General features: G+C 67.9%; 48 protein-coding genes and 4 pseudogenes (2 of these 52 cut by a window edge). 19 read left to right on the top strand and 33 right to left on the bottom strand.

What is annotated here, in order from left to right; genetic code table 11:
- The 8 genes from clpB to rluD form a co-directional block, all read right to left on the bottom strand.
- Positions 1-183, bottom strand: part of the annotated coding region (gene clpB, locus ACFONC_RS02020; RefSeq protein ID WP_386741909.1) for an ATP-dependent chaperone ClpB (this coding region is incomplete at its 3' end). 2,004 nt of the annotated region lie to the left of the window's left edge; 183 of its 2,187 annotated nt are in view.
- Between the two features lie 214 nt (positions 184-397).
- Entirely contained in the window at positions 398-2,029 is a 1,632-nt protein-coding gene (locus ACFONC_RS02015) for a hypothetical protein (RefSeq protein ID WP_386741907.1), read from the bottom strand.
- Between the two features lie 40 nt (positions 2,030-2,069).
- Positions 2,070-4,376, bottom strand: coding sequence for a TonB-dependent receptor (locus ACFONC_RS02010; RefSeq protein ID WP_386741906.1), 2,307 nt, complete (start codon positions 4,374-4,376; stop codon positions 2,070-2,072).
- A gap of 151 nt (positions 4,377-4,527) precedes the next feature.
- The gene (gene gloA, locus ACFONC_RS02005) at positions 4,528-5,064 is read right to left on the bottom strand and encodes a lactoylglutathione lyase (protein WP_386741904.1); all 537 of its coding nucleotides are present in this window, start codon (positions 5,062-5,064) and stop codon (positions 4,528-4,530) included.
- 237 nt (positions 5,065-5,301) lie between these two features.
- A complete protein-coding gene (locus tag ACFONC_RS02000; RefSeq protein WP_386741902.1) occupies positions 5,302-5,727 on the bottom strand; it encodes a thiol-disulfide oxidoreductase DCC family protein in 426 nt (141 codons plus the stop codon).
- A complete protein-coding gene (locus tag ACFONC_RS01995; protein ID WP_386741900.1) occupies positions 5,705-6,244 on the bottom strand; it encodes a DUF4166 domain-containing protein in 540 nt (179 codons plus the stop codon). The genes ACFONC_RS02000 and ACFONC_RS01995 overlap by 23 nt, the downstream gene beginning before the upstream one ends.
- On the bottom strand, positions 6,241-7,107 hold the full coding sequence (gene pgeF / locus ACFONC_RS01990; RefSeq protein WP_386741899.1) for a peptidoglycan editing factor PgeF: 867 nt from the start codon (positions 7,105-7,107) through the stop codon (positions 6,241-6,243). Before pgeF ends, ACFONC_RS01995 begins: the two co-directional genes overlap by 4 nt.
- 32 nt (positions 7,108-7,139) lie before the next feature.
- The gene (gene rluD / locus ACFONC_RS01985; RefSeq protein ID WP_386741898.1) at positions 7,140-8,138 is read right to left on the bottom strand and encodes a 23S rRNA pseudouridine(1911/1915/1917) synthase RluD; all 999 of its coding nucleotides are present in this window, start codon (positions 8,136-8,138) and stop codon (positions 7,140-7,142) included.
- Between the two features lie 91 nt (positions 8,139-8,229).
- Between rluD and ACFONC_RS01980 the strand changes: the two genes are divergently transcribed.
- Positions 8,230-9,102, top strand: coding sequence for an outer membrane protein assembly factor BamD (locus tag ACFONC_RS01980; RefSeq protein WP_386741896.1), 873 nt, complete (start codon positions 8,230-8,232; stop codon positions 9,100-9,102).
- Positions 9,103-9,244: 142 nt separating this feature from the next.
- Here the strand turns inward: ACFONC_RS01980 and ACFONC_RS01975 are convergent, their stop codons facing one another.
- From ACFONC_RS01975 to sucC, 5 genes are all read right to left on the bottom strand, one after another.
- Entirely contained in the window at positions 9,245-10,879 is a 1,635-nt protein-coding gene (locus ACFONC_RS01975; protein WP_386741894.1) for an NAD+ synthase, read from the bottom strand.
- 1 nt (position 10,880) lies between these two features.
- A complete protein-coding gene (locus tag ACFONC_RS01970; protein WP_386741892.1) occupies positions 10,881-11,195 on the bottom strand; it encodes a CcdB family protein in 315 nt (104 codons plus the stop codon).
- Complete coding sequence (locus ACFONC_RS01965; protein ID WP_386741890.1) at positions 11,195-11,443, bottom strand: type II toxin-antitoxin system CcdA family antitoxin; 249 nt, start codon at positions 11,441-11,443, stop codon at positions 11,195-11,197. The genes ACFONC_RS01970 and ACFONC_RS01965 overlap by 1 nt, the downstream gene beginning before the upstream one ends.
- A 117-nt stretch (positions 11,444-11,560) precedes the next feature.
- Positions 11,561-12,436 carry a succinate--CoA ligase subunit alpha gene (gene sucD, locus ACFONC_RS01960; protein ID WP_386741888.1) on the bottom strand — a complete coding sequence of 292 codons (876 nt, stop codon included), beginning with the start codon at positions 12,434-12,436 and terminating at the stop codon, positions 11,561-11,563.
- Positions 12,437-12,553: 117 nt separating this feature from the next.
- Entirely contained in the window at positions 12,554-13,720 is a 1,167-nt protein-coding gene (gene sucC, locus ACFONC_RS01955) for an ADP-forming succinate--CoA ligase subunit beta (RefSeq protein WP_386741887.1), read from the bottom strand.
- 417 nt (positions 13,721-14,137) lie between these two features.
- Between sucC and ACFONC_RS01950 the strand changes: the two genes are divergently transcribed.
- The 12 genes and pseudogenes from ACFONC_RS01950 to ACFONC_RS01895 all read left to right on the top strand — a co-directional run bounded on the left by ACFONC_RS01950 (position 14,138) and on the right by ACFONC_RS01895 (position 26,147).
- Positions 14,138-15,772 (top strand): sensor histidine kinase, encoded by a 1,635-nt coding sequence (locus tag ACFONC_RS01950; protein WP_386741886.1) that lies wholly within the window; start codon positions 14,138-14,140, stop codon positions 15,770-15,772.
- Between the two features lie 340 nt (positions 15,773-16,112).
- Positions 16,113-17,537, top strand: a complete 1,425-nt coding sequence (locus ACFONC_RS01945; protein WP_386741885.1) for a sigma-54-dependent transcriptional regulator — start codon at positions 16,113-16,115, stop codon at positions 17,535-17,537.
- An 87-nt stretch (positions 17,538-17,624) separates the two neighbouring features.
- The gene (locus ACFONC_RS01940) at positions 17,625-17,906 is read left to right on the top strand and encodes a type II toxin-antitoxin system RelE/ParE family toxin (protein WP_386741884.1); all 282 of its coding nucleotides are present in this window, start codon (positions 17,625-17,627) and stop codon (positions 17,904-17,906) included.
- A gap of 10 nt (positions 17,907-17,916) precedes the next feature.
- Positions 17,917-18,219 carry a HigA family addiction module antitoxin gene (locus ACFONC_RS01935; RefSeq protein WP_386741883.1) on the top strand — a complete coding sequence of 101 codons (303 nt, stop codon included), beginning with the start codon at positions 17,917-17,919 and terminating at the stop codon, positions 18,217-18,219.
- A 15-nt stretch (positions 18,220-18,234) separates the two neighbouring features.
- Positions 18,235-18,378: pseudogene (locus tag ACFONC_RS01930) on the top strand (helix-turn-helix domain-containing protein); the annotation flags it as partial.
- 548 nt (positions 18,379-18,926) lie between these two features.
- A pseudogene (locus ACFONC_RS01925) lies at positions 18,927-19,028 on the top strand (prepilin-type N-terminal cleavage/methylation domain-containing protein); the annotation flags it as partial.
- A 416-nt stretch (positions 19,029-19,444) separates the two neighbouring features.
- Positions 19,445-19,546, top strand: a pseudogene (locus tag ACFONC_RS01920) (prepilin-type N-terminal cleavage/methylation domain-containing protein); the annotation flags it as partial.
- Between the two features lie 394 nt (positions 19,547-19,940).
- Positions 19,941-21,770: a hypothetical protein gene (locus ACFONC_RS01915; protein WP_386741881.1), complete on the top strand. Its 1,830-nt coding sequence runs from the start codon at positions 19,941-19,943 to the stop codon at positions 21,768-21,770.
- 276 nt (positions 21,771-22,046) lie between these two features.
- Positions 22,047-23,003, top strand: coding sequence for a class I SAM-dependent methyltransferase (locus tag ACFONC_RS01910; protein WP_386741880.1), 957 nt, complete (start codon positions 22,047-22,049; stop codon positions 23,001-23,003).
- A 58-nt stretch (positions 23,004-23,061) separates the two neighbouring features.
- On the top strand, positions 23,062-24,495 hold the full coding sequence (locus tag ACFONC_RS01905) for a hypothetical protein (protein WP_386741879.1): 1,434 nt from the start codon (positions 23,062-23,064) through the stop codon (positions 24,493-24,495).
- 12 nt (positions 24,496-24,507) lie between these two features.
- Positions 24,508-25,335, top strand: coding sequence for a 6-hydroxymethylpterin diphosphokinase MptE-like protein (locus tag ACFONC_RS01900; RefSeq protein ID WP_386741878.1), 828 nt, complete (start codon positions 24,508-24,510; stop codon positions 25,333-25,335).
- The gene (locus ACFONC_RS01895) at positions 25,332-26,147 is read left to right on the top strand and encodes a glycosyltransferase family 2 protein (RefSeq protein ID WP_386741877.1); all 816 of its coding nucleotides are present in this window, start codon (positions 25,332-25,334) and stop codon (positions 26,145-26,147) included. Before ACFONC_RS01900 ends, ACFONC_RS01895 begins: the two co-directional genes overlap by 4 nt.
- Here the strand turns inward: ACFONC_RS01895 and ACFONC_RS01890 are convergent.
- From ACFONC_RS01890 to ACFONC_RS01880, 3 genes are read right to left on the bottom strand one after another with little or no spacing between them, the layout of a single operon-like run.
- Positions 26,135-27,181 carry a glycosyltransferase family 4 protein gene (locus tag ACFONC_RS01890; RefSeq protein ID WP_386741876.1) on the bottom strand — a complete coding sequence of 349 codons (1,047 nt, stop codon included), beginning with the start codon at positions 27,179-27,181 and terminating at the stop codon, positions 26,135-26,137. The two genes, ACFONC_RS01895 and ACFONC_RS01890, sit on opposite strands and share 13 nt — an antisense overlap.
- The gene (locus ACFONC_RS01885) at positions 27,178-28,392 is read right to left on the bottom strand and encodes a glycosyltransferase (protein ID WP_386741875.1); all 1,215 of its coding nucleotides are present in this window, start codon (positions 28,390-28,392) and stop codon (positions 27,178-27,180) included. Before ACFONC_RS01885 ends, ACFONC_RS01890 begins: the two co-directional genes overlap by 4 nt.
- Positions 28,392-29,243, bottom strand: a complete 852-nt coding sequence (locus ACFONC_RS01880; protein ID WP_386741874.1) for a glycosyltransferase family 2 protein — start codon at positions 29,241-29,243, stop codon at positions 28,392-28,394. The genes ACFONC_RS01885 and ACFONC_RS01880 overlap by 1 nt, the downstream gene beginning before the upstream one ends.
- Positions 29,244-29,373: 130 nt before the next feature.
- Between ACFONC_RS01880 and pilB the strand changes: the two genes are divergently transcribed.
- From pilB to ACFONC_RS01855, 5 genes are all read left to right on the top strand, one after another.
- A complete protein-coding gene (gene pilB / locus ACFONC_RS01875; protein WP_386741873.1) occupies positions 29,374-31,098 on the top strand; it encodes a type IV-A pilus assembly ATPase PilB in 1,725 nt (574 codons plus the stop codon).
- A gap of 452 nt (positions 31,099-31,550) precedes the next feature.
- Positions 31,551-32,831: a type II secretion system F family protein gene (locus ACFONC_RS01870; RefSeq protein ID WP_386741872.1), complete on the top strand. Its 1,281-nt coding sequence runs from the start codon at positions 31,551-31,553 to the stop codon at positions 32,829-32,831.
- Positions 32,832-32,837: 6 nt separating this feature from the next.
- Positions 32,838-33,698, top strand: a complete 861-nt coding sequence (locus ACFONC_RS01865) for a prepilin peptidase (protein ID WP_386741871.1) — start codon at positions 32,838-32,840, stop codon at positions 33,696-33,698.
- A gap of 288 nt (positions 33,699-33,986) precedes the next feature.
- On the top strand, positions 33,987-34,592 hold the full coding sequence (coaE, locus tag ACFONC_RS01860) for a dephospho-CoA kinase (RefSeq protein ID WP_386741870.1): 606 nt from the start codon (positions 33,987-33,989) through the stop codon (positions 34,590-34,592).
- A 317-nt stretch (positions 34,593-34,909) separates the two neighbouring features.
- Positions 34,910-35,410: an REP-associated tyrosine transposase gene (locus ACFONC_RS01855; protein WP_386741869.1), complete on the top strand. Its 501-nt coding sequence runs from the start codon at positions 34,910-34,912 to the stop codon at positions 35,408-35,410.
- Between the two features lie 275 nt (positions 35,411-35,685).
- On the opposite strand, the gene ACFONC_RS01850 is transcribed toward ACFONC_RS01855, so the two are convergent.
- The 3 genes from ACFONC_RS01850 to ACFONC_RS01840 all read right to left on the bottom strand — a co-directional run bounded on the left by ACFONC_RS01850 (position 35,686) and on the right by ACFONC_RS01840 (position 40,718).
- Positions 35,686-36,609: a Nudix family hydrolase gene (locus ACFONC_RS01850; protein ID WP_386742210.1), complete on the bottom strand. Its 924-nt coding sequence runs from the start codon at positions 36,607-36,609 to the stop codon at positions 35,686-35,688.
- A 153-nt stretch (positions 36,610-36,762) separates the two neighbouring features.
- Entirely contained in the window at positions 36,763-39,510 is a 2,748-nt protein-coding gene (secA, locus tag ACFONC_RS01845) for a preprotein translocase subunit SecA (RefSeq protein WP_386741868.1), read from the bottom strand.
- 215 nt (positions 39,511-39,725) lie between these two features.
- On the bottom strand, positions 39,726-40,718 hold the full coding sequence (locus ACFONC_RS01840; protein ID WP_386741867.1) for a M23 family metallopeptidase: 993 nt from the start codon (positions 40,716-40,718) through the stop codon (positions 39,726-39,728).
- 8 nt (positions 40,719-40,726) lie between these two features.
- On the opposite strand from ACFONC_RS01840, the gene ACFONC_RS01835 reads away from it, so the two are divergent.
- Positions 40,727-41,173 (top strand): DciA family protein, encoded by a 447-nt coding sequence (locus ACFONC_RS01835; RefSeq protein ID WP_386741866.1) that lies wholly within the window; start codon positions 40,727-40,729, stop codon positions 41,171-41,173.
- Between the two features lie 458 nt (positions 41,174-41,631).
- Here ACFONC_RS01835 and lpxC read toward each other — a convergent pair whose 3' ends face one another.
- The 14 genes and pseudogenes from lpxC to mraZ all read right to left on the bottom strand — a co-directional run.
- Positions 41,632-42,537 carry a UDP-3-O-acyl-N-acetylglucosamine deacetylase gene (lpxC, locus tag ACFONC_RS01830; RefSeq protein WP_386741865.1) on the bottom strand — a complete coding sequence of 302 codons (906 nt, stop codon included), beginning with the start codon at positions 42,535-42,537 and terminating at the stop codon, positions 41,632-41,634.
- Between the two features lie 529 nt (positions 42,538-43,066).
- A pseudogene (gene ftsZ, locus ACFONC_RS01825) lies at positions 43,067-44,063 on the bottom strand (cell division protein FtsZ); the annotation flags it as partial.
- A gap of 237 nt (positions 44,064-44,300) precedes the next feature.
- On the bottom strand, positions 44,301-45,536 hold the full coding sequence (gene ftsA / locus ACFONC_RS01820; RefSeq protein ID WP_386741864.1) for a cell division protein FtsA: 1,236 nt from the start codon (positions 45,534-45,536) through the stop codon (positions 44,301-44,303).
- Positions 45,533-46,414 carry a cell division protein FtsQ/DivIB gene (locus tag ACFONC_RS01815; protein WP_386741863.1) on the bottom strand — a complete coding sequence of 294 codons (882 nt, stop codon included), beginning with the start codon at positions 46,412-46,414 and terminating at the stop codon, positions 45,533-45,535. The genes ftsA and ACFONC_RS01815 overlap by 4 nt, the downstream gene beginning before the upstream one ends.
- Positions 46,411-47,364: a D-alanine--D-alanine ligase gene (locus ACFONC_RS01810; RefSeq protein ID WP_386741861.1), complete on the bottom strand. Its 954-nt coding sequence runs from the start codon at positions 47,362-47,364 to the stop codon at positions 46,411-46,413. Before ACFONC_RS01810 ends, ACFONC_RS01815 begins: the two co-directional genes overlap by 4 nt.
- Positions 47,361-48,812: a UDP-N-acetylmuramate--L-alanine ligase gene (gene murC / locus ACFONC_RS01805; RefSeq protein ID WP_386741860.1), complete on the bottom strand. Its 1,452-nt coding sequence runs from the start codon at positions 48,810-48,812 to the stop codon at positions 47,361-47,363. Before murC ends, ACFONC_RS01810 begins: the two co-directional genes overlap by 4 nt.
- A complete protein-coding gene (ftsW, locus tag ACFONC_RS01800) occupies positions 48,809-50,146 on the bottom strand; it encodes a putative lipid II flippase FtsW (RefSeq protein WP_386741859.1) in 1,338 nt (445 codons plus the stop codon). Before ftsW ends, murC begins: the two co-directional genes overlap by 4 nt.
- Before the next feature lie 11 nt (positions 50,147-50,157).
- A complete protein-coding gene (mraY, locus tag ACFONC_RS01795; RefSeq protein WP_386741858.1) occupies positions 50,158-51,246 on the bottom strand; it encodes a phospho-N-acetylmuramoyl-pentapeptide-transferase in 1,089 nt (362 codons plus the stop codon).
- Entirely contained in the window at positions 51,236-52,690 is a 1,455-nt protein-coding gene (locus ACFONC_RS01790) for a UDP-N-acetylmuramoyl-tripeptide--D-alanyl-D-alanine ligase (RefSeq protein WP_386741856.1), read from the bottom strand. The genes mraY and ACFONC_RS01790 overlap by 11 nt, the downstream gene beginning before the upstream one ends.
- Positions 52,687-54,162: a UDP-N-acetylmuramoyl-L-alanyl-D-glutamate--2,6-diaminopimelate ligase gene (locus tag ACFONC_RS01785; RefSeq protein WP_386741855.1), complete on the bottom strand. Its 1,476-nt coding sequence runs from the start codon at positions 54,160-54,162 to the stop codon at positions 52,687-52,689. The genes ACFONC_RS01790 and ACFONC_RS01785 overlap by 4 nt, the downstream gene beginning before the upstream one ends.
- On the bottom strand, positions 54,159-55,961 hold the full coding sequence (locus ACFONC_RS01780; protein ID WP_386741854.1) for a peptidoglycan D,D-transpeptidase FtsI family protein: 1,803 nt from the start codon (positions 55,959-55,961) through the stop codon (positions 54,159-54,161). Before ACFONC_RS01780 ends, ACFONC_RS01785 begins: the two co-directional genes overlap by 4 nt.
- A 62-nt stretch (positions 55,962-56,023) precedes the next feature.
- Positions 56,024-56,287 carry a cell division protein FtsL gene (gene ftsL / locus ACFONC_RS01775; protein WP_386741853.1) on the bottom strand — a complete coding sequence of 88 codons (264 nt, stop codon included), beginning with the start codon at positions 56,285-56,287 and terminating at the stop codon, positions 56,024-56,026.
- Entirely contained in the window at positions 56,284-57,243 is a 960-nt protein-coding gene (gene rsmH / locus ACFONC_RS01770; RefSeq protein ID WP_386741852.1) for a 16S rRNA (cytosine(1402)-N(4))-methyltransferase RsmH, read from the bottom strand. Before rsmH ends, ftsL begins: the two co-directional genes overlap by 4 nt.
- Positions 57,240-57,302: the end of a division/cell wall cluster transcriptional repressor MraZ gene (gene mraZ / locus ACFONC_RS01765; RefSeq protein WP_386741851.1), read on the bottom strand. Its footprint extends 384 nt past the window's final position; the window shows 63 of its 447 coding nt (coding positions 385-447); the start codon falls outside the window, past its right edge; its stop codon occupies positions 57,240-57,242. The genes rsmH and mraZ overlap by 4 nt, the downstream gene beginning before the upstream one ends.

Below are 57,302 nucleotides of genomic sequence, written 5' to 3'. Positions count from 1 at the left end.
GCGCAACACAGGTACGTTGACGCCGGCCTGCGTGAGCAGCGGCCGCGTGCCGCCGCCGGACTGGTCCAGCAGCGCCAGCAGCAGATGCGTGGGTTCGATCAGGTTGTTGTCGCGGCCCACGGCCAGCGACTGCGCGTCGGCCAGCGCCTGCTGGAAACGCGAGGTGAGTTTGTCCATGCGCATGGGCAGGTGTCCTCGAGATCAGGAGGCCGGCGTCGCCGGCGATGCTCCAGAAGTAAGGGTGCGCGCGATGGTTTCAAGATCTCGTGAGACGTTGGGCGGTCGTTTGCGACAGTCGTCGGATGCGTAAAGCCAATTCCAACTTCAGGATCGCGCGCCGGGGGCGTAGCCCTGACCTACGAGGTTCCGGCCACATCCACCACGTCACAGGTCGGGATTACATCCCCGACGGCTCTTGATCTGCTCCGGCACCGCCCGTCGGGGCAGCAGCCCCAACCTGCGGCTTCTGCAGCGACAGCAGTCCGAGCACCGCCGCCAGCACGACATACGCGCCCACGAACTGCCCCATCACCACCGCCGGCAGCCCCTGCAGTTCCCACGGCAGGTAGATCCCGCCACGCGGATCGACCGAGTGGATCAGGCCGAACAGCGCCAGCGCGGCGGCGACCAGCAGGCAGACCGCCGCGCGCAGCAGGCGCCCGTCGATCATCGCCACCACCGTCGAGATCCACAGCATCGAAGTGATGATGAAGCCGTTGCCCAGCGCCAGGATCACCGCCAGCTCCGGCAGGCCGTGGCCGTCGACGGTGGTCGCCAGCCGCGCGAACTGCTCCGGCGCGATCCACGCCGGATTGCCGGCCTTGATCGCCACCAGGTAGGCCACCGACGGCAGGAAGCCCAGCACCATCGCCGCCGCGTGCTTCGAAGGCGTGGCCTGGAACGCCTGCACGGTGATGTCGATCGCGACGTACACGATGATCGGCGCCAGCACCGCCAGCGGCAGCCACTGCACCAGGCCGGAGATCACCCCGAGCATGCCGCCGATGCCGACGAACAGGCCGGTCAGCAGCGTGTAGCCGCTGCGCGCGCCCATGTGCTTGTACGCGGGCTGGCCGATGTAGGGCGTGGTCTGCGCGACGCCGCCACACACGCCGGCCACCAGCGTGGAGAAGGCCTCGGCCAGCAGGATGTCGCGGGTGCGGTAGTCGTCGCCGGCCGCGCGCGCGCTTTCGCTGACGTTGATCCCGCCGACCACCATCAGCAGGCCGAACGGCAGTAGCAGCGGCAGGTAGGGCACCGTCGCCGGCAGGCCTTCGACGAATGCCAGCGACGGCCACGGGATCGCCACGTGCAGCGCCGCGCCCTGCGGCAGCGCGAAGCCCGGTGCACCGAGGCCTACCAATCCGAGTCCGTAGTACAGCGCGGTGCCGACCAGGAATGCGACCAGCACGCCCGGCAGCCGCACCGGCAGCCGTCCCTTGGCGAACAGCACGTACAGCAGCAGCCCGAGCGTGACGAAGCCGACCACCGGCGAGCGGAACGTTTCCACCAGCGGCAGGAAGCCCATCAGCACCAGCGCGATGCCCGCGATCGATCCCAGCAGCGCCGCACGCGGTGCGATCCGCGTCACCGCATCGCCAAAGAACGACAGCACGAACTTGAGCGCGCCCATCACCACCAGCGACGCCGCGCCCAGCTGCCAGGTGGCGATCGCCGCGGCATCGTCTTCCATGCCGCCCTGCCTGAACGCCACGAACGCCGGCCCCAGCACCAGCAGCGCCATGCCGATGCTGGTCGGCGCATCCAGGCCCAGCGGCATCGCGGTGACGTCGTCGCGGCCTGTTTTCGCGGCAAGCCGCCGCGCCATCACCGTATAGACGAGGTTGCCGACCAGCACGCCGAACGCAGTGCCCGGGAACATGCGCTGGAACACCACGTCCGCCGGCATCGCGAAGATCCCGACCAGCGCGGCGGCGATGAAGCCCAGGATCGACAGGTTGTCGACGACCAGGCCGAAGAAGCCGTTGAGGTCGCCGGGGACGAACCAGCGGTGTTTGCTAGCAGGCATGCACGCTCCACGAAAACCACGTGGGAGCCCTGGGGCTTCCCTAGAACTTCGCGGTGAACTCCACCCCGATCGTGCGCGGCTCGTTGATGAACCCGGTCAGGTTGTTGAAGTCGATGCCGCCGACGATGCGCGTGGTGTCGGTGATGTTGCGGCCGAACAGCGCCACCTCGTAGTCGCCGTAGCCCCAGCTGTAGCCGATGCGCAGGCCGCCCTCGAGCGAGGACTTGCCGCGGAACTCGATCGACTCGTACAGGAAGAAGTTCACCTCGCTGCGGTATGCCCAGTCGGTGTAGACGAAGAACTCGCCGTCGTCGCCCACCGGCATGCCCCAGCGCGCGGTGAGGTTGTGCACCCACTCGGGCGCCTGCGGCAGCTGGTTGCCGTCGATGACGTACAGGCCCGAACCCGGCGCGGTTTCCGGGTCGGTCACGGTGCAGCCTCCGCCGCAGCCGGGCACGGCCAGGCCGGGGTCGTCGATCTCGGTATCGTTGTAGCTGCTGCCCAGCGTCACCAGCAGGTTGTCGGTGAGGTAGGCCTGCGCGTCGAGCTCGAAGCCCTGGCCGATGGTCTTGTCGGCGTTGAGCAGGGTGGCGATGTTGGCGCCGCCGCCGACGGCGATGATCTGCTGGTCGCTGACGTCGTAGCGGAACACGTTGAAGCCGATGCGCGCGCGCCGGTCCCACAGGTCGGCCTTGATGCCGGCCTCGTAGGAGATCACTTCCTCCGAATCGGCGGTGGACACGCCGCCGTTGGGCGCGCCGGCGACCGCGAACAGCAGGCGACCCTGGATCGACGGCGCGCGGAAGGCCTTGGCCACGCGCGCGTACAGGTTGACGTCGTCGTTGAGCGCGTAGACGCCGCTGAAATCCCAGCTGACGTCGTCGACGTCGGTATACACGGTGTACGGCCCGGCCACCGGCGCGCCGAACGGCGCGGACTCCAGCACGCTGGCCGAGAAGTCCTTCTCGTCCTGTGTGTAGCGCACGCCGCCGCGCAGCTTGAACGCGTCGGTGACGTCGAAGTCGCCCGAGGCGAACACCGCCCAGGTCTTGTTGCGCTGCTGCTGCACCGCGCGGCCGGCCTGCGGATTGCCCGGCGCCAGCGAGTCGTAGTTGAAGTTGTCGATGGCGATGTCCTCGTCGTACCAGAACAGCCCCGCCTGCCAGTCGAAGCGGCCCCACTCCTCCGACTCGAGGCGGAACTCCTGGCTGACCTGCCGGTGGTCCGGCATCCCGTCGGCCGATTCCGAAGCGAATGGGATCAGGCCGGGGCCGGAGTCGGGCAGGAACACCGCGCCGTAGCCGCCGTCGATGTCGCCGCGGTTGAGCGATTCAACGGTCTCGTAGCCGGTGATCGAATACAGGCTCACCCGGCCCAGGTCCCAGCGCAGGCGCGCGCTGCCGCCCCAGGTTTCCAAATCGGAGAAGTTGACGCCGTCGTTGGAGACCTTGTCCCGGTCGAAGCCGTCGGCCAGGTCGTTGCTGCCCGGCTCGATGATGTTGGCGCGGAACAGCCGCGCGGTGCCGTTCATGTTGCGCCGGTGCAGGTTGAACAGGCCCTCGAACGCATCGCCCTCGTACAGGAACTGCACGCGCGCGGCCGATTCGTCGAAACCCTCGAAGCCGTCGTTCGGGCCCGGGTACGTGTTGTCGACCCAGTCGTCGCGGCGCTGGTACAGCACCGAGGCGCGGGCCGACCAGCGGTCTGTAAGCGGGCCGCCGACCGCGCCTTCCACGTTCCACATGTTGTCGGTGCCGTAGCCGACCTTCGCGTAGCCGCCGAATTCCTGTGAAGGCTTGACCGACTCGAACTTCACCACGCCGGCCGGCGTATTGCGCCCGAACAGCGTGCCCTGTGGCCCGCGCAGCACTTCGATGCGCTCCAGGTCGAAGGCCGGGAAGCCCTTCAGCAGCGGGCTTTCCTGCACCACCTCGTCGTACACCAGCGACACCGGCTGCGAGGCGTTGAGGTCGAAGTCGGTGTTGCCCAGGCCGCGGATGTAGAAGCGCGGGAAGGCGCGGCCGTAGGAGGACTCGATGTTGAGGCTGGGCACGCGACCGGACAGGAAGCGGATGTCGGCGCCGCCCGAGGCGAGCGCTTCGAGTTGCACGCCGTTCACCGTGCTGATCGAGACCGGCACGTCCTGCACGTTCTCCACCCGGCGCTGCGCGGTGACCTCGACCGCGTCCAGGGTCGCGGCCTGGTTCGCGGGATCCGCGTCCTGGCTTGCGGTCGCGGGTTCGGGCGCGTCCTGCGCGAACGCGGCCGCGGACAGCACCAGGGCGATGGCAAGCGCGAGCGGACGCCATGCGAGCGCACGGCGGGACGGAACAGGCAGATGCGACATTGTGGTCTCCCGGGGGTGGGCTGTGCCGCGGCAGCGCGGCCGTCGATGTGACCGGCATGTTGCGGCACGGCCGCGCCAGCGGCAATCGCTTTCGCGCAACAGCGGTCGACGGCCGCGGAACAATGTGCAAGCTCCGGGCGCGCCGACAGGCTCAGTCGGCCAGCGGCGCGGGCTGGATCAGCTCGATCCAGTAGCCATCCGGATCCTTGATGAAGGCGATCCCGCGCATGCTGCCGTCGCTGAGCTTCTTCTGGAACGGCACGCCCAGCGCCTCCATCCGCGCACACGCCGCGCGCACGTCGGGCACGCTCACGCAGATATGGCCGAAGCCGCGCGGCTCGCTGTTTCCATCGTGGTAGACGGGCGCCGGCTGCGACTCGGTGCCATGGTTGTGGGTCAGTTCAAGCACGCCGCGCTGGCGCGCGAGCCACTGGCGGCGACCTTCGTCGTCGTCCGGCATCTCGGCGAGTTCGGCCAGCACCAGGAAGTACAGCGAGAACTTCGCCTGTTCGAAATCCACCTTGCGCGCCAGCGCGAAGCCGAGCACGCGGGTGTAGAAGTCCAGCGACACGCGCGGATCCCTGACCCGCAGCATGGTGTGGTTGAACACGAAGCCGGCGGTGGCGGCGTCGCGGATCGGCGCGACGCCGGGTACGGCGGAAAGATCGTCGCGGGTCTGGGCGGTCATGTCGAAGACTCGTGGAGGGAGACGCGTATTGTCGCCGCCAGGTCATTACGACGGCGTCGCCGGGTTGCATCGCACCACGCATGCGAGGCGCCGGGGCATTGCCCGGCTCGAGCAACGTCAGCCGGACACCGTAGGTCGGGGTTACGCCCCCGACGGCTCTTGATCTTTGTGTCGCGTTACCCCGGCGCCGCGCCAGTGCGACGCCGAGCCAGGAGCCGTCGGGGGCGTAACCCCGACCTACAGGAAGCGGGCGCGCTCTGCCACTGGCGGCAGGTAGCAGGCCTCGCGCCTGCCGAACCAGCGATAGCGGTTGCGCGCCAGGCGGCGGTACAGCGGATCGCGAAGCCAGCGCGGCACCAGGCGCAGCAACCGCGCGGCGCGCCAGGCGCCGCCGAGCCGCGCCAGCACCGCGATGATCGCGTCACTGTCGGTACGCGCGCCGGACGCGTCGAGCAGCAGGAACGACATCGGGTCGTCCGGGTCGAGGCCATGCGCGGCGAGCAGTCCGCGCCCGGCGGCGTCCTGCATCGCCGCGAAGCGGAACTGGCGCGCATGGTCGTGGCGAAGCAGGAACCCGACCCAGCCGCTGCACAGCGCGCAGACGCCATCGAACACGATGATCGCGTCGCCGGCGGCGGGATCAGGCGGATTCGGCGGGTTCAAGCCAGCCCTCGTAGCGGATCAGCCGCCCGCACAGCGGCAGCGCCGCTTCGACCTCGAACGTATAGCGCCCTTCGTGCTCGCCCTCGCGGCAGTACACGCCGTCGAACAGCGACGCCGGCAGCGGCAGCACGCCGAGCAGCTTCACGCCGTTGACGCGCCACCACAGATCGCCGTCCTGCGCGTGCAGGGCGAAGCGGAACCGCACCGGACCCAGCCGTTCGACCAGCAGGCGGCCATCGCGGCGCAGGCGCGAGCGCATGCGCTGGCCGCCGAAGTTGCGCTGCCAGGTCTCGCCGTCCGGGCGCGCGTCGAAATCGACCGTGGTCGGTACGTCCTCGCGCGCCTTCGGCAGTCCGGCCACCGCCGCGCACAGCCGGCCCAGCGGGTTGCGCCCGCGCGCGATCGTCGCCCGGCCGGCGTAGCGGGCACGCCCGCGAACGTCGTGCAGCGCGCGCACGGCCGGGGCCAGCGAATAGAACGAGGCCCCGAGCAGGGCCTGGAACAGGGTCGGCGTCATGCGATCCAGGCCAGGGTGGCGATGCGGCCGCTGCGGCCGTCGCGACGGTGGGAAAAGAAGCGCCGCGGGTCGGAGATCGTGCACAGGCCGCCGCCGTGCACGGCCGTGACACCCGCATCGGCCAGTCGCTGCCGCGCCAATTCATACATGTCGATGCGCCAGTGGCCGGGGCGGGTCGCGGTGAATGCGGCCTGCGCGCGCGGGTCGCGCGCGACGAAGGCGTCGAAGACCTCTTCGCCGATCTCGTAGGCATCCGGCCCGGCGGCCGGACCGAGCCAGGCGACGAGATCGCCGGGCATGGTGCTCATCGCCGCCACCGTTTCCTCCAGCACGCCGGCCGCCAGCCCCCGCCAACCGGCGTGCGCCGCGCCCACCTCGCTGCCGTCGCGCGCGGCGAAAACCACGGGCAGGCAGTCGGCGGTGACGATGGCGAGCACGACGCCCGGCATCGCGGTGACAGCGGCATCGGCCTCAGGTTCCGCTTCTGCTCCTGCCCCTGTCCTGGCTCCCTCCCCTTCAAGGGGGTGAGGGCGAGCGCTCGCGGACCACTGGTCTGCGCTCGACCGAACGCCCGAAGGCTGCGCCTGAGGGCCGGGCGGGCTGGGGTGGGGATGGGTTTCCGCCCCAAACCGCAACACCCTCGTCCCATGCACCTGCCGCAGCCAGCGCGGCAACGACGGCAGGCCGGCGCGCTCGACCAGTTCGGCGCGATTGCGCGCTACCACTGCGGGATCATCCCCGTCCGCGGCCCGCGCGTTGCCCAGGTTGAAGCTGTCGAACGGCGCCTGCGAACTCCCGGCGCCGAAGCGCAGCGTGGTGAAAGCATGCACGTTCGCCGGAGCATCCCAGTTCGCCTCCAGCATGAAATCTGCTGCGCCAGAGCCCCTGGCGACCCTCACCGACGCCCGGCCCCCGCCTGCGCCGCGTTGTCCTCACGCAGCAACCGCATCAGTTCGAGCATGTCCTCCGGCACCGGCGCGCTGCAGCGCAGCGGCTGCCCGCTGAGCGGGTGGACGAACTCCAGCACCTCGGCGTGCAGCGCCTGGCGCCTGAACCCGCGCAGCGCCGCCACGAGTTCCTCCGACGCCGCACGCGGCAGCTTCAGCGCACCGCCGTACAGGGGGTCGCCCAGGATCGGGTGCTTCAGGTGCGCCATGTGCACGCGGATCTGGTGGGTGCGGCCGGTTTCCAGGCGGCACTCCAGCGCGGTGTGGGCGCGGAAGCGCTCGCGCAGGCGGTAGTGGGTGACCGCGTCCCGGCCGTCGTCGCGCACCGCCATGCGCAGGCGGTCGCGCGGGTGGCGGTCGATCGCGGCGCTGGCGGTGCCGCCGCTGACCAGGGCACCGACCACGATCGCCAGGTACTGCCGATGCACGGCGCGCGCGGACAGCTGTTCGACCAGCGCCGCGTGCGCCTGCAGCGTGCGCGCGACCACCATCACGCCGGAGGTGTCCTTGTCGAGCCGGTGCACGATGCCGGCGCGCGGCAGCGCGGCCAGCGACGGGTCGCGGAACAGCAGCCCGTTGACCAGGGTGCCGTCGGGATTGCCCGCGCCCGGGTGGACCACCAGCCCGGCTGGCTTGTCGATGACGAAGACGTCGGCGTCCTCGTGCAGGATCGCCAGCGGGATGTCCTGCGGCTCGGCCTCGGTCTGGGTGTCGAGCAGCACCGACAGGGTCACCGCCTCGCCGCCGCGCACGGGCTCGCGCGGGCGGACGGTGTTGCCATCAAGCAGGGCGTCGCCGGACTTGATCCATTCGGCCAGGCGCGAACGCGAAAACTCGGGGAACAGCTCGGCCAGGACGGCGTCGAAACGGCGGCCGGCCGCGGATTCAGGCACCTGGGCGCTGCGCTGTTCGGGCTGGGCGCGCTCGGGCGCGGAGTGGTTGGGCATACGGACGGTCTGGGTTCAGTCGCGAACCGCGATGGCGATCACGGGCTGTTATTATCCGCCCTTCGTGCCTTCCGCGACCAATCGGCCCCCCATGACCCCACGCCCGTCCTCCCCGCACCACGTCCGCAACGTGCTGTTGCTCCTGCTGCTGGTGCTGTTCACCGCCTCGGGCTGCGCGCGCCTGAAGGGCATGTTCAAGGACAAGGATTCCGTCGAAGGCCAGCCGGTCGAAGAGATCTACGCCAAGGGCCAGAAGCAGATGCACGGCGGCAACTGGAGCGGCGCGGTCACGACCTACAAGCGGCTGGTCGCGCAGTACCCGTACGGCCCGTACACCGAGCAGGCGCTGATGGAAACCGCCTACGCCCAGTACAAGAGCGGCAACAACGAGGAGGCGATCTCCTCGATCGACCGCTTCATCCGCACCTACCCCACCCATCGCAACATCGCCTACATGTACTACCTGCGCGGGCTGGTGAACGCCAACCGCGACACGGTCTTCCTGCAGCGGGTGTGGACGCTCGACGCCAGCCGCCGCGACCTGGCCACGCCGATGCAGGGCTACAACGACTTCAACACCGTGACCACCCGCTACCCCAACAGCCGCTACGCCGCCGACGCGCGCCAGCGGATGGTGGCGCTGCGCAACCTGTTCGCGCGCCACGACATGGAAGTGGGGCTGTACTACCTGCGCCGCGGGGCCAACGTCAGCGCGATCGAACGCGCCAAGTACCTGCTGGAGACCTACCCGCAGAGCGAATACCAGAACGACGCCGTCGCCCTGCTGGCCGCGGCCTACACCGGCCTGGGCAACGAGACCCTGGCCGCGGACGCCGAGCGCGTGCTCAAGGCCAACGACCCCCAGCATGCCTACTTCAATGGCGACTGGCCCGACTACCCGTGGACGATCCGCAAGCTCAACCCGTTCGCTGGCGAGAAATCGGCGCTGGACAACGAGGACTGAGCTGCCGGCAATGCCGCACCGGAACGCCGCCCATGGGCGGCGTTTTCGCAGGTCGGGATTACATCCCCGACGGCTCTTGGCGTGGTTTCTGACATCGCGGGCGTCGGGGGCGTAGCCCCGACCTACGGCTCCCGGTACGCGGCTAGCCGCCGTAGCCGTTGCTGATCGGGTACCTGCGCTCACGGCCGAAGGCCCGTCGCGACACCTTCGGCCCCGGCGCCGCCTGGTGGCGCTTCCACTCGCTGGTGCGCACCAGCCGCAGCACGCGGTCGACGGTGGTCGCGTCGAAGCCGGCGGCGACGATCTCGTCGCGGGCCTGGTCCTGGTCGATGTGGCGCAGCAGGATTGCGTCGAGCACGTCGTAGGGCGGCAGCGAATCCTGGTCGAGCTGGTTGGCGCGCAACTCCGCCGACGGCGGCCGCGCGATCACCGCTGGCGGGATCACCGGCGCGCCGGCGATCGCGTTGCGCCACTTCGCCGCCGCGAACACCTCGGTCTTGTACAGGTCCTTGATCGGCGCATAGCCGCCGCACATGTCGCCGTAGATCGTCGCGTAGCCGACCGCGTACTCGCTCTTGTTGCCGGTGGTCAGCACCAGCCCGCCGAACTTGTTGCTCAGCGCCATCAGCAGCGCGCCGCGGGTGCGCGACTGCAGGTTCTCCTCGGTGGTATCGGCTTCATGGCCCTCGAACACGTCGGCCAGCGCGTCGAGGTAACCCTGGAACGGCTTTTCGATCGTCAGCGCCAGCAACCGCACGCCCAGCGCATCGCACTGCTCCTGCGCCAGGTCGTTCGACATGTCCGCCGTGTATCGTGATGGCATGCGCACCGCAGTGACGTTGTCGGCGCCCAGCGCATCCACCGCCACCGCCAGCACCACCGACGAGTCGATCCCGCCCGACAGCCCCAGCCACACCTTGTCGAAGCCGTTCTTGCGGCAGTAGTCGCGGGTGCCGAGCACGATCGCCCGCCACGCCAGCGCGTCGCGGCCCTCGTCCTCCTCCACCGGCCAGGCGACCGGGGTGAACGCGCCGCTGCCGGCATCGAAGTCCGCCACCAGCCAGTGCGACTCGAACGCGCGCGCAGCCGGATGCACATGGCCGCCCGCGTCGGCCAGCACCGAGGCGCCGTCGAACACCAGCCCGTCCTGCCCGCCGACCGTGTTGAGGTAGGCCACCGCCACCGCCGATTCGCGCACGCGCGCCTCCAGCAGCGCATCACGCTGGGCGTGCTTGTCGCGCTCGAAGGGCGAGGCGTTGGGCACCAGCACCACCTGCGCGCCCGCGGCCACCGTCTGCGCCAGCGGCTCCGGGAACCACAGGTCCTCGCAGATCATCACGCCCACGCCCACGCCGTTCACCTCGACCACGCACGGCCCGCCGTCCGGATCGACGTCGAAATGGCGGCGCTCATCGAACACCGCGTAGTTGGGCAGTTCGCGCTTGCGGTATGTCGTCTCGATCGCCCCGCCGCGCAGCACGCTGACCGCGTTGTAGACCACGCTGCCGGCCGACTGCGGCCAGCCGACCATCGCCACGATGCCGTCGACGCCTTCGGCGATGCGCTGCAGCGCCGCCTCGCAGTCGAGCAGGAACTGCGGCCGCGCCAGCAGGTCCTCGGGCGGGTAGCCGCTGAGCGCCAGTTCCGGGAACAGCACCACGTCGGCGCGATGCAGGTCACGCGCCTCGACGATCATCGCCGCGATGCGCTCGGCGTTGCGGGCGACGGCGCCGACGGCGAAGTCGAACTGGGCGAGGGCGATGCGGAGGCGGTGCATGTCAGATGCCCGAAACCAGCAAGTCGAGGGCCGCCATTATCGTGCCGCGATCTTCGGAAAGATCCGCCTCGAGCGCGCCGAGGTCAGCGAGTTCCGCGCCGGCAAGCAAGGGCGTCACCAGCACGTGGGCCTTGCCCTTGACCGGAACCGTCGGCACGAGGGGCGGCATTGCGGGCATGCCGCGATCCGCACGCATCATCGGCACCACCACGCGCGTTCCTGTTTCGGAGATCAGGTCACTCTGGACGTTGAGCAGCAGCGGGTACGCGGAGCGCGTGGCTGCATTGAGGTTGCGGTACACGCAGAACTGACGCATCAGGACTTTCGGAACATCGGGCTGAACACGCCGTCGCGCTCGATGCGTGCGTTGTAGGCGGCGATGGCTTCGCGGTTCTCTTCCAGCCACTGTTCGCGCTTCCTCGCACGCACTTCGGCTTCCAGCGCCTTTTCCAGCGTGGCGGACAGGTTGATGTCCAACGCCTTCGCATCTTCCAGCAGTCCCTGGTTGACGCTGACGTTGGTGGCACGCTTGCCGTATCCGGCGTAATCCTCGCGGATGCGCATGATCTGATCCTCCTGAATGCGCATGAATGATGCGCATCAAAAGCACGCATGTCAACGCGACTCCACGAAAAAGGCCGCCCGGAGGCGGCCTTTCGTTCGAGCGTGGCAGGCGAAACCTCAGCCCTTCAGCTTCTTCGCGATCGCCGCGCCCAGGTCGCCGGGCGACTTCACCGTCGTCACGCCCGCCTTCTCCAGCGCCGCGAACTTGCCCTCGGCCGTGCCCGCACCACCGGAGGCAATCGCGCCCGCGTGGCCCATGCGCTTGCCCTTCGGCGCGCTGGCACCGGCGATGAAGCCGACCACCGGCTTGGTCACGTATTCGGCGATGAACTCCGCCGCCTCTTCCTCGGCGCTGCCGCCGATCTCGCCGACCATGATGATGCCCTCGGTCTGGGCGTCGTCCTGGAACAGCTTCAGGCAGTCAATGAAGTTCAGGCCGTTGATCGGGTCGCCGCCGATGCCGATCACCGTCGACTGGCCCAGCCCCGCGTCGGAGGTCTGCTTGACCGCTTCGTAGGTCAGCGTGCCCGAGCGCGAGACGATCGCGACCTTGCCCGGCTGGTGGATGTGACCCGGCATGATCCCGATCTTGCACTCGCCGGGAGTGATGATGCCCGGGCAATTGGGGCCGACGAGCACGACGTCGTCATAACCCTTCAGCGTGTTCTTGACCCGCAGCATGTCCAGCACCGGGATGCCCTCGGTGATCGCGACGATGACCTTGATGCCGGCGTCGGCGGCTTCCAGGATCGCGTCGGCCGCGTACGGTGGTGGGACGTAGATCACCGACGCGTTGGCGCCGGTGTCGGCGACCGCTTCGGCGACGGTGTTGAACACCGGCAGGCCGAGGTGTTCGCTGCCGCCCTTGCCCGGCGTCACGCCGCCGACGACCTTGGTGCCGTAGTCGAGCATCTGCTCGGCGTGGAAGGTGCCCTGGGTGCCGGTGAAGCCCTGGACGATGACCTTGGTGCTCTTGTTGACCAATACAGACATTGGAGATTCCCGTAGGGCGGGTCTTGACCCGCCGTTTTGATTTTCTGCAATGGCGGGTCAAGACCCGCCCTACGCTTCGATTCGATCGCGCGGTGGCGGGTCAGGGCCCGCCCTGCGTCAGGCGGCCTTCGCCGCCTCGACCGCCTTCTTCGCGCCGTCGTTGATGTCGTCGGCCGGCGTGATCGCCAGGCCGCTGGACTTCAGCAGCGCCTTGCCTTCCTCGACGTTGGTGCCTTCCAGGCGCACGACCACCGGCACCTTGACGTCGACTTCCTTGACCGCGGCGATGATGCCCTCGGCGATCATGTCGCAGCGCACGATGCCACCGAAGATGTTGACGAAGATCGCCTTCACGTCGTCGGAGGAGAGGATCAGCTTGAACGCCTCGGTCACGCGCTCCTTGGTCGCGCCGCCGCCGACGTCGAGGAAGTTGGCCGGCTCGCCGCCTTCCAGCTTGATCACGTCCATCGTCGCCATCGCAAGACCGGCGCCGTTGACCATGCAGCCGATGTTGCCGTCCATGGTCACGTAGTTGAGGTCGTACTGGCTGGCCTTCACTTCGGTTTCGTCTTCCTGGCGGATGTCGCGCATCGCGGCCAGGTCGGGGTGGCGGAAGGTGGCGTTGTCGTCGGAGTTGACCTTGCCGTCGAGCACGGCCAGTTCGCCGGACTTGAGGATCGCCAGCGGGTTGAGCTCCACCAGCGCCAGGTCCTTCTCGTTGAACAGCTTGTACAGGCCCAGCATGATCTTGGTCAGCTGGTTGACCTGCTTGGCGGTCAGGCCCAGGGCGAAGCCCATGTCGCGGCACTGGTAGGGCTGCAGGCCCTGCACGAAGTTGACGTTGAGGGTCTGGATCGCGTCGGGGTTTTCCTCGGCGGTCTTCTCGATCTCCACGCCGCCCTCGCTGGAAGCGATGAAGGTCACCGACTGCGTGCCGCGGTCGACCAGCACCGACAGGTACAGCTCCTGGGCGATGTCGGTGGCCTGGGTGACCAGCACCTGGTCGATCGGCAGCGCGACGCCGGCCGACTGGTAGGTCTCCATCGTCTGGCCGATCATGCCCTTGGCGTACTCGCGCACCTCGTCGAGGGTGCGGGCGAGCTTGACGCCGCCAGCCTTGCCGCGGCCGCCGGCATGGATCTGCGCCTTGACGACCCAGAAGTCGCCGCCGATCGCCTTGGCGGCGTCGACCGCTTCTTCCGGCGTGCGCGCGACGCGCCCGGCCGGGACTGCAATGCCGTAATCGGCAAACAACTGCTTCGCCTGGTATTCGTGGAAATTCATGTGGGGTCCGTGCGTGGGAAGACAGGCCGGCCGCTGGCCGGGCCGCGGGCGGCCGTCGCTGCCGGGTAAGGCAGCCGAAGGGCGCGGGCGGGCCTGCCATTCTCGCCGATGCGGGGGCCGTGGGCAAAACCGGGCCTGGCTGTTGCCCCTCCCCCTGCGACGGCAGGGGGAGGTTGGGAGGGGGTGGTCACGGTTCGCGATGATCCCAAAGGCACCCCTCCCCTACCCGTCCGGCCATCGAGCACAGCTCGATGGCGTTCGTCAGGCCGCGAGCCAATGGCTCGCAAGCGGCCTTCCTCACCCCCTGCCTTCGCAGGGGAGGGGGCCAAAGCTCTTTCCGCGGGTTGTCTTCGGACCGCGGGGTGTCGGGGGCGTAGCCCCGACCTACGCGCCCCTATACTCGGCCGGAGTCGCCGCATGGACCGCCCGCCCTTGACGCGCACCCCCACCCGCTCCGATACCGCCGAAGACGCGCTGCGCCGCGAGCTGTACCTGTTCGCGCTGTACCGCACGCTCGAGGCCGCGCTGCTGGCGCTGATGGTGTTCAGTCCCTTCGGCGGGCTGATCGGCGAGCCGCGCGATCCGTTCCTGGCCATGGCGGTGGCGATCGCCTACCTGCCGATGGCGCTGGCGCTGTTGCTGGCCACGCGCCGCGACCGCTCGTCCCTCGGCTGGCAGGCCTGCGTCGGGGTCGGCGTCGACATCGTGGTCGCCGCCCTGATCACCCACGCCGTCCCCGGCGCCGCGCCGGGCGTGGCGATGATGCTGCTGTTCAACGTCGGCGCCGCCGCGCTGCTGGTGCCGCTGCCGCTGGCCATGGCCGTGGCCGCCGCGGCCGCCTGCGCCGTGGTCGGCGAGTACCTGTGGAACACCTTCGGCGGCGCCGCCGCCGAGCGCCCGTTCGCCGAAGTGCTGATGTTCTCGGTCAGCTTCTTCGCCATGGCCACGGTCAGCAACCTGCTCGGCCGGCAGATGCGCGAGTCCCACGCCGTGGCCAGCCTGCGCGCGGCCGAGGTCGCCAACCTCAATGAGGTCAACGGCCTGATCATCCGCCGCATGCGCACCGGCGTGCTGCTGGTCGACCGCAGCGGCTTCGTGCGCCTGGCCAACGAGGCGGCGATGATGCTGCTGGGCGACATCGACCTGATGGTCGACGGCAAGCCGCGCAACGTGCGCGATTTCGCCCCGGAACTCGCCACCCGGCTGGCCGCCTGGCGCAAGGACGACGTGAGCAGCGACATCCCGATCCTGCTCGACGGCGACGAGCAGACCGAAGTGCTGCCCCGCTTCGCCCGCCTGCTGGTCGACGGCGAGACCACGCTGGTGTTCCTCGACGACACCTCGATGGTCTCGCGCCGCGCCGAATCGCTGACCCTGGCCGCGATGGGCCGGTTCTCGGCCAGCCTCGCCCACGAGATCCGCAACCCGCTGGCGGCGATCAGCTACGCCACCCAGCTGCTGGAAGAGTCGACCAACCTCGACGACGGCGACCACCGCCTGCTGCAGATCGTCCACCAGCAGTGCATGCGCACCAACGGCATCGTCGAAAGCGTGCTCGGCCTGGCCCGCCGCGAGCGCGCCCAGCCGGAGAACATCGACCTGGTCGCCTTCGTGCGCCGCTTCCTCGACGAATACCTCGAAACCATCCCGCCGGACCTGGACGAGATCAAGTTCAGCCACGGCGTACCGACCCTGCCGGTGCTGGTCGACCCGCGCCACCTGCAGCAGGTGCTCACCGTGCTGCTGCAGAACTCGCTGCGCTACGGCCGCATGCCCGGCCAGCCGGCGCGGGTGATCCTGCGCGTGGAAAAGCGCGGCGAGCACCCGGTGATCGAAGTCCTCGACCGCGGCCCCGGCATCCCGGACGCCGTCGCGGCGCAGTTGTTCCGCCCGTTCTTCACCACCTCCGAGCATGGCACCGGCCTGGGCCTGTACATCGCCCGCGAACTGGGCCGCGCCAACGGCGCCAACCTCGAATACATCTCCGTCCCCGCCGGCGGCGCCTGCTTCCGCCTCACCCTGCCCGGCCCGGACGCCCTGCCGTCGGCCTGACGATTCGCCGTGCGAAAAGCGCGTCGGGGGCGCAGCCCCGACCTGCGGCGGCGGACACCACGCCAGGACAATCCCAACCCTCGACCCGAGAAAAAGTCCCGTCGCCAACCGCCTCCGCCTTCTCCACCATCTCCTCATCCGGCGGCCCGCCTTCCCTGCCCTCAATCATCGGTTCGCGCCTCCCGCCTCCCACGCAAACCCGCCACCCGGCCGCGTTCCACCCGCAAAACCACGCCGCAGCACGGATCGAATGTGTCCTGAGTTCCCTGCAATGCGCGTAAAAGGCTTAAAATTGCCGCTGTTGGTCACTTGACCGGTTCCCCCAGCAAGGTTTTCGTGCATGAGCGAGACACGCAGCGCCCTGATCGTCGATGACGAACACGATATCCGCGAGCTGCTGGTCCTCACCCTGGGCCGGATGGGCCTGCGGACCGATACCGCCCCCACCCTCGCCGCCGCGCGCGAGATGCTGGCCACCGTCTCCTACGACCTGTGCCTGACCGACATGCGCCTGCCCGACGGCTCCGGGCTCGAGCTGATCAGCGACATCTCCACCCGCTTCCCCAATACCCCGGTGGCCATGATCACCGCCTTCGGCAACGTCGAGGCCGCGGTGGAGGCACTCAAGGCCGGCGCCTTCGACTTCGTCGCAAAGCCGCTGGACATCAACGTCCTGCGCGGCCTGGTACGCCAGGCGCTCGAACTCAACAACAAGCGCCAGGCCCAGCCCGAGGAAGCCAGCCGCCTGCTCGGCAATTCCGAACCGATGGTGGCCCTGCGCCAGACCATCGCCAAGGTCGCTCGCAGCCAGGCGCCGGTGCACATCAGCGGCGAGTCGGGTACCGGCAAGGAGCTCGTCGCCCGCACCATCCACGCCCAGGGCGCGCGCGCCGGCGGGCCGTTCGTGCCGGTCAACTGCGGCGCGATCCCGTCGGAGCTGATGGAAAGCGAATTCTTCGGCCACAAGAAGGGCAGCTTCACCGGCGCCCATGCCGACAAGCCCGGCCTGTTCCAGGCCGCCGACGGCGGCACCCTGTTCCTGGACGAAGTGGCCGAGCTGCCGCTGTCGATGCAGGTCAAGCTGCTGCGCGCGATCCAGGAGAAGAACGTGCGCCCGGTCGGCGCCTCGGTCGAAGTCCCGGTGGACGTGCGCGTCCTCTCCGCCACCCACAAGGACCTGGCCGCGCTGGTCAACGACGGCCGCTTCCGCCACGACCTGTACTACCGCATCAACGTCATCGAACAGCACGTGCCGCCGTTGCGCGAGCGCACCGGCGACCTGCCACTGCTGGCCGACGCCATCCTCATGCGCCTGGCCCACGCCATGAAGCGCAGCACGCCCAAGCTCTCGGCCGACGCCCTGGCCGCGCTCGAGGCCTACCCCTTTCCCGGCAACGTGCGCGAGTTCGAGAACATCCTCGAGCGCGCCCTGGCCCTGGCCGACGGCGACACCATCCACGCCGACGACCTGCGCCTGCCTGCCCAGCAAAGCGTGACCCCCGCCGCCGTCGCCTCCGCCTTCGTCAGCGCCAACGCCGCGGCCGCCGGCAACCCCGACGCCCCGGCCACCCCGCCCGACCCGCGCACCCTCGGCCCCCGCGAAACCGCCAGCAGCGCCCTGCCCTCGTACATCGAAGAAATCGAGCGCGCCGCCATCCAGCAGGCCCTGCAGGAAAACCGCTACAACAAGACCAAGGCCGCCGCCGCCCTGGGCATCACCTTCCGGGCGCTGCGGTACAAGCTGAAGAAGCTCGGCATCGACTGACGCGGCCGCGAGCGCCACTCGCAGGGCGTGATCCACCTCCCGTATAACGTTTGACGTTAATAACGTGTCTCGTTATTATCGGTAGGAATGACGATCAAATCGTTCCGCTGCAAGGACACGCAGGCGCTTTTCGGGCGGAACAGGGTGCGGCGCTTCAGCAGCATCGAAACCGTGGCACGACGCAAGCTCGAACAGCTCGACTGGGCGGGAAGTCTGGATGACCTTCGCGTCCCGCCGGGCAACCGTCTTGAAGCACTGCGCGGCAATCGCAAGGGCCAGTACAGCATCCGCATCAACGACCAGTTCCGCGTGTGCTTTCGCTGGCAGGGCACGGAGGCCTCCGATGTCGAGATCGTCGACTACCACTGAGGAAACCTCCATGGCCAAACGACTGCGCCCCATCCACCCCGGTGAGATCCTGCTGCATGACTTCATGGAGCCGATGGGCATCACCCGCTACCGCCTCTCCAAGGACATCGGTGTCCCGCCGCAGCGCATCGGTGACATCGTTGCCGGCAAGCGCGCCATCACCGCCGATACCGACCTGCGCCTGTGCCGCTACTTCAGCCTCACCGACGGCTACTGGCTGCGCGGCCAGGCGCGCTACGACACCGAATGCGCCCGGGACACGCTGCATGAAGACCTTGAACGCATCCAGCCCCTAACACACAAGGCAGCCTAGCCGCGTAATCCCGGCAGCACCCTGCCCTCGTACATCGAGGAGATCGAACGCGCCGTCATCCAGCAGGCCCTGCAGGAAAACCGCTACAACAAGACCAAGGCCGCCGCCCTGGGCATCACCTTCCGGGCGCTGCGGTACAAGCTCAAGAAGCGGGGCGTCGGGGCGGTAGCCCCGACCTACGTCGGTTGTCAGGGTGCAATCCCAACGTACCGTAGGTCGGGGCTACGCCCCCGACGGCTCCCCTCCCCATCGATCACTCGCCACGAACACCACCGGCACGCCCCAAGCCACCAGGGCCAATGCCGCCCCTCCGTGCCCAACAACGCCCTCTGCCGGCGCAATTCCGGCAATCTCCGAACGCCCTGGCGTCGCCGCGACGCCGTCCTACCCCGCGCACCGGAAAGCACCGCGAAACCCACGTATGCGAAACGCGTCACATTCCGACCCACGACTCCCTCAAAAAGTGACAATCTACGTCAATTCAGATCAACAAACAGACCTTTTTTGTCAGCATCTGCTGCGCCGCGCCAGCGCAAATCCGTGAGCCCGATTGCAGATCGGCACACCCGAATCGCCAAGGGCCGCATTGGCACGCGATGTGCGTATATTCCCCGTGCACGTGCGGTGTCGCACGGCTGCCGACGGACCGAAGCAGTTGGGCCACGCGGCACGTGAAGTTTCAAATCACTCCTAGGGGATACACAACCATGAAGAACAACCAGCAAGGCTTCACCCTGATCGAACTGATGATCGTGGTCGCGATCATCGCCATCCTGGCCGCCATCGCGCTGCCGGCGTACAACGAGTACCGCATCCGTTCGGCCGAAGGCGCCTGCCAAGCCGAGGCCAAGGCCTACATGAATTCAGCCGTGGCGGCTGCACAGTCGGACATGAACGTCACTGCTCCGCCGAACGAAGCGTGCGCGTCTGTGTCTGGCACTGTGAGCTACGCTGCTGTCTCCAATAACAGCACCATTACGTTCACCCCCGCGTCGCCTGGCCAGGACACCACCCAGTGTTCGGCGGCCTCGGCCACTTGTGCCCAGCCGGGTGAGTCTCTGTAACTCATCTGCAAAATCGCAGTTCTTTTTTCTGTCTTACCAAAAGCCCCTCGCAAGAGGGGTTTTTTTTGCTCCAATGCACTTCATTGGCCAGTTTTCACGAGGGAGTGGCTCGATTCTTGCGTCTCCAAACGAAGGGCTAGAGCTGCTCAGGGGGCGGTGCAATGTCACGTACTACCAAGGGCTTCACATTGATCGAACTGATGATCGTGGTCGCGATCATCGCCATCCTTGCTGCCATCGCGCTGCCGGCGTACAACGAGTACCGCATCCGCTCGGCCGAAGGCGCCTGCCAGGCGGAGATGAAAAGCTACGCGAATTTCGCGCTGGCCACCCTGTACAACGGCAGCACGCCGAACGCACCACCGCAGCGCGCCTGCAGTTCCGCCGAGAGCGCAGTAGATCTGACTACCGACATCACCGGCACGCCGCAATCGCCGGGCAACCGGCTGACCACCTGCGAAATGGACAGCGGCAACTGTACGTTGACTCCATAGCCGAACTCCTATGGAGCGCTACCTGACAGCGCGTCCACTGCCTGCGCCTGCCCCACCCCCGCACGTCGCGCCTCGATCGGGACAGTTCCATCGCGCACAGTCGTGCCGAGCATCGATGAAACGTCGATAATCCTCCAGTCTGTCAACCACCCATGCGAACTCCATGACATCGACGAACCGCCGGTTCCTGCTGGCCAGCCTGGTATGCGCCCTGCTGGCCGGTTTGCTATTGCTCCCCGGACTGAGCGGCAGCTTCATCTTCGATGACGAATCGAATATCGTCCGCAACCCGGCCGTCCATCTCGACAGGCTGGATATGGAATCGCTCTACCAGGTGTTCTTCGGCCTGCAGCCGGGCGGCATTACCCGGATCCTGCCGACACTGAGCTTTGCCTTCGACCATTGGCGTGGCGACGGGCTTCACCCATCGGTCTTCAAGACCACCAATCTCGTCATCCATGCTCTGACCACCTTCGCGCTGGCATGGTTCTTCCGCACCCTGCTACTGGCCACCGCCATCCCGCCCGCACGCGCGCAGTTGGCTGCACTTGCACTGGCCTTGGCCTGGGCAGCGCACCCGCTTCAAGCATCCTCCGTGCTATACGTCGTGCAGCGCATGCAGACCATGTGCACGCTATTCCTAGTGCTCGCATTGCTTGCTTATCTGAGGGCGCGACTTGCTCAGATCGAGGGCCGCAGCGGGCGAACGGGATGGCTGTTGGCCTTACTGCTTGGGGCGCTTGCCCTCGGCTGCAAGGAAGACGCGGTGCTCCTGCCCGCATACACCCTCGCCATGGAACTGACTGTCCTGGGTTTTTCGGCAGCACAGCCGGAACTGGCGCGCGCCCTGCGCCGCGGCTACCTGCTCGCGGTCGTGGCCGGTGCCGCCGCATTCCTGCTTGTGGTGGTTCCGCACTATTGGCATTGGGATGCCTATCCAGGCCGCGAGTTTTCAAGTTGGGAGCGATTGCTGACACAGGGACGGATCCTCTGCATGTACATGGGGCAAATCCTGCTCCCTCTGCCACGGAACATGCCCTTCTACTACGACTGGATCGAGCCATCGCGTGGGCTGCTTCAGCCTTGGACGACGCTTCCCTCAGTACTTCTGGTGTTAGCACTGCTCGGGGCGGCATGGCGACAGCGCGTGCGCAGGCCGCTATTCGCCTTGGGTGTGTTCGTCTTTTTCTCGGGCCATTTCATCACCAGCAACGTGCTGAATCTGGAACTGGCCTTTGAGCACCGCAACCATCTCCCGCTGATCGGCGCGTTGCTGGCCATCGGCGACTTGATCGCATTCGCCATGCAGCGCTTCAAGGCCTACTCAACGCCTGCCATCGCGACCTGCGTGCTGCTCTTGGGATTCTTGGCGGTTGCCTCCCATGCCCGGGCCCGACTCTGGGGGGATCCGATGGCACTGGCTCAGGCAAGCACTGAACTCGCTCCACGCTCCGCCCGCGCCTGGAACTCTCTGGCTCAGATGTACTTAGACCGCGGTGGCGGACATATGCCGGACAATCCTTACCTCGGCAATGCCATTGATGCATGCGAAAAGGGTGCGGTGGCTGCTCCCTACTCCATCAGTTGCCTGACCAATCTCCTCGTCTACAAGACATTGCAGGGTTCCGTGGATCAGAACGACTGGGACCGTTACCTCAAACGCCTCCAGCACGTCGCAATGGGGCCGCAGAACCGGCAAACCATGCAGACACTCATCAACAATGTGAGCCATGGTGTACCTCTCGACGAAGGAGGCGTACTCAAGGCAATCGAAATTGTTGCGCAGCGTGGGCAACTCAGATCCAACGAATTTGCCGCCGTTGGCTATTTCATCCTAACCGAAACCCACCAGCCCGATCTGGCATATCCATACTTTGTTCGGGCTGTGCAAACCACGACAGACCCCACGTTTTCAAAGGGGCTCATCGAGGACCTGCGAAAAAGGGGGCGCCCTGACTGGACAAGCAAGTTGCAGACTCTCGAAAAACCGTAATACAAGCCGAGAATTGTGCACTGACTGATGCATGATTTCACGCCGAATCGCTACGATGCTGGTACCGAGTCTGATCATCCGTTTGCCATGCCGGTCAAGAAGATCCGAGGCAAAGCCGACCTTGCCATCAGAGACGCAGCTCCCGCGATCCTTGAGCCCAACAGGTTGGCCGTCACGGGGTAAATTGATCCGGACAGTTCTGGCGCCAATCTTTCACAATTGATCCCGCCGCCGACCTGCTCGGTCACGTCAGGCAGAACACGGCCAGGAAGACGAATGTTCATCCAGCAAGCAGCCAAAGCAATCCGGGAAGCCGAGTTGGGCGGCCCGCTGACCACGATCGACGACGGCGTCCTGACCGGCTACTCCGGCGAAAAGCTCATCGGCGCCTTGCAACGCCTGTGTCGGTTGCACGATGGCGATCCCACGGCCTGCTACCTGGAGATCGGCGTTTTCCAGGGCCTGACATTGCTTTCGGTCGCCCACTCGATGCCGTCGATGCCATGCCACGGAATCGATAACTTCGCCTTCTTCGATCCAGACGGCGCGAACCTCGGTATCGTGGAAGCACGTCGGGCCGCACTGGGGGCCACCAATGCACACCTCATCAACGAGGACTACGAGGATGCATTGCAGGATCTTGATCGGCACCTGGAAGGGTGCCGGGTCGCACTCCTCTTCGTCGATGGCCCGCACGACTATCGCAGCCAGCTCATGTGCCTGCAGCTCGCGCTGCCGCACCTGCACGATCAGGCCGTCATCATTGTCGACGACAGCAACTACGCCCACGTCAGGCAGGCCAACCGCGACTTCCTCGTGACCCATCCCGAGTTCAGGCTGCTGTTCGAGGCCTACACCCGTTGCCACCCGCAGAACATGCCGCAACACGAGCACGACAACGCGTGCAAGGGGTGGTGGAATGGCGTGAACATCCTGGTCCGCGACCCCGACGGAACGCTGCCTGCCAGCTATCCGCCGACAGAGCGCGACAGGACCCTGTTCGAGAACGACCACATCCTGCATGCATCGCCGGCTGCCCCGTTCCTGCCAGCCGCCAGCGGCCTGGTGTCCGCAATCGACCGCCTTTCACCGATTGCCTTCCTGGCCCAGGCTGCCGCGCTCAAACTGAAGATGCGCGGGACCGCGCCTGCACGGAAAGGGATGTACCGCGCGATGAACACTGGCAGCGAGGGCCTGCCGGAAGCGATCCACCACCATCGCGATCAAGATTGATGCGCCGCCCCACGGCCATGCGCCTGGCCTCCAGCGCGAAACTGCATGGACGCAATGCATGAAGGCGTGGCGCTCGGCCACGGTCATGACCTGGCTGGTCCTGGCAATCAGGTTGGGTGGTTTCTCGATACTTCTGCCGCTGGCCCTGGCCAACCTGTCCGACGCGGAGATTTCCGTCTGGCTGCTGTTCTTCGCGATCGCAAGCCTCCAGGTCATCCTCGATTTCGGATTCAGCCCCACCTTCTCGCGCGAGATCGCGTATGGCTTTGCGGGCCACTCCCTGACCGTTCGGACGCGCGCGGGTCCACCGTCCAATCGCGGGGAAGACCGCAACGGCGAAGCGGACTGGTCGATCATCTCGTCCGCGGTCAGCACGATGACCTGGCTGTATCGCAGGATTGCGGTCGCGGCGTTCCTCCTGATGACGACCCTGGGCACTTGGGCGGCGTGGAATCCGATCGAGCGCATCTCCCAGCCAACCCATGCCTGGCTAGCCTGGGCGGCTGTCGTGCCGGCAACCGCGATCAGCACTTTTGGGACTCCGTATGCATCCTTCCTCATCGGCGCGAATAGAATCGCGTTGCAGAAGCGATGGGAGGCCTCGGTTACCGCTGCCAGCCTGGCGGCACAGGGCGTCGCCATCCTAGCGGGATTCGGCCTCCTCGGCCTGGTACTGGCGGCACAAGCAGGGGTGCTCCTGCAGGTGCTCGTCAATTGGATCCTGGCGCGCCACGTCGCTGCGGGAAGGGTCGTCCGCCGAGCCGACCACGACATCTCCAGGAAGCTCCTGATCCAGGCCATGTGGCCGGCCACGTGGCGTACCGCCGTCGGCGCCGTCATGAGCCTCGGCCTTTCGCAGGGGATGGCGGTTGCGGCGGCAAACATGCTCGCGGCTGCCGAAGCGGCCGGGGTCCAGGTGGCCCTGAGGATCATGCAGGTCATCAGCCAGGTGTCCCAAGCGCCCTTCTACACACGGATCCCGGAGTTCAATCGAGCGCAAGCCGCTTCAGCCCCCACGCACCTGACAGGCAATGCCGGCATCGCCATGCGTACCAGCCTCTGGATCTTCGTCGCCGGGGCGCTTGTTGCCGATCTCGTCGTCCCGCGCATTTTCGTGCTGATTGGCAGCCAGACGCACTTCCCTGACGAGCCGTTCTGGCTCTTCCTGACGTTCGCGGTGTTCTTCGAACGGTTCGGCGGCATGCATGTGCAGCTTGTCCTGACCACCAACCGCGCCATCTCACACCTGACCAATGGCGTCGCAGCAGCGGCGTGGGTTTCGGCGTTCGTCCTGCTATTCCCCCTGTACGGTGCGTTGGCGCTGCCCATCAGCATGCTGATTGCCTATGCGGGTTTCTTTGCGGTCCTTTCGGCCTTCTTCTCGCATTCCGCGCATCCCCGCAACTTCTGGGCATTCGAGCGCAATACGTCCTTGGCCCCGTTCTGCATGATCCTCGTCTACGCTCTTGTCCACGGACTCTCGGCCAACTAGCACGATCCCGCGATGACCACTCCCCCACTCCTGCAGCAGCGCGCCACCCTCAACCCCTATCTTGCGGCTGCGGGCCTGCTGGTGAACCGGCTGGCTTGGGACTTGCGTCCCGAGGCGTTCCGGTCGCGTCGCCGGCTCGATCGCTGCAGGGACAAATACGCGGGCGGGAGGGCCGTGGTCCTGTGCAACGGCCCGAGCCTGCTGGAGACGGACTTCGAACTGTTGCGGCAATCCGGCGTGTTCACGTTCGGCCTCAACAAGATCAACCTGATTTTCGACAGGACCACGTGGAGACCCGACGCGATCGTCGCGGTCAACCCGTACGTGATCGAGCAGAACTCCGGTTTCTACAACAGCACCGGGATCCCGCTCTACCTGGATCGCTGCGCGATGCGCTCCGTGCCACGACGCGACAACATTACCTACCTGCATTCGGCCAGCATCCGGAAGTTCGCGAGGAACTGCCGCATCAGCATCAACCAGGGCAATACGGTCACGTTCGCGGCCCTGCAACTGGCCTATCACCTTGGCTTTGAACGCGTGGCGCTCGTCGGCTGCGACCACAGGTTCACGCAAACCGGGCCCGCCAACCTGGTTGCCGTGTCCGGTGCGCGGGACGAAAACCATTTCGACCCGAGTTATTTCGCTGGCGGCGTAAGGTGGCAGTATCCGGACCTCGTGCAGAGCGAGATCAGCTACCTCCTCGCGCGCGATGCCTACGAGGCCACTGGCAGGACGATCGTGAATTGCACTGCCGGAGGTGAACTCGAGGTCTTCCAGCGCCAGGCCTTGGCGGACTTCCTGTCCGGCAAGGAAAGCGCACCCGAGGCGCGTCGGTGAACAGCCGGGCGGGTGGCCCACGGCCACAACTATCGATCATCACCGCGGTGCGCAACGGCGCCGGACACCTGGAATCCTGCCTGGAAAGCGTTGCCACGCAGGAAAGTGCGACCATCCAGCATGTCGTCATCGACGGTGGATCCACCGACGGTACGGTCGACATCCTGCGTCGCTGGTCCGGGAAGATCGACACGTGGATCTCGGAGCCCGACAAGGGCATCTCCGATGCCATGAACAAAGGGCTGCGCCTTGCGACCGGGGAGTGGGTGCTGTTCCTGCATGCAGATGACGAACTCCTGGCGCCCGACAGCATTTCGCAGGTGCTCCAGGCACTCGATCTAATCGATGCGCGCATCGCGGGTTTCCCGATCCGGTACGGGCAGCCCGGCGCGTCGCGGCTCTTACGCCCTTGGGGGAACGCGTCCCGGCTTCGTTTCAAAACCTGGCTCAAACATCAAGGCACCTTCGTGAAGCGGTCCGTCTTCGAGGACGTCGGCATGCACGACGAGACCCTGCGCATCGCAATGGACTACGACTTTTTCCTTCGCGCATGGCTGAAGGGCGTACCTATCGCCACATTCCCATCCCCGGTCCCGACCCTGATGCGCGACACCGGCATCAGTAGCCGGACGGACTGGCCCAGCCTCCGGCAACGATTCGCGGAGGAACGCCGAATCCATGCAGCCCACTGCCATGGCTTGTTCTGGAAGCTGGTGTATGCGGTCTACTGGAGCACGTATCCCGCGTATCGTAGAGCCGCGTTGGCCGCCCGACGCGCGATTCCCCGATACTGGGTTGGTCATCGCCGTTGATTTGCCTGCCCGGCAAGAAGCGCATACATCGTGGCATAGGACTCGACCATTACCGCGAGGTCGAAGCGACGCCTCGTGACGACAGGTGCGGCGGCGGACATGGTCGCAGCCAGCCCAGGGTCGTCCGCCAGCCTCCGCGCCGCGGTAGCGAACGCCCCGACATCATCACGCGCGCAGAGCAGGCCGGTGACACCGTCCTCCACCACTTCCGGCAGCGATGAGCCGCGCGTGGCGATGACCGGTAGCCCGCAGGCCATCGCTTCTGCAGCGACCAATGGCAACCCCTCGCTGCGCGACGGAAACAGGAAGGCATCCGCCTGCTGCATGGCCGCGACCACGCCATCTGTCGACTGGCGGCCGATGTCGTGCATGTTCGGTGGCATCGCGGGACTGTCTGCCGCCGCGGCTGCGCCACCGGTGTAGTGGAGTTCGAACCCATCGCCCAGCTCACGCATGATCGGCGCCAGCAGGTCCACGCCCTTGCGCGTCATCCAGCTTCCCACGAACAGCAGCCGGAATGGCCGTCCCGGCCTGCGCTGCTGCCTCTCCAGATGCTGGAAGCGGCCCACGTCGATACCGTTGTGGATCACTTCCATCGGGACGTCGTCCAGAGTCCGGCAAGCCATGTCGGCGACGAACCGGCTGACCGCGACGACGCGCTGCGCGCGACGCAGCACGCGGCGCTCAACGGGCGCGATCCACCAACGGTGGTAAGCGGCACGCAGCCAACCCTTGTAAGGCCGCAGCGCAGGGTCGTGAACGGAATGGTGCAGCGTGGCCACCACTGGCAGATGCGGGGGAATGAAGCGCGGATGCAGCCATGTGTTGACATGCGCCACGGTGGCCCACGGAGGCGCTTTCGGGACGGGCACGCTCCAGGGCGCGTATTCGGCGCGATGCGGCAACCACGTGATTTCGGCACGGATGCCGCAAGCGCTTAACCCGTCACACAAGCGCCGGGTAAATACATCGGTGCCGGTGTTCGCACGGATCGCGGGGAACCAGACCGCAGGCGCTTGCGGGACACGATTCATCGTGGTGCCCGTGCTCCGCCGGCAATACATTCACCGAGAAGCTGCGCATGGCGATCGGCCACGACTTGCCAATCGAAGCGCGCCATGACCCTCGTGCGCAAGTGTTCGGCCTGCTTGCGCGCGGGCTCGAGTGCCAGCAGCGTATCGATGATCCGCGACGACAGCGCACCGGTGTCGCTCGCATCGACGGTGTGCTGCCTCCAGTTCTCGCCAAGGATGTCCGCAACCGCCGGCGCGTCTCCGGCCAGCACCGGGCAGCCGCAACCGAGGGCTTCCACGAGTACCAGCCCGAGCCCTTCCCGCCAGCCGAACGGGGCAACGAACAGGGATGCCCGCCGATACAGATCGGGAAGCTCGCTTTGCGCCAGCGCACCACGGAATGTCACCGCGTCGAAGATGCCAAGTCGTTGCGCCTGTGCATGCAGCGCGATGGACAACGGGCCGTCGCCCACGATGGTGAGCCGTGCATCCGGCACGCGATGCAGCACTGCCGGCATCGCATCCAGTAGCCGATCCACACCCTTGCCTTCCACCAGGCGACCGACGAACAGCAGTTGCGCTCCGGAGCGCGTGACAACCGTATCCGGAACGAAACGGTGCTCGAGGTCGACGCCCATTGGCAGTATGCGGGTCCGCTCGCCTTGCGCACTGCCGGCCACCAATTGATCCCGCAACATTGCGCTGACCGCAGTGGCGGCTGCCGACCTGCGGACGACGAACTTGCGTGCCGCATCCATGGTCGATCCGCGCAGCGCCTGTACGTCGCTGCCATGCGCAGTTGCCACGAACGGCACCTTGCGACCAGGCAATGATTGCAGCAGAGCAGCGATCAACCCTTGCGGAATCAACCAGTGCGCGTGAATGACGTCGATCCGTTCGCGGCGGAGCAGGTGCCACGCCGTCCACGCCTGCGCCAGCACGAATCCAGGCACCAACAACAGCTTCCACCTCGCACGTCGCAGATTGCTGACGATGCCGCCGCTGTTGACCAGGGTTTCCCATGCTTCCGGTGCGTAACGGTAACGAACCACTTCCACGCCATCCAGAACTTCCCGCTTCTTGGCGCCGGGCGCATGGGGCACCAGCGCCAGCACGCGGAAACGCCCCGTCAACCGGCGTGCCAGCTCGTGCACGAAACCCGGCTCGGGATCGCCCGCCCATCTCGGGTAGGTGGAGGCCAGCACCAGTACGGTCGGCCGCGCAACGGGCATCACGACTTCAGGTAGGTCAGGTTGGTGATCTGCTCGGAAATCAATCCGATCAAGAAGATGATCACCGCCGCACTCAGCAGCAGCATGCTCATGTTCGTGAAACGGTGCTCGAAAACGAAGGTATAGGCGTAATAGCCCACCCCGAGCAGCCCGAAACCAAACCCGATTGGCACGAACAACTTCAACGGCGAGTACAGCGTGGCGATCTTGAAGATGATCAGCAGGAAGCGGATCCCGTCCTTGATCGGGCGAATATGGCTGTTGTTGCCGATGCGTTTGCCTACCCGGATCGGCACGTAGTCCACCGGGTAGGCGCTGCGGAAGAACGCCATGGTGCTGGTGGTGGGGTAGCTGAATCCATTTGGCAGCAGGTGCAGGAACTCGCGGAAGCGCTCGGCGCGGGCGGCACGGAAGCCCGAGGTGAGGTCAGCCACGCGGTGCCCGGTCATCCAGCTGGCCAGGCGGTTGTAGAAGCGATTGGCCAGACTGCGGTGTGCGCTAGCTTGGCCCGACGAATCGCGCGCGCCCACCACCATGTCGTAGCCCTGCCCCAGCCGGTCGAGCAGGCTGGCGATCTGCGCCGGATCATGCTGGCCATCGGCGTCCATGAACACGAGCACCTCCCCGCTGGCGGCCCGCGCACCGCGCTTGATGGCGGCGCCGTTGCCCATCGAATAGGGGCTGGACAGCACCCGGGCGCCATGGGCGGCGGCCACTTCGGCGGTGTCGTCGGTGGAGCCGTCGTCGACGACGATCAGCTCGGCGTCGGGCTGGGCCTGGCGCAGCCGCGGCAGCGTCTGGCGCAGGCCTTCGGCCTCGTTCTTGGCGGGCAGTATGACGGATAGGCGCATGGATTCCCCTCTGGCGGCAAGAGTAGCCCGAAACGGTCGCCTGCTGGAGGCAAAGTCTACGGAAAGTGGCGCAAGTCCCTATGGCACATAGTGTGCTTGCGGTAAAGTCGGGGCCTTGGGGAGGAACGTCATGAGCGCAGTCGCAACCGCCAACCTGGTCGGCATCACCGGCATCGCCCGCCGCCTCGTGCTGGACGGTGCCCTGGACGAAGCCGTCGCCCGCGACGCGCTGGACAAGGCCACCGCCGCGCGCAAGCAGATCGCGGCGTACCTGCGCGAGAACAAGATCGTCACGGCCGCGCAGATGGCGGCGGCCAATTCGGCCGAGTTCGGCATGCCAGTGTTCGACCCGGCGGCGATGGACCCGTCGATGAGCGGACTGAACCTGGTCAAGGAGGAGTTGCTGCAGAAGCACGGCGTGCTGCCGCTGTTCAAGCGTGGCGGCAAGCTGTTCGTGGGCACCGCCGACCCCACCAACACCCACGCGCTGGACGAGATCAAGTTCCACACCAACCTGGTGGTGGAGCCGATCCTGGTGGACGAGGACGCCATCCGCATCAACCTGGAGCGGTGGCTGCAGGCGGCCGACGCCTTCGGCGATGCGCTGGACGACGCCGAAGGGCTGGAGAACCTGGACATCGACGGCGGCGACGAGGAGCAGCGCGACGCCGCGGCCGACGGCAAGCAGGACGACACGCCGATCGTCAAGTTCGTCAACAAGGTGCTGATCGACGCGATCAAGCGCAACGCCTCGGACATCCACTTCGAGCCCTACGAGACCGACTACCGCGTGCGCTTGCGCATCGACGGCATCCTCAAGCAGTCGGCCAAGATGCCGGTGAAGCTCAACCAGCGCATCAGCGCACGCCTGAAGGTGATGGCGCAGCTGGACATCGCCGAGAAGCGGATCCCGCAGGACGGGCGCATGAAGCTCAACCTGTCCAAGACCAAGCAGATCGACTTCCGCGTGAGCACTTTGCCCACGCTGTTCGGCGAGAAAGTGGTGTTGCGCATCCTGGACGCCGGCGCGGCCAAGCTGGGCATCGACAAGCTGGGTTACGAGGAAGACCAGCAGAAGCTGTTCCTGGACGCGATCCAGAAACCCTACGGGATGGTGCTGGTCACCGGCCCCACGGGCTCGGGCAAGACGGTGAGCCTGTACACGGCCCTGGGCATCCTCAACGACGAGGTGCGCAACATCTCCACGGTGGAGGACCCGGTGGAAATCCGCCTGCCCGGCGTGAACCAGGTGCAGCAGAACGAGCGCCGCGGCATGACCTTCGCCGCCGCGCTGCGCAGCTTCCTGCGCCAGGACCCGGACATCATCATGGTCGGCGAGATCCGCGACCTGGAAACCGCCGAGATCGCGATCAAGGCCGCGCAGACGGGCCACATGGTGCTGTCCACCCTGCACACCAACGACGCGCCTCAGACCATCGCGCGCCTGATGAACATGGGCATCGCGCCGTACAACATCACCAGTTCGGTGACGCTGGTGATCGCCCAGCGCCTGGCGCGGCGGCTGTGCGAGCGGTGCAAGCAGCCGGTGGAACTGCCGGACAACGCGCTGCTGGCCGAAGGCTTTACCGACGACGAGGTGCATGCAGGCTTCACCGTGTACGAGGCGGTGGGCTGCGACGAGTGCACCGCCGGCTACAAGGGGCGCACCGGCCTGTACCAGGTGATGCCGATGACCGACGAGATTTCCACGATCGTGCTGGAGGGCGGCAATGCGCTGCAGATTGCTGAGGCCGCGCAGCGTTCGGGGGTGCGGGATTTGCGGCAGTCGGCGTTGATGAAGGTGAAGCTGGGGGTGACGAGCCTGGCGGAGATCAATCGGGTGACGAAGGATTGATTTGAAGCCCTCCCCTTCAAGGGGGTGAGGACGGTCCGTTTGCGCGGCACTGCCGCGCGGACCGAACGAACGACCGGCGCGCTGCGCCGGGCCGGACGGGTTGGGTGGGGATGGGCTTGCTGTCCGCTGCGGCCAAGCCCATCCCCATCCCGGCCTTCCCCTTGAAGGGGAAGGAGACAAGCGTGAGGGCTTCAAGCGGTAGGTCGTAGCCTCGTGGGTCGGGTTACGCCCCCGACGGCTCTTTGCCGGAGATCAAGAGCCGTCGGGGGCGTAACCCCGACCTACGGCGGATCAGGGGCTGTCGCGCCCGAGTGCGGTCCTGCGGGGGCTGGACATCCTGAACCCTGCCGGCCGTCACACACGGGCGCTTCACATGTGGCCGCAACCGGCTACCATCGCAGGCTGGGGCTTCCGGCAATGCCGGAATCTGGGGATCGAAGGGGAAATTCATCATGGCCGTGACACGTTCCGCCGCAAAGACCGCCGCCGCCCGCAGTGCCGCCAAGCCGGTGCGCGACGGGGTGACCCTGCAGATGTTCCTCTGGCAGGGCACGGACAAGCGCGGCAAGAAGATGAAGGGCGAGCAGCAGGCGAGGAGCGCCAACATGCTGCGCGCCGAGCTGCGCCGCCAGGGCATCCAGCCGACGATGGTCAAGGCCAAGCCCAAGCCGCTGTTCGGCAGCGCCGGCAAGGCGGTCACGTCCAAGGACATCGCGGTGTTCAGCCGCCAGATTGCGACGATGATGAAGTCCGGCGTGCCGATCGTGCTGGCGCTGGAGATCATCGCCAACGGCCAGAAAAACCCGAAGATGAAGAAGCTGGTCGACGACGTCCGCCTCGACATCGAGGGCGGTTCGTCGATCTACGAGGCGATGAGCAAGCACCCGGTGCAGTTCGACGAGTTGTACCGCAACCTGGTGCGCGCCGGCGAGTCCTCTGGCTCGCTGGAAACGGTGCTGGAAACCATCGCCGACTACAAGGAAAACATCGAGACCATCAAGGGCAAGATCAAGAAGGCGATGTTCTACCCGATCGCGATCATCGCGGTCGCGATCCTGGTCTGCGGCATCCTGATGGTGTACGTGGTGCCGATCTTCAAGGAGCAGTTCGCGAGCTTCGGCGCCGACCTGCCCGCCTTCACCGCGCTGGTGTTCGGGATATCCGACTTCCTGGTGGGATGGTGGTGGCTGATCCTGGCTGTTGGGTTGGGTGCGTTCTTCGGCTTCATGTACATGTACAAGCGCTCTACCAAGCTGCAATACACCATGGACCGCCTGCTGCTGAAGGTGCCGGTGATCGGCAACGTACTGCACAACTCGTCGATCGCGCGCTTTGCCCGCACCCTGGCCGTGACCTTCAAGGCCGGCGTGCCGCTGGTGGAGGCGATGGAGAGCGTGGCCGGCGCCACCGGCAACCGGGTCTACACCAACGCCGTCCACGAGATGCGCGACGACGTGGCCGTTGGCTACCCGCTCAACGTGGCGATGAAGCAGGCCAACCTGTTCCCGCACATGGTGGTGCAGATGACCGCCATCGGCGAGGAGGCCGGCGCGCTGGACACGATGCTGTTCAAGGTGGCGGAGTTCTACGAGGAAGAGGTCAACAACTCCGTGGACGCGATCACCAGCCTGATCGAACCCTTCATCATGGTGATCATCGGCGGCATGGTGGGTTCGATCGTGATCGCGATGTACCTGCCGATCTTCAAGATCGCCCTGACCGTGATGGGCTGACGCCGGATGGCGTTCCTCGACCAGAACCCGGCGCTGGGCTATCCGCTGGCCGCCGGGATGGGACTGCTGGTCGGCAGCTTCCTCAACGTGGTGATCCTGCGCCTGCCCCGCCGGCTGGAGTGGGAGTGGAAGCGCGACAGCCGCGAGATCCTGGGCGAGCCGGACCTGTACGACCCGCCGCCGCCGGGCATCGTGGTGGAGCGTTCGCACTGTCCGCACTGTGGGCACCAGCTGAGCTGGTACGAGAACATCCCGGTGTTCAGCTGGCTGGCGCTGCGCGGCAAGTGCCGCTCGTGCCGTGCGCCGATTTCGCCGCAGTATCCGCTGGTGGAACTGCTGACGATGCTGCTGGTGGTGGCGTGCGTGTGGCAGTGGGGGTTTGGCTGGCAGGGGTTTGGCGCGATCGTGCTGACGTGCTTTTTGATCGCGCTGGCCGGCATCGACCTGCGCACGCAGTTGCTGCCCGACCAGCTGACGCTGCCGTTGATGTGGCTGGGGCTGATCGGAGCGGTGGACAACCTGTATATGCCCGCGAAACCGGCGCTGGTGGGCGCGGTGATCGGCTACCTGAGCCTGTGGACGGTGTGGTGGCTGTTCAAGCAGCTCACCGGCAAGGAGGGCATGGGCCATGGGGACTTCAAGCTGCTGGCGGCGCTGGGCGCTTGGATCGGGCTGCAGGGGATATTGCCAACGATCCTGCTGTCATCGCTGGTGGGCGCGATCGTCGGCTCGATCTGGCTGGGGATGAAGGGCCGCGACCGCGCCACTCCGATCCCCTTCGGCCCGTACCTGGCGATTGCCGGGTGGATCGTCTTCATGTGGGGCGAACAGATCATCGGGGCGTATCGGCAGTACGCCGGTATTTGAGCGGCGGACGAGCCGCTGCAGGTCGGGGCTACGCCCCCGACGGCTCTTGATCTCGGGCATCCAGCGAACGACGGCAACCTTGGCGGCGCGAGCGTCGGGCGCGTAGGCCCGACCTACGGGTGCCGATGGCAATCCTGATGACGCCGTAGGTCGGGGCTACGTCCCCGACGGCACTTGATCTTGATTCACGGCTTCGAGCCCCAGCGCACGTCCGCGGCGGCGGCGGGGGCTCCGGATGCGAGCGCGGGGTGTCGGGGACGCAGCCCCGACCTACGCCATAATCGGGGCATGAGCGATTTCATCGTTGGGCTGACCGGGGGCGTGGCTTCGGGCAAGAGCGCGGTCGCGCAGCGGTTCGAGGCGCGCGGGGTGTTCGTGGCCGATGCGGACGTGGCCGCGCGCGAGGCGGTGGCCGTGGGCTCGGAGGGGCTGGCCGAGGTGGTGGCCGCGTTCGGCGCCGCCGTGCTGGCGGCCGACGGCGCGCTGGACCGGGCGAAGATGCGCCGTCGCATCTTCGACGACGACGATGCGCGCGTGCAGCTGGAGGCGATCATCCACCCACGCGTGCGTGCCACGCTGCGGGCCGCCTGCGACGCCGCCCCGGGCGCCTACGCGATCGCCGCGATCCCGCTACTGGCCGAAGGCGGCGGCCGCAGCGCCTACCCGTGGCTGGACCGGATCCTGGTGGTCGACGTGCCCGTCGCCGTCCAACACGCCCGCCTGCTGCAGCGCGACGGCATCGACGCGGCCCTGGCCGACCGCATGATCGCCGCCCAGGCCACCCGTCGGCAGCGCCTGGCGATCGGGGATGACGTGATCGTCAACGACGGACCGTTGGCAGCGCTGGATGGCCACGTGGAGGCGCTGGACCGCAGGTACCGCACATTGCCGTAGGTCGGGGCTACGCCCCCGACACCCCGTGCCCCATCCGTAGCCCCGCCGCCGCCCCCGCGGACATGCGGCGGGGCACGGCGCCATGAATCAAGTCAAGAGCCGCCCGTAGGTCGGGGCTACTGCCCCGACGCCCGCGCGCCCTCCGAAGCCCGGAGCAAGAGCCGTCGGGGGCGTAGCCCCGACCTACGGCCGAGCGCCTCGAAACCATGCGCAGGCATCCGCACCGACATTCGATAGCGAACATCACGGGGTTTTCCTACCCGCCATCGGTGCATTCGCCGATCGCCCGCTCCCCGCACGTTGGGCAATCTTTCGGCATGCCACGCTATCGCCGCCATTCCGTCGACGGACGCCCCGTCTTCCTGACTCTCGTCTGCCACGCGCGCAGGCCGTGGCTGGGCGAAGTCGGTGCGCGTGCGGTCGCCCTGGAGGGACTGGACGGCGCGCGGCGCGTTCATCCGTTCCAGCATCATGGCCACGTGCTGCTGGACGACCACCTGCATCTGCTGTTGACTCCCGCGCCCGGGACGCAGGTCCCGCTGCTGGTTGGAAGCTTCAAGCGCGCGGTGCAGTCGCGGCTGACGGGCGAGGCGGGGCATGGTCGGCTCTGGCAGCGCCGATACTTCGATCACGTGATCCGCGACGCCGACGATTTCACGAGGCATCTGGATTACCTGCACTTCAATCCCGTCAAGCATGGCCTGGTGCGTCGCGCCGGGGATTGGCAGTGGTCGAGCTTCGGGGAGTGGGCCGCGAGAGGGGTTTACGCGCCGGATTGGGGCAGTGTCGCGCCCGAAGACCTGTATGTCGGCGAGTGATGTGGCGCCGACGGCCTCGTGGCGGGGTCACGACGGGTGGATTGGTTTCGCGGGGCGTCGGGCGCTTAGGCCCGACCTACGGTGTTGTTTCGTACTCGTCCATGTTGTGCGCGGCGCGGGACGCCCGGCCGTAGGTCGGGGCTACGTCCCCGACGGCTCTTGATCCGGGTTTCAGAGGGCACGCGGGCGTCGGGGGCGTAGCCTGGGACGCGGGTGCCGGAAGCGCCCGAAGGACGCGGGGTATTGGGGACGTAGCCCCGACCTCCGTCTGCGTGTCAGGGCCAGAGGCCGCGGATGGCGGCGATGCCCTGGGCGCCGTGGTGGCGGGCCTCGAGGATGTGGTCGGGGGTGAGGCCGCCGATGGCGTAGATGGGGAGGGAGGCGTGTTCGCGCAGGGCTTCGAAGGCGGGCCAGCCGATGCCCTGGGCGTCGGGATGGGTGGGGGTGGCGTTGACGGGGCCGAGGATGGCGAAGTCGCAGCCGATTGCCTCGGCGTGGCGCAGTTCGGTTTCGTCGTGGCAGGACGCGGCCAGCGGGACACCGGCTGGAACGGGGCGTTCGGCCAGTTCGCACAGCTGGGCGGACGGCAGGTGCAGGCCGAGGCCGAGGTCGCGGGCCAGCGCGGTGTCGCCGTTGACCAGAAGTTCTGCGCCGGCGCTGGCGCAGTGGGCTGCGGCCGCGGTGACCAGGGTGCGGCGGCGGGCGGGGTCGAGGCCCGGTAGGCGGGCCTGGATGCGACGGATACCGCCGGCCAGGGCGCGCTGCAGGGCGTCGAGCCAGGCCGCGTCGTCGGAGGGCGTGGCGGGCGGCGGGGTGACGAGGTAGCGGTCTGGCTGCAGCAGCGCGGCGACGACGGGGCGATCGGCCGGCGGCATGGTGTAGCCGGGCAGCTTGTCCGGCGGCACCCAGGCCAGGGCCTGGCCTTCGTGGCCGCGCGGGGTGCCGCGCCAGCGGGTCACGCGGCGCACGTCCAGGCGCAGGCGCTTGTGCGGGTATTGCTGGGCGACGGCGATCAGCGGCGCGCCGACGCGGACTTCGATGCCGAGCTCTTCGCGCAGTTCTCGGACCAGGGCCTGTTCGGGGGTTTCGCCGGGTTCGCGCTTGCCGCCGGGGAATTCCCAGAGGCCGGCAAGATCGCGGCCTTCGGTGCGGCGGGCGAGCAGGACGCGGCCGCGGGCGTCGGTGATGGCGGCGGCCATGACGTCGATGCGGAGGGAGCTCACGGACGTAGGTCGGGGCTACGTCCCCGACGGGTTTTGATGTTGTGCGAGGCGCGGACGTAGCGCCGGCCCGCGGAGAGGGTGCGGGCGTCGGGGGCGTAGCCCCGACCTGCGTGTTTCACGTCGTGGCCTTCAGGCCAGTTGCCCATGGCAGTGCTTGTACTTCTTGCCGCTGCCGCAGGGGCACGGGTCGTTGCGACCGACCTTGGGGCCGTCGCGGGTGACCGGGGTGTGGGCGGCGGCTTGCTGTGCCAAGCGGGCCTGTTCGGCTTCCTCGTCGGCGCCCAAGCCGCCGGAGTCGGCGTGCTGGAACTGCATCTGGTGCGCGGCGGCTTCGGCCTGGGCACGTTCCTGCGCCTCCAGCGCGGCGACCTCTTCTTCGCTGCGGATGCGCACCCGCGCCAGCAGCGAGACGACCTCGCGCTTGACCTTCGACAGCATCTCGCTGAACAGCTCGAACGCCTCGCGCTTGTATTCCTGCTTGGGCTGCTTCTGCGCGTAGCTGCGCAGGTGGATGCCCTGGCGCAGGTAGTCCATGCGCGCCAGGTGCTCCTTCCAGTTCTGGTCGACGACGTTGAGCATGATGTGCTTCTCGAGCATGCGCATCGTCTCGGGACCGACGGAGGCCTCCTTGTCGGTGAACAGGCGGTCGAGCGTCTCCTGCACGTAGGTCTGGATGACCTCGACGTCGACTTCCTCGCGGCCCTTGACCATCTCGTCGACCGGCACCTGCACGCCGAACTCCTCGGCCAGCGTCGCCTCCAGCCCCGGCAGGTCCCACTGCTCGTCGATCGAGTCGGGCGGCACGAAGCGGTCGACGATGTCGGCCACCACGTCGCCGCGGATGCTGGCGATGTTCTCCTGCACGCTGTCGGCCTCGAGCAGTTCGTTGCGCTGCGAGTACACGACCTTGCGCTGGTCGTTGTTGACGTCGTCGAACTCGAGCAGGTTCTTGCGGATGTCGAAGTTGTGGGCCTCGACCTTGCGTTGCGCGTTGGCGATCTGCTTCGACACCAGCGGGCTCTCGATGATGTCGTCTTCCTTCAGGCCCATCCTGGCCATGACGCGCTGCACCCAGTCGGCGGCGAAGATGCGCATCAGGTTGTCTTCGAGCGACAGGTAGAAGCGGCTCGAGCCCGGGTCGCCCTGGCGACCGGAGCGGCCACGCAGCTGGTTGTCGATGCGGCGCGACTCGTGGCGTTCGGTGCCGACGATGTGCAGGCCGCCGGCTTCCTTGACCGCGTCGTGGCGCTTCTGCCATTCGGCCTTCAGGCGCGCGCGGGTGGCTTCGTCGACCGGCTCGCCGCGCTCGGCTTCCAGTTCGGCGATCTCGGCGTCCAGCGAGCCGCCGAGCACGATGTCGGTGCCGCGGCCGGCCATGTTGGTGGCGATGGTCACCGCGCCCGGGCGGCCGGCCTGGGCGATGATCGTGGCCTCGCGCTCGTGCTGCTTGGCGTTGAGCACCTCGTGGTGGATGCCGGCCTCCTTGAGCTGCTCGCTGAGCAGCTCGGACACCTCGATCGAGGTCGTGCCGACCAGCACCGGCTGGTTGCGCGCGTGCGCTTCCTTGAGCTCGGCGACCACCGCGCGGTACTTGCCGGCGCGGTTGAGGAACACGGCGTCCGGGTTGTCGACGCGGATCATGGGGCGGTTGGTGGGAATCACCACCACTTCCAGGTTGTAGATGCTCTGGAACTCGTAGGCCTCGGTGTCGGCGGTGCCGGTCATGCCCGCGAGCTTGTCGTACATGCGGAACAGGTTCTGGAACGTGATGCTGGCCAGCGTCTGGTTCTCGCGCTGCACCGGCACGCCTTCCTTGGCCTCGACCGCCTGGTGCAGGCCGTCGGACCAGCGCCGGCCCTGCAGCGTGCGGCCGGTGAATTCGTCGACGATGATCACCTCGCCGTCGCGGACGATGTAGTCCACGTCGCGCTGGTAGATGCCATGCGCGCGCAGGCCGGCGTTGAGGTGGTGGACGACGTGGATGTTGTGCGGGGCGTAAAGGTCGTCGTCGCCTTCGAGGATCCCGGCTTCGCGCAGCAGGTTCTCGGCGTGTTCCTGGCCGTCCTCGGACAGGTGTACCTGCTTGGCCTTCTCGTCGACCCAGTAGTCGCCCTCGCCTTCCTCCTCGGCCTGCCGCACCAGCCTGGGCACGACGCGGTTGACCTTGATGTACAGGTCCGGGGTCTCGTCGGCCGGGCCGGAGATGATCAGCGGGGTGCGCGCCTCGTCGATCAGGATCGAGTCGACTTCGTCGATGATCGCGAAGTTGAGGCCGCGCTGGAAGCGGTCGTCCTTCGACAGCGCCATGTTGTCGCGCAGGTAGTCGAAGCCGATCTCGTTGTTGGTGGCGTAGGTGATGTCGGCGCGGTAGGCGGCGTGCTTGTCCGCGTGCGGCATGCCCGGGTAGACCACGTCGGTGGTCAGGCCGAGCCAGCTGTAGAGCTTGCCCATCTGCGCGGCGTCGCGGCGGGCCAGGTAGTCGTTGACCGTGACCACGTGCACGCCCTTGCCTTCCAGCGCGTTGAGGTAGACGGCCAGCGTGGCGGTCAGGGTCTTGCCCTCGCCGGTGCGCATCTCGGCGATCTTGCCCATGTGCAGGACCATGCCACCGACCAGCTGGACATCGAAGTGGCGCATCTCGAACACCCGCACCGACGCTTCGCGGCAAACGGCGAAGGCCTCCGGCAGGATCTTGTCCAGCGATTCGCCCTTGGCGATGCGCTCGCGGAACTCGGGGGTCTTGGCCTGCAGCTCGGCGTCCGAGAGGGCCTGCATCTGCGGTTCGAGCGCGTTGATCTTGGTGACGATGCGCTGGAGCTGTTTGATCAGGCGTTCGTTGCGGCTGCCGAAGACGCCGGTGAGCAAGCGATTGAGCATGGGTGTTCCGGTTGGGAGCTGGATTGTGATGCGGGGAACGAATGCGGACCCTGTCCCCTGGCGCAAGTTCCCGCAAATGAAAAAAGGGCGCCGGGCGCCCTTTTTGGCAACGGGATATTGTACGTGGAGACGCCGGCAGGGGGTATCAAGCCCGTTTCGCGTCCCGGACGCGGATCACATTCCCACCCCATCCCGGGGCGTGGCCCCGGACCGGGTTACATGCGCTTGGTGGCGGCGTGCTCGCCGAGGAACTTGCGCGGATTGAGCACGCGGCCGTCCTGCCAGACTTCGAAATGCACGTGGGCGCCGGTGGAGCGGCCGGTCGAGCCGGCCTTGGCGATCTGCTGGCCGCTGCGCACCAGGTCGCCGACCTGCACCACCAGCCGCGAGTTGTGCGCGTAGCGGGTGACATAGCCGTTGCCGTGGTCGACTTCGACCACCTTGCCGTAGCCCGAGCGCCGGCCGGAGAAGCTGACCACGCCGTCGGCCACGGCCAGGACCGGATCGCCGGTGCGGGCGTGGAAATCGATGCCCTTGTGGAAGCCGCGGCCACCGCCGAACGGATCGGCGCGGCCACCGTAGCCGGAGGTGATGTAGGTGTTGAGGATGGGCATGCGCGAGGGTGTCGCGCTGCGGTCGAGCTCGCGGTTGAACAGCAGCGATTCAAGCACCGACAGCTGCTTGCCCGAGTCGGCCAGCTGCAGGCCGAGCTTGCCCATGCCGCTGCGCAGGTCGCCGGCGGCCATGTCGCGCACCGGGCCTTCGCCGCCGATGCCGACGGGCTTGTTGAAGTCGAACTCGCCGTCGCCGAGCTGGCCGATGCGGGTCAGGCGCTCGCCGAGCGCGTTGAGGCGGTTGGCCTCGGCCTGCAGTTCGCCCATGCGCGCGGCCAGCGCGTTGACTTCGCGCTGCGCCTCGCGGCGGGTGTCGTCGAGCCGCACCTGCTGGGCGTCGTTGCGCGCCTCCAGCTGCGCGATCCGCGCCGCGCCGATGCCCTGGGTGGCGCCGACGCCGGCGACTACGCCGCCGACCACCAGCACCGCGATCGCGGTGGCCGGGCGGGCGGCGCTGCGCGCATGCACGTGGGCGGCGCCCGCATGCGTGCGGGCGGCGATGTACGTGGCCAAAGCGTGGCCGTTGCGGCGCGTCCATCGCCAGGCCCTGGCGGAAAGATCACGCGCGAATGTCTGCAAGCTGTGTAGAGTCATGTCTGCCAATGTCTGATTCGAGATCCAGGTCGTCCACTCCGGTACCGCGCGCGGCGCTCGATGCGCTGCTGGGCGATGCCGCGAGCGGCAATCCGATCCGCCGCGCAATGTGGCTGGATGAACTGGACCGTCGTTTGAGCCCCCTCCTGCCGCCTTCGCTGGCCGCGCATGCACGGCTGGCGAATGTCGATGGCGACAGGCTCGTCTACCTCGTCGATTCGCCCGTCTGGCACGCCAGGCTGCGCCTGGCTTCCAATGAACTGATCGACGCTGCCCGCTCCCTCGGACTGGATGTCACCCGCTTCGCCGTCAGGACGACGAGGCAAATGCCCGGCGCGCAAGCGCAGCGCGAGCCGGCATCCGTGCCCGTTTCGGCCACCGCGCGCGATGCAGTGCGCGATGCCCTTGCCTGCCTTCGCGAGCCCGATGAGGAGCCTGCGAAGGGCGATTCCTGAGCGTCCGGAGGGGGCGCCGGGCACCGTTTTGGCGGAGCGTCGGCTTGACGGACGGGGCATGCTAACGGTCACACGGCGTGCACAAGTTAACCAGCCGTTAGAATTAAAGAAATATAAAGTTAATTTATTGTTAACCTTCACTTCGCACTCACTTCTGTGAGCACGGTCCGCTGGATGCTTCCGGGCCGTGAGACGGACGCGCACGACTCAACTGTCTTGCCATGAATACGCGGGATCCGGCGTGTGACTGCCAGATCAAGCGCTGATATGCGTGGCACCTGGCAGGAGCGCGCCGGGCGCGCCCCTCTCAGCGGCCGCGGCGAAGCGGTCGCGCCCCAGCCCGCCTGCGGCGGGTTGCGGCCGGAAATCCGTAGGTCGGGGCTACGCCCCCGACGGCTCTTGATGCGCGACCCAAGGCTGCGCGTACGTCGCCGTGAAAGCCTGCGAGCAGCGTCGCCTCAGGCCGGCAGCGGTTCGCCGTAGGTGAGCGGTGCGCCGGCCTGTTCGGGGAAGCTGACTTCCTCCCACGCCGAGCGCTCGGCCAGCAGCGCGCGCACCAGCTTGTTGTTGAGCGCGTGGCCGGACTTGTATCCCTCGAAGGCGCCGATGATCGCGTGGCCGGCCAGGTACAGGTCGCCGACCGCGTCGAGGATCTTGTGGCGCACGAACTCGTCGCCGTAGCGCAGGCCGTCGTCGTTGAGTACGCGGAATTCGTCCAGGACGATCGCGTTGTCCATCGACCCGCCTAGGCCGAGGTTGCGTTCGCGCATGTATTCGAGGTCGCGCATGAAGCCGAAGGTACGGGCGCGGCTGACCTCGCGGATGTAGTTCTCGGTGGAGAACTCGACCTCGGCCCGCGACTGCGACTTGGGGATCGCCGGGTGGTCGAAGTCGACGGTGAAGCCCAGGCGGAAGCCGTCGTGCGGCTCGAAGCGGGCGATCTTGTCGCCGTCGCGCACTTCCACCGGGTGCTTGATGCGGATGAAGCGCTTGGCCGCGCCCTGCTCGACGATGCCGCCGGATTGCAGCAGGAACACGAACGGGCCGGCCGAGCCGTCCATGATCGGCACCTCGGCCGCGGACAGGTCGACATGGAGGTTGTCGATGCCCAGGCCGGCGAGCGCCGACATCAGGTGCTCGACCGTCTGCACCTTGGCGCCTTCGCGCGACAGGCCGGTGCACAGGGTGGTTTCGCTGACCAGCTCGGCGTCGGCGGGGATCTCCACCGCAGGGTCGACGTCGACGCGGCGGAACACGATGCCGGTGTCGACCGCGGCCGGTCGCAGGGTGAGGTAGACCTTCTCGCCGCTGTGCAGCCCGACGCCGGTGGCGCGGATCACATTCTTGATGGTGCGCTGCTGCATGGGCGGGGCTGGTCCGGGTTGTCGCCGTGGGGGGCGGAAAACGGCGAAAGATTAGCACGCGCCACGCTGAACCTGAACGAAAGCGGATCCGTCCGTCGGCGCGCGCCGCGGGCCGAAAAGACCACCGGGCCGGCGCAGGCCCGGTGGGTCAAGCGAGGACATCTTCCGCAGGAGCGCCCCATGGACGTAACGGTAAAGCCGTCGCGCCCATGGGGCGCTCCTGCGGGCGGCGGCCGGGATCCCCGAAGGACCATCCGGCCACCTTCAGATCATCAGTCCGCCTGGCGGCGCAGGAACGCCGGAATGTCCAGGTAGCTGCTGTTGTCGCCGCCGAAGTCGGCCGTGGCCGGCGCAGACGAGGCCGCAGGCTCGCTGCCACCGTCACGACCGCGCAGGGTCGACGCGATGCTCTGGCCAGCTCCGAATGCCGCCGGCTCGTCATCGATCAGCATGCCGGTGGTGCCGTCGCGACGCCCCTGCGAGCGCACCAGCTCCACCTGCGGTTTGCGCACGATGTCGTGGCCGAAACCGCGGTCGTCGTGGCGCACCGTCTGGCGGCCGGCGTTGCGGTTCAGACCGGTAGCAACGACGGTGACGCGGACCTCGTCCTGCATGTCCGGATCGAGCACGGTGCCGATGACGATGGTCGCGTCCTCGCTGCCGAAGTTCTCCACCGTGCGGCCGACCTCGTCGAACTCGGCCATGGTGAAGTCGCCGCCGGCGGTGATGTTGACCAGGATGCCGTTGGCGCCGGCCAGGTTGACGTCGTCGAGCAGCGGGTTCTGGATCGCGGCCTCGGCGGCGGCCTGTGCGCGGTCGTCGCCGCGGGCGGTGCCGGTGCCCATCATCGCCAGGCCCATCTCGCTCATCACGGTGCGCACGTCGGCGAAGTCGACGTTGATCAGGCCGGGACGCACGATCAGGTCGGCGATGCCCTGCACGGCGCCCAGCAGCACGTCGTTGGCGGCGCGGAACGCCTGGATCATCGTCGCGTTGCGGCCAAGCACGGTGATCAGCTTCTCGTTGGGGATGGTGATCAGCGAGTCGCAGTGCTGGCCGAGTTCGTCGATGCCCTTGAGCGCCACCTGCATGCGGCGGCGGCCCTCGAACGGGAACGGCTTGGTGACCACGGCAACGGTCAGGATGCCCATCTCCTTGGCCAGCTGCGCGACCACGGGCGCGGCGCCCGTGCCCGTGCCGCCGCCCATGCCGGCGGTGATGAACACCATGTCCGCGCCCTGCAGCGCGTCCATGATCTGCTCGCGGTCCTCGAGCGCGGCCTGGCGGCCGACTTCCGGGTTCGCGCCCGCGCCCAGGCCCTTGGTGACGTTGGTGCCCAGCTGCAGCTGCAGCTTCGCGCCGCAGTTCTTGATCGCCTGCGAGTCGGTGTTGGCGGTGATGAACTCCACCCCGTCCACGCTGCTGTTGACCATGTGCGCGACCGCGTTGCCGCCGCCGCCGCCCACGCCAATGACCTTGATGTTGGCATTGGGTGCCATCTTTTCCACCAGTTCGAAATGCGCCATGTCCGTGTCCTCTTTTGTTGAGCCGGGAATCGGGAATGGGGAATGGGGAATCGGAACAACCTCGTTCCTCTTGCCCGCGCCCGCCGCCTGATGCCGGCGATTCTTATGTGATGTGTCGTGTCGCGTTACTTCAAATCGTTTCCTGCCGCCGCTTCTTCTTTTCCGTCATTGCCGTTGCTGTTGCGCCTACCGATTCCCCATTCCCCATTCCCCATTCCCGATTCCCGGGCGAGTTCGTCAGAACTCGCCGCGGTACCAGTTCTTCAACTTGTTGAAGAGCGACCCGGCGCGGCCGGTGGGGATCACCGGGCGGCGCGGGTGCTCGATCTGGCTGCCCATCAGCAGCAGGCCCACGCCGCTGGCGTGCACCGGGTTGTTGACCACTTCGCCAAGGCCGGTGACGTGCTGCGGGATGCCCACGCGCACCGGCATCTGCAGCATTTCCTCGGCCAGTTCGACCACGCCTTCCATCTTCGAGGCGCCGCCGGTGAGCACCATCCCGGCGCGCACGTGCTGCTCGAAACCCGAGCGGCGCAGTTCGGCCTGCACCATCTCGAAGATCTCCTCGTAGCGGGCCTGCACCGCTTGCGCCAGCGACTGCCGCGGCAGTCGGCGCGGGGCGCGGTCGCCGACGCTGGGGACCTGGATCGATTCTTCCGAAGTCGCCAGCTGCGCCAGCGCGCAGGCGTAGCGGACCTTGATCTGCTCGGCCTCGGGCGTGGGCGTGCGCAGCATGTGCGCGATGTCCTCGGTGACCTTGTCGCCGGCGATCGGCAGCGACGCGGTGTGGCAGATCGCGCCCTGCACGAACACCGCCAAGTCGGTAGTGCCGGCACCGATGTCGACCAGCACCACGCCCAGCTCGCGCTCGTCGCCGGTCAGCACCGCGGTGCTCGACGCCAGCGACGACAGGATCAGGTCGTCGATCTGCAGGCCGCAGCGCTGCACGCACTTGCTGATGTTGGCCGCGGCCGACTGCGCGCACACCACCAGGTGCGCGTGCACCTCCAGGCGCACGCCGGTCATGCCGACCGGGTTGCGGATGCCTTCCTGCGAATCGTCGAGCACGTACTCGCGCGGGATCGCGTGCAGGATCCGCTGGTCGGCGGGGATCGCGACCGCCTTGGCCGCTTCCAGCACGCGGTCGAGGTCGGAATAGGTCACCTCGCCGTCGCGGATCGGCACGATGCCCGGCGAGTTGCGGCACTGCACGTGGTTGCCGGAGATCGACGCGTACACCGAGCGGATCTCGCAGCCTGCCATCAGTTCGGCCTCTTCGACCGCGCGCTGGATCGACTGCACGGTCGACTCGATGTCGACCACCACGCCGCGCTTGAGTCCGCGCGATTCGTGCGAGCCGATGCCGATCACCTCGATCGGGTTGCCGGGGGAATACTCGCCGACCAGCGCCACCACCTTGGAGGTGCCGATGTCGAGTCCGACGATGAGTGCCTTGTCGCCTTTGCGGTTCATGTCTGTAAGCCGGGATTCGGGATTCGGGATTCGGGATTCGAAGAAGCTGGAATGTGGAATCGGGGGGAGTGTCGGGTGCCTGGTGGATACGCGATGGACAGGCGCTGTTGCCCTGCATCGAATCCCGAATCCCGGTTCTCAACAGCCGAATGGCTGGTCATCCCGAATCCCTGCTTTTCCTCGCCCCACGTCAGCGCAAAGCCGTTCGTGTAGCGCAGGTCCGCGCGCGTCATTCGCTGCGGGTTGCGGGCCAGCAGGTTCGGCATCAGGCGCGCGAAGCGGGCCAGGCGCAGGCGCGCTTCCTGGCTGCCGACCACTACCCGCGTGTCGTTGGACAGCAGCAGCGACCAGCTGCCGCGGCGGTCGAGCGACACCTCCCGCACGCGCATGCCCTCGGATGCGAACATCCGGCTGGCCTCGTTGTAGAGCTCGACGACATCGGCGGTGCGCGCGGCCGGTGCGTCGACGTCGAAACGCGGCAGGCTGGCCGGGACTTCGGCGCCGGCGACCGGGAACAGGTCGCCGTCCTCGGACAGCAGCTGGTCGTCGCCCCAGCGTGCGAACGGACGATGCTCGACGATGCGCACCTCGACCACGTCCGGCCAGTGCTTGCGCACCTCGGCGTGGTCCACCCAGGGCAGCTTGTCCACCGCGGCCTGCGCCTGGTCGAGCCGGATCGCGAAGAAACCGTTGCGCGCATACGGCAGCACCGCCTCGCGCAGCTTCTGTTCGTCGACGCGCTCAAGCGTCCCAGCCACGCGCAGCGTGCGCAGCGGCCAGCGGTCGGCACCGATCCAGCCCTGCAGCACCGCGACCACCGGCAGCGCCACCAGCGACAGCGCGATGATCCAGGCGGCAACGCGGAGGAAGGTGCTCATGCCGCCGTCTCCAGGATCCGCCAGCACAGGTCTTCGAACGACACGCCCAGCGCGGCAGCCGACTTGGGCATCAGCGAGTGGCTGGTCATGCCCGGCGCGGTGTTGGCTTCGAGCAGCCAGTTGCGGCCGTCGCGGTCGCGCATGAAGTCCACGCGCGCCCAGCCGCGCAGGCCGAGCGCTTCGAACGCGCGCTCGGCCTGGTCGCGTGCTTCCGCTTCGCCGGCCTCGTCCAGGCCGGGGCAGACGTATTGCGTGTCCTCGGCCACGTACTTGGCGTGATAGTCGTAGTACTCGCCGGCGGGCACGATGTGGATGCTGGCCAGCGCGCGGCCGTCGAGTACGCCGATGGTGTATTCGCCGCCTTCGACCAGCTGCTCGACCAGCAGTTCGCCGGGGTAGCGCGCGGCAAGTTCGACTGCCGCGTCGAGATCGGCCTCGCCGAACACACGGCTGACGCCGACGCTGGAACCTTCCAGCGATGGCTTGATGATCACCGGCAGGCCGAGTTCGCGTGCGGCGGCATGGACGTCGTCGCTGCCGCCCGTCCTGGAGCCGGCCAAACGAATCCAGCGCGGGGTCGGCAGGCCTTCGGCGGCCAGCACCTGCTTGGCCCGGATCTTGTCGAGCGACAGCGCGCTGCCGAGCACGCCAGAACCGGTGTACGGCACCCGCAGCGATTCGAGCAGCCCCTGCAGCACGCCGCTTTCGCCGTCGCCGCCGTGGAGGATGTTGAAGACGCGATCGAAGTGCCTGTCCTGCAGTTCGCGCACCAGGTTGGGAATGCCGTCGACGCCGTTGGCATCGACGCCGCGCGCGCGCAGCGCTTCGAGCACGTTGCGCCCGGAGTCGAGCGACACCTCGCGCTCGGACGTGGTGCCGCCCATCAGCACGGCCACGCGGCCGAACGCGGCCGGGTCGTCGATGCGCGGCGGCGGCAGCGTGCGGCTCACCGGCCGCCTCCCTCGAATCCGTTGGCCGCCAGCTGCTGCGCGGCATGGCCGATGTCGCCGGCGCCCATCATCAGCAGCAGGTCGCCGTCGCGCAGCACGTCGGGCAGCACGTCGCGCAGGTCCTGCACGCCGTTGACCACGACCGGGTCGACGCGGCCGCGCGTACGGATCGCCCGCGCCAGCGCGCGCGCGTCGGCGCCGGCGATCGGCGCCTCGCCGGCCGGGTAGACCTCGGTGAGCACCAGCGCATCGACGTCCGACAGCACGCCGGCGAAGTCGTCGAACAGGTCGCGCGTGCGGCTGTAGCGGTGCGGCTGGAACGCCACCACCAGGCGCTTGTCGGGCCAGCCGCCGCGCGCGGCGGCGAACACCGCGGCCAGTTCCTTGGGATGGTGGCCGTAGTCGTCGACCAGCTGCACGGTCGCGCCCTGCGCGGTGGTCAGCTGCGCGAGCAGGTTGAAGCGGCGGCCGATGCCCTGGAACTTCTCCAGCGCCGACGCGATCGCCTCGGCCGGGATGCCCAGCTGCCAGGCCACCGCGGCGGCGGCCAGCGCGTTGAGCACGTTGTGGCGGCCGGGCAGCGCCAGGGTGATCGGCGTGCAGGTACCGTCGGGCAGGCACAGCTCGAAGCGCATGCGCGGGCCTTCCTGGGCCACTGCGTCGGCGCGGACTTCGGCCGCGTCGTCGAAGCCATAAGTCATCACGTGCCGCGGCGTGTTGTCCGCCAGCCTGGCCACTTCCGGGTCGTCGATGCACAGCACCGCCACGCCGTAGAACGGCAGCCGGTGCAGGAACTCGGAGAACGCGTCGAGCATGCGCGCGAAGTCGCCGCCGTAGTTCTCCAGGTGGTCGGCGTCGATGTTGGTGATGATCGCCACCAGCGGGTTCAGGCGCAGGAAGCTGCCGTCGCTCTCGTCGGCCTCGGCCACCAGCCAGTCGCCGCCGCCCAGGCGCGCGTTGGCGCCGGCGGCGAGCAGCTGGCCGCCGATGACGAAGGTCGGGTCGAGTCCGCCTTCGGCCAGCACGCTGGCCAGCAAGGACGTGGTGGTGGTCTTGCCGTGGGTGCCGGCGACCGCGATGCCGCGGCGGAAGCGCATCAGCTCGGCCAGCATTTCCGCGCGCGGCACCACCGGGATGCGCTGCGCGCGCGCTTCGAGCAGCTCCGGGTTGTCTGGCTTGATCGCGCTGGACACCACCACGCAATCGGTGCCCAGCACGTTGGCCGCGGCGTGGCCGCGATGCACGTTGGCGCCGAGCTGCGCCAGGCGCCGGGTGACGGCGTTGTCGGCGGTGTCCGAGCCCGACACCTGGTAGCCGAGCGTGCACAGCACTTCGGCAATGCCGCTCATGCCGACGCCGCCGATGCCGACGAAATGCACGCGCGAGTAGCGCCTGGCGAAATCACCCGGGGCCGCAACGTCGCGTGTATCGAGCATCCTGCGGATCATGCAATGCGTCCCATGGTCGGTTCGACGCGCTGGCGCAGGCGGCTGGTGCCGCGCGCCATCGCGGGGTTGGCGGAAGTCGGCGCCGGCTGCGCGGTGGCGGGCGCCTTGCCGCGCGGCGGCTTGGCCGGCGCCCGCGGTTCGGGCTCGGGTGCAGGCGCCGCACCTTCGCCGCGCAGGCGCGCGACCTGGCGTTCGGCGCGGTCGAGTTCGTAGGACACGCGCAGCAGCAGGCCGAGCGCGGCGCAGGTCATCAGTACGCTGGAGCCGCCCGAGGAAATCAGCGGCAGGGTCAGGCCCTTGGTCGGCAGGATGCCGAGGTTGACCCCGATCGACACGAACGCCTGCAGGCTGATCGCCAGCGCCACGCCGAACGCGCAGTAGCCGGCGAAATGCCGGCGCATGCCGACGCAGCGGTAGCCGATCCAGAACGCGCGCCCGACCAGCAGCGCGTACAGCCCGATCACCAGGCAAACGCCGACGAAGCCGAGCTCCTCGGCGATCACCGAGAAGATGAAGTCGGTGTGCGCCTCGGGCAGGTACGACAGCTTCTGCACCGACGCACCCAGGCCCACGCCGAACCATTCACCGCGGCCCACGGCCATCAGCGCGTTGCTCAGCTGGTAGCCCGAGCCCAGCTGGTCGGCCCACGGGTCGAGGAAGGAGGTGAAGCGACGCACGCGGTAGGGCTCGAGGATCGCGATGAAGGCGAACACCGGCAGCCCGATCACGATCGGCAGCGACATCCGCGGCAGGTTGACGCCGCCGAGCACCAGCATGCCGGCGGTGATCGCCAACAGCAGCGACGACGAACCGAAGTCCGGCTGCAGCAGCAGCAGCCCGACCAGCAATACCGCCACGCCCAGCGGCTTGAGCATCGCCGGCCAGGTCGCGTTGACCTCGTCGCGGAAGCGCACCAGGTAGCTGGCCAGCCAGACGATGTAGAGCAGCTTCACCGCTTCGACCACCTGGAAGTTGGACAGCCCCAGGTTGATCCAGCGCCGCGCGCCGTTGACCGACTGGCCCACGCCCGGCACGAACACCGCCAGCAGCAACACCACGCAGCCCAGCAGCAGCAGCTGGTTGTAACGCTCGACCGTCTTGAGCTCGGTGCGCATCGCCCAGACCGCCAGGCCGATGCCCAGCGCCAGGAACACCAGGTGGCGGTTGAGGAAGTAGAACGGGCCCACGTCCAGGCCCTCGCCGATGGCGATCGAGCTCGACGCGACCATCACCACGCCGATGCTGGCCAGCGCGATGCACGCGCCGAGCAGCCAGCCGTCGTAGCGGCCGGTGATCGCGTCCAGGCGGGTCGCCTGGCGGCTGCTGGAATGCATGCCGGCGTCCATCAGCGCACCTTCAACGTGGCAAGGCCGATGAGCACCAGCACCACCGAGATGATCCAGAAGCGCACGATCACGCGCGGCTCGGGCCAGCCCTTGAGTTCGAAGTGGTGGTGGATCGGCGCCATCCGGAACACGCGCCGGCCGGTGAGCTTGAACGAGGCGACCTGGATCATCACCGACAGCGTCTCGATCACGAACACGCCGCCCATGATCACCAGCACCAGCTCCTGGCGCACGATCACCGCGATGGTGCCGAGCACCGCGCCCAGCGCCAGCGCGCCGATGTCGCCCATGAACACCATCGCCGGGTAGGTGTTGAACCACAGGAATCCGAGCCCCGCGCCGGCGATCGCCGCGCAGATGATCACCAGCTCGCCCGCACCGGGGATCTGTGGGATCTGCAGGTAGGTCGAGAACACCGCGTTGCCCGATGCGTACGCGAAAACGCCCAGCGCACAGGCCACCAGCACCGTGGGCATGATCGCCAGGCCGTCCAGACCGTCGGTGAGGTTGACCGCGTTGGAGAAGCCGACGATCCAGAAGTAGGCCACCACCACGAAGAACACACCGAGCGGGATCGCCACGTTCTTCAGCAGCGGCACGAAGAAGGTCGTCGACGCGGACACCGACGGGTCGGCGGTGAAGTAGAGGAACAGGCCGGCGGCCAGGCCGAACAACGACTGCAGCAGGTACTTCCAGCGCGACTTCAGGCCGTTGGGATCGCGACGCACGATCTTGATCCAGTCGTCGTACCAGCCGATCGCGCCGAAGGCGAGCATCACCACCAGCACCAGCCACACGTAGCGGTTGCGCAGGTCGCCCCACAGCAGCACCGAGGCCAGCACCGTCATCAGGATCAGCGCGCCGCCCATGGTCGGCGTGCCGGCCTTCGAGAAGTGCGTCTGCGGGCCGTCCTGGCGGATCGGCTGGCCGCCCTTGTACTGGGCCAGGCGGCGGATCACCGCCGGCCCCCACCACAGCGACAGCGCGAGCGCGGTCAGCGCGCTGAGGATGCCGCGGAAGGTGAGGTAGCCGAACAGGCCGAACAGGTCGTCGAGCTGCTGCAGCCAGCGTGTGAGTTCAAGCAGCATGCGCGGCCTCCCCGTTGAGCAGCGCCGTGACGACGCGATCCATCGCGCTGCCGCGCGAACCCTTCACCAGCACCTGCAGCCGCGCCGTTCTTGTGGGAGCGGCTTCAGCCGCGAGCTTCTCATCACCGGGCGAAGAGCTCGCGGCTGAAGCCGCTCCCACAAAAGCGGCGATGTCGGCGCGCAGCGCATCGGCCAAGGCCGCGTGCGTGTCGAACTTGCGCCCGCCTTCGCCGAACACCTCCGCGGCCGCCGCACTCAGCGCGCCCAGCGCGTACAGCCGGGCGATGCCCGCTTCCTTCGCACGGCGCCCGGCCTGCTCATGCAGCGACCGCGCGTCACCACCGAGTTCGCGCATGTCGCCCAGCACCAGCCAGGCCTCGCCCGGCGCGGCGGCCAGCGTGTCGATGGCGGCGTTGAGCGAGCCCGGGTTGGCGTTGTAGCTGTCGTCGACCAGCACCACGCCGCCGGGCAGGCGGTGGCGCACCAGCCGACCGGCGACCGGTCCCGCCTCGCGCAGGCCGGCGACGATGTCTGCAAGGCCGACGCCGCTGGCCAACGCCAGCGTAGCGGCCGCCAGCGCGTTGGCGACGTTGTGGCGGCCGGTCATCGGCACCATCGCGCCGGCTTCTCCGTCCGGCGTCACCAGCGTGAAATGCATGCCGTCATCGGCGAAGCGCAGGTCGCGCGCGCCGACGTCGGCATCGGCATCGAGCCCGAAGCGCAGCAGGCGCCTGCCGTGAGCGCGCTCGGCGAAGAACGGGGCGAAAGCGTCGTCGGCGTTGATCACCGCCACGCCGTCGGCCGGCAGCGCGTCGTAGATCGCCGCCTTGGTGTCGGCGATGCCGAGCAGGTCGCCCATGCGCTCCAGGTGCGCGGGCGCGACGTTGTTGACCAGCGCCACGTCCGGCCGCACCACGGCGGTCAGGTAGGCGATGTCGCCCGGTTTACCGGCGCCCATCTCGTAGACGGCGAAGCCGGCGTCGTCCGGGGCGTCGATCACCGCCAGCGGCAGGCCGATCTCGTTGTTGCGGTTGCCGGGGTTGCCGTACGCGCTGCCGGCGCGCTGCAGGATCGACAGCACCAGCGCCTTGACGCTGGTCTTGCCGTTGCTGCCGGTGATGGCGACCACCTTGCCGGCGCGCGCGTGCTGCATCGCCGCGGCCAGCGAGGCCAGCGCGCGCTGGGTGTCGGCGACCAGCACCTGCGGCAGCGGCGAGTCGACCATGCGCGACACCAGCGCGGCGCGCACGCCAAGATCGCCGGCGCGGGCGACGTGGTCGTGGCCGTCGAAGCGCTCGCCCTTGAGCGCGACGAACAGCGCACTGCGACCGTCGTCGACGTCGAGCGCGCGGGTGTCGGTCTCGATCGCGTCGATCAGCACGTCCGCGCCCTGCAGGCGGCCGCCGGACCACTGGGCGATGCGCGAGAGCGGCAGCGGGTTCATGCCCTGCCCTCAAGCAGTTCGCGCGCGACCTGGCCGTCGTCGAACGGCAGCTTCACGCCCGCCACTTCCTGGTAGGTCTCGTGGCCCTTGCCGGCGATGAGCACGATGTCGTCCGCACCGGCCTCGCCGACCGCGCGCGCGATCGCCTTCCTGCGGTCGCGTTCGACCACGATGTCTTCGGGCTTCGAAAATCCGGCGACGATGTCGGCCACGATCGCATCGCCGTCCTCGCCGCGCGGGTTGTCGTCGGTGACGATCACCCGATCCGCGCCGGACTCGGCGATCGCCGCCATCTGCGGGCGCTTGCCGCGGTCGCGCTCACCACCGCAGCCGAACACGCAGGTCAGCCGCCCGCGCAGGTGGCCGCGCAGCGACGCCAGCGCCTGCTCCAGCGGATCGGGCTTGTGCGAGTAATCGATCACCACCAGCGGCAGCACGCCATCGCCGCCGAGACGGTTCATGCGGCCCGGGATCGGCTCCAGCCGCGACAGCACGTCGGCGATCGCGTTCGGTTCGACGCCCTGGAACGACAGCACGGCCGCGACCGCAAGCAGGTTGGCGACGTTGAAGCGTCCCAGCAGCGGCGAGCGCACCGGCAGGCAGGCGCCATCCACGTGCAGGTCGAAGGTGATGCCCGACGCGTCGAGCACCAGCGCGTCGGCGCGCACCCGTGCCGCCGCGTCGCCGCGCGCGCTGGTGCCGATCGCCTGCACGCCTTCGGGGAGGTTTTCGAACAACCTGCGACCGTAGTCGTCGTCGAGATTGACCACGGCCGCGCGCAAACCATCGCGCGAGAACAGCCGCGCCTTGGCCGCGCCGTAGGTTTCCATGTCGCCGTGGTAATCGAGGTGGTCGCGGCTGAGGTTGGTGAACACCCCGACGTCGAAATGCACCGCGTCCACGCGCCCTTGGTCGAGGGCGTGCGAACTGACTTCCATCGCCACCGACTCCGCGCCGGCCTCGCGCAGCTGCGCGAGCAGCGCGTGCATCTGCAGCACCAGCGGCGTGGTGAAGCCGGTCGCCACGGTTTCGCCGTACAGCCCGGCGCCGAGCGTGCCGACGGTGCCACTGCGCGTGCCCAGCAGCGTCCACGCCTGCGCCAGCAGCTGCACGGTCGAGGTCTTGCCGCTGGTGCCGGTGACGCCGACCATTGCCATCGCGCGCGAAGGGTGGCCATGGAATTCATCGGCCATCGCACCCATGCGCGCGCGCAGGCCGGGCACGGCGATCGCGTCGGCGGGTGCCGCCGGCACGTCGTCGGGCACGGGTGGTTCGAACAGGATCGCGCTGGCGCCGGCCGCGCGCGCCTGTTCGACGAAATGCAGGCCGTGCGTGCCAAACCCGCCGATCGCGACGAAGGCGTCGCCCGGCGCGATCGACCGGCTGTCGAGCACCAGGCCGCTGATCTCCAGCGCCGCCGGCACGGCGGCCACGTCGGGCAGCAGCTGCGACAGCGGCATCGCGCGGCTCACGGCTGGCCTCCCGCAGGCGCCTGGTTCCCGATTCCCTGCTTTTTCAGCGCCTTGGCCTGCGCCGCCAGCCAGGTCTCGATGTCGTCCGGCGGCACGTCCATCAGCCGCAGCGAACCTTCCATGACGTTGTGGAACACCGGGCCGGCAACGCGGCCACCGTAATAGCCGCGGCGGCTGGGGTCGGGATTCATCACCACCACCGCCATCGAGAAGCGCGGGTTCTCCACCGGCACCACGCCGGCAAAGAATGCCGCGTAGCGGCGCGAGTAGCCGCCGCCGCTGGCGATGCGCGCGGTGCCGGTCTTGCCGGCGACGTGGTAGCCCAGGATCGCCGCGTCCTTGGCGGTGCCGCCGGGTTCGGTCACCGTCTGCATCATCGCCATCACTTCGCGTGCGATCTCCGGGTCGAGCACCTGGCGGCTTTCCTGCGGCTGGCCCTTGACGAAGGTCGGCTCGATCATCCGGCCACCGTTGGCGAGCGCGGCATAGGCATGCGCGATCTGCAGCGGCGTCACCGAGATGCCGTAGCCGTAGGACATCGTCTGCTTGGTCGTGCCGCTCCAGCGCGACGGCGGCGGGAACAGGCCGGCGGCCTCGCCGGGGAAGCCGCTTTCGGTGCTTTCGCCGTAGCCGAACCGGCGCAGGAACTCGTAGAAATCCTTGTCGTCGAGCTTGGCGACGATCTTCGACACGCCGACGTTGGAGCTCTTGGTGATCACGCCGGTGACCGTGAGCACGCCATGGTTGCGGGTGTCGGTGGTGCGGTAGCGGCCGTTGGGCATCCAGCCGGGATTGGTGTCGATCAGCGTGTCGGGCGTCACCACGCCGGCTTCCAGCGCGGCGGCGACGGTCAGCGGCTTCATCGTCGATCCCGGTTCGATCAGGTCGGTCACCGCGCGGTTGCGGTGCGATTCGCGCTGCCCGGATTCGACCGCGTTGGGGTTGAACGACGGCAGGTTGGCCATCGCCAGCACCTCGCCGGTGTGCACGTCGAGCACCACCGCCGACGCGCTGCTGGCGCCACTTTCGAGCAGCGCGCGCTTGAGCTCGCGGTAGGTCAGGTACTGGATGCGGCGGTCGATGCTGAGCGTGAGGTCCTTGCCCGGCTCGGCGGCGCGCACCAGGTCGACGTTCTCGACGATGCGGCCGCGGCGGTCGCGGATCACCTTCTCCGCGCCCGGCTTGCCGCGCAGCCACTCGTCGAACGCCAGCTCGATGCCTTCCTGGCCCTGGTCGTCGATGTTGGTGAACCCGAGGATGTGCGCCATCGCCTCGCCCTGCGGGTAGAAGCGACGGTATTCGCGCTGCGAGAATACGCCCGGGATCTCGAGCGCCAGGATCTTGCGCGCCGCGCCGGGGCTGATGCGGCGGTGGCGCGGGATGTACATGAATTCCTTGTCGGCGCGCTGCGAGACGTAGCGCGTCAGGTAGTCCAGCGGCAGGTCGGTGGCTTCGGCCAGCTCCGGCAGGCGGTCGGGGTACTTGCTCAGCTCCTGCGGGTTGGCCCACAGCGACGCCACCGGCGTGGACACCGCCAGCGGCTCGCCGTTACGGTCGGTGATCATGCCGCGCGAAGTCGGGATCGGGATCTCGCGCAGGATCCGCGCGTCGGCCTTCTTCTGGTAGAAGGCGTTGTCGATCAGCTGCAGGTCGACCGCGCGGCCGACCAGCGCGACCGCGCACAGGCCGAGCGTGCCGACCACCAGCTGCAGCCGCCCGCGCAGGTTGAACTGCGCGCGGTTGCGCCTGGAGGGACGGGACTCGTGGTTCGCGAACCGCGATTTGAAGAATCCGAGCACGCGCGCGAGCCCGCCTTCGCGCCCCTGCGAATTCCGCCTCCCGGGCCTCGAGTCCCCGCCCCTCATGGCCTGATCACCACGATGTCGGCGGTCTCGGGGAACTTCATCCCCAGCCGGGTGCGCGCGATCTGGTCGATGCGGTTGGCTTCGGCCCAGGTGGCCTGTTCGAGCTGCAGGCGGCCGAAGTCGATGTTGAGCTCGTCGCGCGCATGCTCGAGCCTGGACAGCTGCACGAACAGCTGCCGGTGCTCATGGCGCGCGTTCACCACGCCGATCGCGGTGACCACGTTGGCGATGACCAGGATGATGACGATGAAGCGGGTCATGGCCGCGGCTCCGCCAGCTTCTCCGCCACCCGCAATACCGCGCTGCGCGCGCGCGGGTTGCCGGCGAGTTCGGTGGAGTCGGCCTTTTGCGCGTCACCGATCGCGCGCAGGGTCGGCACGAACTCCTCGACGGCCGGCAGGCGGCGGTTGCCCGCCGGCGCCTTCGCGTGGCGGGCGATGAAGCGTTTGACGATGCGGTCTTCCAGCGAGTGGAAACTGATCACGGCCAGCCGCCCGCCCGGCCTGAGCGCGGCGAGTGCGGCGTCGAGCCCGGCTTCGAGGTCGGCCAGTTCGCGGTTGACGTGGATGCGGATGGCCTGGAACGAGCGCGTGGCCGGGTGGATTTCCTTCTGCCCCGGCTTGGCGCGCGGCATCACCGAGGCGATCAGCTCGGCCAGCTGCGCGGTGCGGGTGATCGGCTGTTCGGCGCGGCGCGCGACGATGGCGCGGGCGATGCGGCGGCTCATGCGCTCCTCGCCGTACTGCCACAGCACGTCGGCGATCTCGGCCTCGCCGGCGCGCGCCAGCCACTGCGCCGCGCTCTCGCCGCTGTCGGGATCCATGCGCATGTCGAGCGGGCCGTCCTTGCCGAAGCTGAAGCCGCGACCGGCAACGTCGATCTGCGGCGAGGAGATACCGAGGTCGAACAGCACGCCGTCCAGGCCCGTGGCAGCGGCACCCCAGTGCGCGAGGTCGGTGAAGCTGCCGCGGTGGATCGCCACGCGCGGGTCCGCGCCGAACTCTTGTTCGGCGACCGCGATCGCTTCGGGATCCTTGTCCATCAGCAGCAGCCGGCCTCCGGTGCCCAGGCGTTGCAGCACGCCACGCGCATGTCCGCCCCGCCCGAACGTGCCATCCAGATACGTTCCGTCCTCCACCACATGCAGCCCTTCCATGACCTGCGCGTACATCACAGGAAGGTGGGCGGACCGGGCGTCCGCGCCACCGTCCGTCACAGCTGCAGGTCGAGCAGCTCTTCACCCAGATCGGCATCGCCCAGCGTCTGCCTGATCTG

Origin of the sequence: Luteimonas soli, assembly GCF_042648865.1 — a bacterium.
GTDB classification, from domain to species: domain Bacteria; phylum Pseudomonadota; class Gammaproteobacteria; order Xanthomonadales; family Xanthomonadaceae; genus Luteimonas; species Luteimonas soli.
The sequence above is the reverse complement of the archived record's forward strand: the minus strand, read 5'-3'. Positions and strand labels throughout refer to the sequence as shown.

Coding starts and splice junctions, on each gene's coding strand:
- ACFONC_RS02015 (WP_386741907.1), bottom strand. CDS start 2,029: ATGCCTGCTAGCAAACACCGCTGGTTCGTCCCCGGCGACCTCAACGGC.
- ACFONC_RS02010 (WP_386741906.1), bottom strand. CDS start 4,376: ATGTCGCATCTGCCTGTTCCGTCCCGCCGTGCGCTCGCATGGCGTCCG.
- gloA (WP_386741904.1), bottom strand. CDS start 5,064: ATGACCGCCCAGACCCGCGACGATCTTTCCGCCGTACCCGGCGTCGCG.
- ACFONC_RS01995 (WP_386741900.1), bottom strand. CDS start 6,244: ATGACGCCGACCCTGTTCCAGGCCCTGCTCGGGGCCTCGTTCTATTCG.
- pgeF (WP_386741899.1), bottom strand. CDS start 7,107: ATGCTGGAGGCGAACTGGGATGCTCCGGCGAACGTGCATGCTTTCACC.
- rluD (WP_386741898.1), bottom strand. CDS start 8,138: ATGCCCAACCACTCCGCGCCCGAGCGCGCCCAGCCCGAACAGCGCAGC.
- ACFONC_RS01980 (WP_386741896.1), top strand. CDS start 8,230: ATGACCCCACGCCCGTCCTCCCCGCACCACGTCCGCAACGTGCTGTTG.
- ACFONC_RS01975 (WP_386741894.1), bottom strand. CDS start 10,879: ATGCACCGCCTCCGCATCGCCCTCGCCCAGTTCGACTTCGCCGTCGGC.
- ACFONC_RS01970 (WP_386741892.1), bottom strand. CDS start 11,195: ATGCGTCAGTTCTGCGTGTACCGCAACCTCAATGCAGCCACGCGCTCC.
- ACFONC_RS01965 (WP_386741890.1), bottom strand. CDS start 11,443: ATGCGCATCCGCGAGGATTACGCCGGATACGGCAAGCGTGCCACCAAC.
- sucD (WP_386741888.1), bottom strand. CDS start 12,436: ATGTCTGTATTGGTCAACAAGAGCACCAAGGTCATCGTCCAGGGCTTC.
- sucC (WP_386741887.1), bottom strand. CDS start 13,720: ATGAATTTCCACGAATACCAGGCGAAGCAGTTGTTTGCCGATTACGGC.
- ACFONC_RS01950 (WP_386741886.1), top strand. CDS start 14,138: ATGGACCGCCCGCCCTTGACGCGCACCCCCACCCGCTCCGATACCGCC.
- ACFONC_RS01945 (WP_386741885.1), top strand. CDS start 16,113: ATGAGCGAGACACGCAGCGCCCTGATCGTCGATGACGAACACGATATC.
- ACFONC_RS01940 (WP_386741884.1), top strand. CDS start 17,625: ATGACGATCAAATCGTTCCGCTGCAAGGACACGCAGGCGCTTTTCGGG.
- ACFONC_RS01935 (WP_386741883.1), top strand. CDS start 17,917: ATGGCCAAACGACTGCGCCCCATCCACCCCGGTGAGATCCTGCTGCAT.
- ACFONC_RS01915 (WP_386741881.1), top strand. CDS start 19,941: ATGACATCGACGAACCGCCGGTTCCTGCTGGCCAGCCTGGTATGCGCC.
- ACFONC_RS01910 (WP_386741880.1), top strand. CDS start 22,047: ATGTTCATCCAGCAAGCAGCCAAAGCAATCCGGGAAGCCGAGTTGGGC.
- ACFONC_RS01905 (WP_386741879.1), top strand. CDS start 23,062: ATGAAGGCGTGGCGCTCGGCCACGGTCATGACCTGGCTGGTCCTGGCA.
- ACFONC_RS01900 (WP_386741878.1), top strand. CDS start 24,508: ATGACCACTCCCCCACTCCTGCAGCAGCGCGCCACCCTCAACCCCTAT.
- ACFONC_RS01890 (WP_386741876.1), bottom strand. CDS start 27,181: ATGAATCGTGTCCCGCAAGCGCCTGCGGTCTGGTTCCCCGCGATCCGT.
- ACFONC_RS01885 (WP_386741875.1), bottom strand. CDS start 28,392: ATGCCCGTTGCGCGGCCGACCGTACTGGTGCTGGCCTCCACCTACCCG.
- ACFONC_RS01880 (WP_386741874.1), bottom strand. CDS start 29,243: ATGCGCCTATCCGTCATACTGCCCGCCAAGAACGAGGCCGAAGGCCTG.
- pilB (WP_386741873.1), top strand. CDS start 29,374: ATGAGCGCAGTCGCAACCGCCAACCTGGTCGGCATCACCGGCATCGCC.
- ACFONC_RS01870 (WP_386741872.1), top strand. CDS start 31,551: ATGGCCGTGACACGTTCCGCCGCAAAGACCGCCGCCGCCCGCAGTGCC.
- ACFONC_RS01865 (WP_386741871.1), top strand. CDS start 32,838: ATGGCGTTCCTCGACCAGAACCCGGCGCTGGGCTATCCGCTGGCCGCC.
- coaE (WP_386741870.1), top strand. CDS start 33,987: ATGAGCGATTTCATCGTTGGGCTGACCGGGGGCGTGGCTTCGGGCAAG.
- ACFONC_RS01855 (WP_386741869.1), top strand. CDS start 34,910: ATGCCACGCTATCGCCGCCATTCCGTCGACGGACGCCCCGTCTTCCTG.
- ACFONC_RS01850 (WP_386742210.1), bottom strand. CDS start 36,609: ATGGCCGCCGCCATCACCGACGCCCGCGGCCGCGTCCTGCTCGCCCGC.
- secA (WP_386741868.1), bottom strand. CDS start 39,510: ATGCTCAATCGCTTGCTCACCGGCGTCTTCGGCAGCCGCAACGAACGC.
- ACFONC_RS01840 (WP_386741867.1), bottom strand. CDS start 40,718: ATGACTCTACACAGCTTGCAGACATTCGCGCGTGATCTTTCCGCCAGG.
- ACFONC_RS01835 (WP_386741866.1), top strand. CDS start 40,727: ATGTCTGATTCGAGATCCAGGTCGTCCACTCCGGTACCGCGCGCGGCG.
- lpxC (WP_386741865.1), bottom strand. CDS start 42,537: ATGCAGCAGCGCACCATCAAGAATGTGATCCGCGCCACCGGCGTCGGG.
- ftsA (WP_386741864.1), bottom strand. CDS start 45,536: ATGAACCGCAAAGGCGACAAGGCACTCATCGTCGGACTCGACATCGGC.
- ACFONC_RS01815 (WP_386741863.1), bottom strand. CDS start 46,414: ATGAGCACCTTCCTCCGCGTTGCCGCCTGGATCATCGCGCTGTCGCTG.
- murC (WP_386741860.1), bottom strand. CDS start 48,812: ATGATCCGCAGGATGCTCGATACACGCGACGTTGCGGCCCCGGGTGAT.
- ftsW (WP_386741859.1), bottom strand. CDS start 50,146: ATGCATTCCAGCAGCCGCCAGGCGACCCGCCTGGACGCGATCACCGGC.
- mraY (WP_386741858.1), bottom strand. CDS start 51,246: ATGCTGCTTGAACTCACACGCTGGCTGCAGCAGCTCGACGACCTGTTC.
- ACFONC_RS01790 (WP_386741856.1), bottom strand. CDS start 52,690: ATGAACCCGCTGCCGCTCTCGCGCATCGCCCAGTGGTCCGGCGGCCGC.
- ftsL (WP_386741853.1), bottom strand. CDS start 56,287: ATGACCCGCTTCATCGTCATCATCCTGGTCATCGCCAACGTGGTCACC.